The sequence below is a fragment of the Iodobacter fluviatilis genome (assembly GCF_900451195.1).
Taxonomy (GTDB): Bacteria; Pseudomonadota; Gammaproteobacteria; order Burkholderiales; family Chitinibacteraceae; genus Iodobacter; species Iodobacter fluviatilis.
This window is the reverse complement of record NZ_UGHR01000004.1, coordinates 230,422-288,092: the sequence shown is the minus strand read 5'-3', so window position 1 is coordinate 288,092 and position 57,671 is coordinate 230,422. Positions and strand designations below refer to the sequence as shown.

55 protein-coding genes (2 of these 55 only partly in view) are annotated in these 57,671 nt (G+C 49.5%); 31 read left to right on the top strand and 24 right to left on the bottom strand.

Going from position 1 to position 57,671, the window contains the following annotated elements; all coding sequences use genetic code 11:
* Positions 1-23 carry the 3' portion of an aminopeptidase P family protein gene (locus DYD62_RS20065; RefSeq protein WP_115229478.1) on the top strand. It extends 1,369 nt beyond the left edge of the window, so 23 of the gene's 1,392 nt are visible here — the last part of the coding sequence; its start codon lies beyond the left edge, outside the window; the stop codon is at positions 21-23.
* A gap of 353 nt (positions 24-376) precedes the next feature.
* Positions 377-988 (top strand): glutathione S-transferase, encoded by a 612-nt coding sequence (locus DYD62_RS20060; protein ID WP_115229475.1) that lies wholly within the window; start codon positions 377-379, stop codon positions 986-988.
* A 147-nt stretch (positions 989-1,135) separates the two neighbouring features.
* Here the strand turns inward: DYD62_RS20060 and grxD are convergent, their stop codons facing one another.
* The 4 genes from grxD to mgtE all read right to left on the bottom strand — a co-directional run bounded on the left by grxD (position 1,136) and on the right by mgtE (position 5,341).
* Positions 1,136-1,453, bottom strand: coding sequence for a Grx4 family monothiol glutaredoxin (gene grxD, locus DYD62_RS20055; protein ID WP_099396373.1), 318 nt, complete (start codon positions 1,451-1,453; stop codon positions 1,136-1,138).
* Between the two features lie 240 nt (positions 1,454-1,693).
* On the bottom strand, positions 1,694-2,497 hold the full coding sequence (gene prmC, locus DYD62_RS20050; protein WP_174900838.1) for a peptide chain release factor N(5)-glutamine methyltransferase: 804 nt from the start codon (positions 2,495-2,497) through the stop codon (positions 1,694-1,696).
* Positions 2,498-2,703: 206 nt separating this feature from the next.
* On the bottom strand, positions 2,704-3,987 hold the full coding sequence (locus tag DYD62_RS20045) for a voltage-gated chloride channel family protein (protein WP_115229470.1): 1,284 nt from the start codon (positions 3,985-3,987) through the stop codon (positions 2,704-2,706).
* 10 nt (positions 3,988-3,997) lie between these two features.
* A complete protein-coding gene (mgtE, locus tag DYD62_RS20040) occupies positions 3,998-5,341 on the bottom strand; it encodes a magnesium transporter (RefSeq protein ID WP_373280376.1) in 1,344 nt (447 codons plus the stop codon).
* A gap of 591 nt (positions 5,342-5,932) precedes the next feature.
* Between mgtE and DYD62_RS20035 the strand changes: the two genes are divergently transcribed.
* The gene (locus DYD62_RS20035) at positions 5,933-8,692 is read left to right on the top strand and encodes a bifunctional diguanylate cyclase/phosphodiesterase (RefSeq protein WP_115229464.1); all 2,760 of its coding nucleotides are present in this window, start codon (positions 5,933-5,935) and stop codon (positions 8,690-8,692) included.
* Positions 8,693-8,746: 54 nt separating this feature from the next.
* Here DYD62_RS20035 and DYD62_RS20030 read toward each other — a convergent pair whose 3' ends face one another.
* The 3 genes from DYD62_RS20030 to DYD62_RS20020 form a co-directional block, all read right to left on the bottom strand.
* On the bottom strand, positions 8,747-9,496 hold the full coding sequence (locus DYD62_RS20030; RefSeq protein ID WP_115229462.1) for a hypothetical protein: 750 nt from the start codon (positions 9,494-9,496) through the stop codon (positions 8,747-8,749).
* 79 nt (positions 9,497-9,575) lie between these two features.
* Positions 9,576-10,346, bottom strand: coding sequence for a DUF2491 family protein (locus tag DYD62_RS20025; protein ID WP_115229459.1), 771 nt, complete (start codon positions 10,344-10,346; stop codon positions 9,576-9,578).
* Between the two features lie 85 nt (positions 10,347-10,431).
* Entirely contained in the window at positions 10,432-11,094 is a 663-nt protein-coding gene (locus DYD62_RS20020) for a hypothetical protein (RefSeq protein ID WP_132038654.1), read from the bottom strand.
* A 158-nt stretch (positions 11,095-11,252) separates the two neighbouring features.
* Between DYD62_RS20020 and DYD62_RS20015 the strand changes: the two genes are divergently transcribed.
* Entirely contained in the window at positions 11,253-11,798 is a 546-nt protein-coding gene (locus tag DYD62_RS20015) for an NADPH-dependent FMN reductase (protein WP_115229454.1), read from the top strand.
* Here the strand turns inward: DYD62_RS20015 and DYD62_RS20010 are convergent.
* The 8 genes from DYD62_RS20010 to DYD62_RS19975 are packed head-to-tail and all read right to left on the bottom strand — an operon-like array spanning position 11,795 to position 18,565.
* Positions 11,795-12,220 carry a nuclear transport factor 2 family protein gene (locus DYD62_RS20010; protein ID WP_115229451.1) on the bottom strand — a complete coding sequence of 142 codons (426 nt, stop codon included), beginning with the start codon at positions 12,218-12,220 and terminating at the stop codon, positions 11,795-11,797. The two genes, DYD62_RS20015 and DYD62_RS20010, sit on opposite strands and share 4 nt — an antisense overlap.
* Before the next feature lie 37 nt (positions 12,221-12,257).
* Entirely contained in the window at positions 12,258-13,031 is a 774-nt protein-coding gene (locus DYD62_RS20005; RefSeq protein ID WP_115229449.1) for an SDR family NAD(P)-dependent oxidoreductase, read from the bottom strand.
* 2 nt (positions 13,032-13,033) lie between these two features.
* A complete protein-coding gene (locus DYD62_RS20000; protein ID WP_115229446.1) occupies positions 13,034-13,555 on the bottom strand; it encodes a DUF3833 domain-containing protein in 522 nt (173 codons plus the stop codon).
* Positions 13,552-14,781: an MFS transporter gene (locus DYD62_RS19995; RefSeq protein ID WP_233702985.1), complete on the bottom strand. Its 1,230-nt coding sequence runs from the start codon at positions 14,779-14,781 to the stop codon at positions 13,552-13,554. Before DYD62_RS19995 ends, DYD62_RS20000 begins: the two co-directional genes overlap by 4 nt.
* Entirely contained in the window at positions 14,778-15,320 is a 543-nt protein-coding gene (locus DYD62_RS19990; RefSeq protein ID WP_115229444.1) for a chalcone isomerase family protein, read from the bottom strand. Before DYD62_RS19990 ends, DYD62_RS19995 begins: the two co-directional genes overlap by 4 nt.
* A complete protein-coding gene (locus DYD62_RS19985; protein ID WP_115229441.1) occupies positions 15,286-16,488 on the bottom strand; it encodes an SAM-dependent methyltransferase in 1,203 nt (400 codons plus the stop codon). The genes DYD62_RS19990 and DYD62_RS19985 overlap by 35 nt, the downstream gene beginning before the upstream one ends.
* Positions 16,485-17,279: a DUF1365 domain-containing protein gene (locus tag DYD62_RS19980; RefSeq protein WP_172476529.1), complete on the bottom strand. Its 795-nt coding sequence runs from the start codon at positions 17,277-17,279 to the stop codon at positions 16,485-16,487. The genes DYD62_RS19985 and DYD62_RS19980 overlap by 4 nt, the downstream gene beginning before the upstream one ends.
* On the bottom strand, positions 17,279-18,565 hold the full coding sequence (locus DYD62_RS19975; RefSeq protein ID WP_233702984.1) for an NAD(P)/FAD-dependent oxidoreductase: 1,287 nt from the start codon (positions 18,563-18,565) through the stop codon (positions 17,279-17,281). Before DYD62_RS19975 ends, DYD62_RS19980 begins: the two co-directional genes overlap by 1 nt.
* 154 nt (positions 18,566-18,719) lie before the next feature.
* Between DYD62_RS19975 and DYD62_RS19970 the strand changes: the two genes are divergently transcribed.
* The 7 genes from DYD62_RS19970 (at position 18,720) to ptsP (ending at position 25,556) form a co-directional block, all read left to right on the top strand.
* Positions 18,720-19,334 (top strand): TetR/AcrR family transcriptional regulator, encoded by a 615-nt coding sequence (locus DYD62_RS19970; RefSeq protein ID WP_115229438.1) that lies wholly within the window; start codon positions 18,720-18,722, stop codon positions 19,332-19,334.
* A 94-nt stretch (positions 19,335-19,428) separates the two neighbouring features.
* Complete coding sequence (gshA, locus tag DYD62_RS19965; protein ID WP_115229435.1) at positions 19,429-20,691, top strand: glutamate--cysteine ligase; 1,263 nt, start codon at positions 19,429-19,431, stop codon at positions 20,689-20,691.
* Positions 20,692-20,788: 97 nt separating this feature from the next.
* Positions 20,789-21,739 (top strand): glutathione synthase, encoded by a 951-nt coding sequence (gshB, locus tag DYD62_RS19960; RefSeq protein ID WP_115229433.1) that lies wholly within the window; start codon positions 20,789-20,791, stop codon positions 21,737-21,739.
* On the top strand, positions 21,736-22,764 hold the full coding sequence (locus DYD62_RS19955; RefSeq protein ID WP_115229430.1) for an FAD:protein FMN transferase: 1,029 nt from the start codon (positions 21,736-21,738) through the stop codon (positions 22,762-22,764). The genes gshB and DYD62_RS19955 overlap by 4 nt, the downstream gene beginning before the upstream one ends.
* A gap of 81 nt (positions 22,765-22,845) precedes the next feature.
* Positions 22,846-23,247 (top strand): PTS sugar transporter subunit IIA, encoded by a 402-nt coding sequence (locus DYD62_RS19950; RefSeq protein ID WP_115229428.1) that lies wholly within the window; start codon positions 22,846-22,848, stop codon positions 23,245-23,247.
* Between the two features lie 164 nt (positions 23,248-23,411).
* Complete coding sequence (locus tag DYD62_RS19945; protein ID WP_099396356.1) at positions 23,412-23,684, top strand: HPr family phosphocarrier protein; 273 nt, start codon at positions 23,412-23,414, stop codon at positions 23,682-23,684.
* 138 nt (positions 23,685-23,822) lie between these two features.
* The gene (gene ptsP / locus DYD62_RS19940) at positions 23,823-25,556 is read left to right on the top strand and encodes a phosphoenolpyruvate--protein phosphotransferase (protein ID WP_115229425.1); all 1,734 of its coding nucleotides are present in this window, start codon (positions 23,823-23,825) and stop codon (positions 25,554-25,556) included.
* 151 nt (positions 25,557-25,707) lie between these two features.
* Here the strand turns inward: ptsP and DYD62_RS19935 are convergent, their stop codons facing one another.
* On the bottom strand, positions 25,708-26,571 hold the full coding sequence (locus DYD62_RS19935; RefSeq protein ID WP_115229422.1) for a lysophospholipid acyltransferase family protein: 864 nt from the start codon (positions 26,569-26,571) through the stop codon (positions 25,708-25,710).
* Complete coding sequence (locus tag DYD62_RS19930; protein ID WP_115229419.1) at positions 26,568-27,449, bottom strand: lysophospholipid acyltransferase family protein; 882 nt, start codon at positions 27,447-27,449, stop codon at positions 26,568-26,570. The genes DYD62_RS19935 and DYD62_RS19930 overlap by 4 nt, the downstream gene beginning before the upstream one ends.
* A gap of 139 nt (positions 27,450-27,588) precedes the next feature.
* Between DYD62_RS19930 and metK the strand changes: the two genes are divergently transcribed.
* Complete coding sequence (gene metK, locus DYD62_RS19925; RefSeq protein ID WP_115229417.1) at positions 27,589-28,755, top strand: methionine adenosyltransferase; 1,167 nt, start codon at positions 27,589-27,591, stop codon at positions 28,753-28,755.
* Between the two features lie 86 nt (positions 28,756-28,841).
* Here the strand turns inward: metK and DYD62_RS24145 are convergent, their stop codons facing one another.
* Positions 28,842-29,837, bottom strand: coding sequence for a collagen-binding domain-containing protein (locus tag DYD62_RS24145; protein WP_115229414.1), 996 nt, complete (start codon positions 29,835-29,837; stop codon positions 28,842-28,844).
* 645 nt (positions 29,838-30,482) lie between these two features.
* Positions 30,483-31,364: a DMT family transporter gene (locus tag DYD62_RS19915; protein WP_115229412.1), complete on the bottom strand. Its 882-nt coding sequence runs from the start codon at positions 31,362-31,364 to the stop codon at positions 30,483-30,485.
* 117 nt (positions 31,365-31,481) lie between these two features.
* Here DYD62_RS19915 and DYD62_RS19910 point away from each other — a divergent pair, with 117 nt between their 5' ends.
* The 5 genes from DYD62_RS19910 to DYD62_RS19890 all read left to right on the top strand — a co-directional run bounded on the left by DYD62_RS19910 (position 31,482) and on the right by DYD62_RS19890 (position 38,117).
* Positions 31,482-32,276 (top strand): AraC family transcriptional regulator, encoded by a 795-nt coding sequence (locus DYD62_RS19910; protein ID WP_115229410.1) that lies wholly within the window; start codon positions 31,482-31,484, stop codon positions 32,274-32,276.
* Between the two features lie 361 nt (positions 32,277-32,637).
* A complete protein-coding gene (locus DYD62_RS19905; RefSeq protein ID WP_165928657.1) occupies positions 32,638-34,656 on the top strand; it encodes a DUF2298 domain-containing protein in 2,019 nt (672 codons plus the stop codon).
* A 45-nt stretch (positions 34,657-34,701) separates the two neighbouring features.
* Complete coding sequence (locus DYD62_RS19900; protein ID WP_115229405.1) at positions 34,702-35,673, top strand: glycosyltransferase family 2 protein; 972 nt, start codon at positions 34,702-34,704, stop codon at positions 35,671-35,673.
* Positions 35,674-35,734: 61 nt separating this feature from the next.
* Positions 35,735-36,694, top strand: a complete 960-nt coding sequence (locus DYD62_RS19895; protein WP_115229402.1) for a lysylphosphatidylglycerol synthase transmembrane domain-containing protein — start codon at positions 35,735-35,737, stop codon at positions 36,692-36,694.
* 97 nt (positions 36,695-36,791) lie between these two features.
* Positions 36,792-38,117, top strand: a complete 1,326-nt coding sequence (locus DYD62_RS19890; RefSeq protein ID WP_115229400.1) for an NAD(P)/FAD-dependent oxidoreductase — start codon at positions 36,792-36,794, stop codon at positions 38,115-38,117.
* 59 nt (positions 38,118-38,176) lie between these two features.
* Here the strand turns inward: DYD62_RS19890 and DYD62_RS19885 are convergent, their stop codons facing one another.
* On the bottom strand, positions 38,177-38,575 hold the full coding sequence (locus DYD62_RS19885; protein WP_115229397.1) for a YidB family protein: 399 nt from the start codon (positions 38,573-38,575) through the stop codon (positions 38,177-38,179).
* A gap of 18 nt (positions 38,576-38,593) precedes the next feature.
* Between DYD62_RS19885 and DYD62_RS19880 the strand changes: the two genes are divergently transcribed.
* From DYD62_RS19880 to DYD62_RS19835, 10 genes are all read left to right on the top strand, one after another.
* Positions 38,594-38,899, top strand: coding sequence for a hypothetical protein (locus DYD62_RS19880; protein WP_115229394.1), 306 nt, complete (start codon positions 38,594-38,596; stop codon positions 38,897-38,899).
* Entirely contained in the window at positions 38,890-39,135 is a 246-nt protein-coding gene (locus DYD62_RS19875; RefSeq protein ID WP_099399701.1) for a YfhL family 4Fe-4S dicluster ferredoxin, read from the top strand. Before DYD62_RS19880 ends, DYD62_RS19875 begins: the two co-directional genes overlap by 10 nt.
* 134 nt (positions 39,136-39,269) lie before the next feature.
* The gene (rstA, locus tag DYD62_RS19870) at positions 39,270-39,995 is read left to right on the top strand and encodes a two-component system response regulator RstA (protein WP_115229392.1); all 726 of its coding nucleotides are present in this window, start codon (positions 39,270-39,272) and stop codon (positions 39,993-39,995) included.
* A 183-nt stretch (positions 39,996-40,178) separates the two neighbouring features.
* Positions 40,179-41,477: an ATP-binding protein gene (locus DYD62_RS19865; RefSeq protein WP_115229389.1), complete on the top strand. Its 1,299-nt coding sequence runs from the start codon at positions 40,179-40,181 to the stop codon at positions 41,475-41,477.
* Positions 41,478-41,608: 131 nt separating this feature from the next.
* Positions 41,609-42,448: a histone H1 gene (locus DYD62_RS23515; protein WP_147288283.1), complete on the top strand. Its 840-nt coding sequence runs from the start codon at positions 41,609-41,611 to the stop codon at positions 42,446-42,448.
* A 131-nt stretch (positions 42,449-42,579) separates the two neighbouring features.
* Entirely contained in the window at positions 42,580-43,356 is a 777-nt protein-coding gene (locus DYD62_RS19855) for a trypsin-like serine peptidase (RefSeq protein WP_115229387.1), read from the top strand.
* Between the two features lie 32 nt (positions 43,357-43,388).
* Positions 43,389-44,645 (top strand): glutamate-5-semialdehyde dehydrogenase, encoded by a 1,257-nt coding sequence (locus tag DYD62_RS19850; protein ID WP_115229384.1) that lies wholly within the window; start codon positions 43,389-43,391, stop codon positions 44,643-44,645.
* Complete coding sequence (nadD, locus tag DYD62_RS19845; protein WP_115229381.1) at positions 44,645-45,271, top strand: nicotinate-nucleotide adenylyltransferase; 627 nt, start codon at positions 44,645-44,647, stop codon at positions 45,269-45,271. Before DYD62_RS19850 ends, nadD begins: the two co-directional genes overlap by 1 nt.
* Before the next feature lie 111 nt (positions 45,272-45,382).
* Positions 45,383-45,754, top strand: a complete 372-nt coding sequence (rsfS, locus tag DYD62_RS19840) for a ribosome silencing factor (protein ID WP_373280375.1) — start codon at positions 45,383-45,385, stop codon at positions 45,752-45,754.
* 74 nt (positions 45,755-45,828) lie between these two features.
* Positions 45,829-47,967 (top strand): CHASE domain-containing protein, encoded by a 2,139-nt coding sequence (locus DYD62_RS19835; protein ID WP_115229376.1) that lies wholly within the window; start codon positions 45,829-45,831, stop codon positions 47,965-47,967.
* Positions 47,968-47,984: 17 nt separating this feature from the next.
* On the opposite strand, the gene DYD62_RS19830 is transcribed toward DYD62_RS19835, so the two are convergent.
* From DYD62_RS19830 to DYD62_RS19820, 3 genes are all read right to left on the bottom strand, one after another.
* On the bottom strand, positions 47,985-49,430 hold the full coding sequence (locus DYD62_RS19830) for an ATP-binding protein (protein ID WP_207916475.1): 1,446 nt from the start codon (positions 49,428-49,430) through the stop codon (positions 47,985-47,987).
* The gene (locus DYD62_RS19825) at positions 49,420-50,136 is read right to left on the bottom strand and encodes a response regulator (RefSeq protein WP_099399709.1); all 717 of its coding nucleotides are present in this window, start codon (positions 50,134-50,136) and stop codon (positions 49,420-49,422) included. Before DYD62_RS19825 ends, DYD62_RS19830 begins: the two co-directional genes overlap by 11 nt.
* 226 nt (positions 50,137-50,362) lie before the next feature.
* Positions 50,363-51,583: an ABC transporter substrate-binding protein gene (locus DYD62_RS19820; protein ID WP_115229374.1), complete on the bottom strand. Its 1,221-nt coding sequence runs from the start codon at positions 51,581-51,583 to the stop codon at positions 50,363-50,365.
* Between the two features lie 391 nt (positions 51,584-51,974).
* Here DYD62_RS19820 and DYD62_RS19815 point away from each other — a divergent pair, with 391 nt between their 5' ends.
* The 4 genes from DYD62_RS19815 to DYD62_RS19800 all read left to right on the top strand — a co-directional run bounded on the left by DYD62_RS19815 (position 51,975) and on the right by DYD62_RS19800 (position 56,536).
* Positions 51,975-53,222 carry an ABC transporter substrate-binding protein gene (locus DYD62_RS19815; RefSeq protein WP_115229371.1) on the top strand — a complete coding sequence of 416 codons (1,248 nt, stop codon included), beginning with the start codon at positions 51,975-51,977 and terminating at the stop codon, positions 53,220-53,222.
* A 128-nt stretch (positions 53,223-53,350) separates the two neighbouring features.
* Entirely contained in the window at positions 53,351-54,265 is a 915-nt protein-coding gene (locus DYD62_RS19810; protein ID WP_115229368.1) for a carbohydrate ABC transporter permease, read from the top strand.
* A 215-nt stretch (positions 54,266-54,480) separates the two neighbouring features.
* Positions 54,481-55,311, top strand: a complete 831-nt coding sequence (locus DYD62_RS19805; protein WP_115229366.1) for a carbohydrate ABC transporter permease — start codon at positions 54,481-54,483, stop codon at positions 55,309-55,311.
* Positions 55,312-55,411: 100 nt separating this feature from the next.
* Positions 55,412-56,536 carry an ABC transporter ATP-binding protein gene (locus DYD62_RS19800; protein WP_115229363.1) on the top strand — a complete coding sequence of 375 codons (1,125 nt, stop codon included), beginning with the start codon at positions 55,412-55,414 and terminating at the stop codon, positions 56,534-56,536.
* An 85-nt stretch (positions 56,537-56,621) separates the two neighbouring features.
* On the opposite strand, the gene DYD62_RS19795 is transcribed toward DYD62_RS19800, so the two are convergent.
* Positions 56,622-57,671: the 3' portion of a response regulator gene (locus tag DYD62_RS19795; RefSeq protein ID WP_115229360.1), read on the bottom strand. The gene runs 537 nt beyond the window's last position; 1,050 of the gene's 1,587 nt are visible here — the last part of the coding sequence; its start codon lies off the right edge, out of view — the gene reads right to left on this strand; its stop codon occupies positions 56,622-56,624.

The following is a 57,671-nucleotide window of genomic DNA, read 5'->3' as shown; positions in this document are numbered from 1 at the left end:
AGGCCGTGATGCTGGCGGTGTAAGGCGTAAATAAACAGAGCGCATTAGGCCATTTTAAAATGGCCTAATGCGCTAACGCTTATTTACTCCCTAAGATGCGGTGATCCGGAAGGACGGGTAACACCCAATCCTTTCAATTTAATCATCAGCACTGCAGAGGCGGCCTTAACCGCGAAGGTTTTAAAGTAGCGCTTTCGCGATTCAAGCCACGGCAACAAAATCATAATGCCCTTATGTTTTGCTTAAGTTGAGAGGGCTGGGGTGAAACCCGCCTCCTTCCCTATTCCACAATCTGCGTTGTTTTCAAGCCACAAATCTGGTTTCCCCCCTGACAAACGGCTAAGATGAAATCCCAAACCTAACCAATGCAGATGGCATGAAGCTGATTACCTCGTATACCAGCCCTTTTGGCCGCAAAGTACGCATCGTTCTTGCCGAAAAACGCATTGAATGTCAGTTGATTGAAGATAATCCATGGGTAGCTGAAAGCAGTGTCAGCGCACTGAATCCGCTGGGTAAAGTGCCGATTCTTCTGCTGGACGATGGCAGAACCCTGTATGACTCCAGGGTGATTGTGGATTTTCTGGATCACAGCTCGCCAGTTGGCAAACTCATCCCCAGTGATCATCGCCAGGCGATCAGTATTAAACGCCGCGAAGCACTCGCTGACGGAATAAGCGATGCTGCGGTATTAATCAGACAAGAGCGCAGCCGCCAGCCGCATATGCAATCCACAGAATGGATTGAGCATCAGCAAGCCAAAATAGAGCGCGGCCTTGAGCATATAGCGGGTGAATTAGACGAGAAGAAATGGTGGGGTGGGGATTTATTTTCTTTGGCCGATGTGGCACTGGGCTGCACCTTGGCCTATCTTGATTTTCGCCTGCCAGAGCTTGGCTGGCAGAGCCGCTATCCAAATTTGCAGAAATTTTACAGCAAGCTTGAAGAGCGCCCTTCTTTTACCGAAACTGCACCGCCGATGATTTGAGGCATTTTTTAATGCCACACAGGGCAGCCTCACACCAAAGCAGTCAACCTAAGAAAAACCTACAAAAAAAGGGGCAGGAACGGCTTTAGCCGCTCCTGCGATATGGCGCATTAAGCGAGCAAGATGGGGTCTACCCCACCCTAAGCCTTACTCTTCGCCAATGCCTTCCAGCATTTTTTGCAGCTCGCCCGTAGCAAACAGCTCTTTCATAATATCGGAGCCGCCAACAAACTCGCCCTTGATATAAAGCTGAGGAATGGTAGGCCAGTTTGCGTATTCTTTAATGCCCTGGCGAATATCCGCATCAGCCAGCACATTAACCGCAGCAAAAGAGACGCCACAGTTTTTAAGCAACTGTACGGCACCTGCAGAGAAGCCACATTGAGGGAAAGTTGGTGTGCCCTTCATATACAGAACCACTGCGTTTTCAGTCACTTGCTGGCGAATCAGATCTTGCGTATTCATTTTGAGTTTCCTTTGTGATACCTGATGTATTTACTCAGGTATTGTACTTTTATGAAAAAGTCGCGGCAAGCAAGAGATGTAAAGCCGCGCTGTTTTTATGCCCGCGCGTCAGAGCGGCTCTTTGCATGAGGCCAATCAAACGATGTGCCGCCCTTATGTATTTGATCGATCAGGGGCTTTATCAGGGCAGGTAAATTCCCGGCCAAAGCACCCGAAAATAACAAAGATATACGTTTACGATCAGGCTAGGCGTCCGCCCGTAACGCGTTCTATTCCCGATAAATCACGCCAGCTTTGCACTTCCTGAAAGCCAGCCTCTACCAGTAAGGCACGGCAAGCGGCCGATTGATCCCAGCCATGCTCACACAAAAGCCAGCCACTCTCTTTTAAGTGATCACATGCGCCGCTGATAATATGGCGAAGATGCACGAGGCCATCACCCTCATCACTCAAGGCGCTGCGTGGCTCAAAGCGCAAATCGCCTTCGCTTAAATGATGATCATTTTTCTCAATATAAGGAGGGTTGGATACGATGATCTCAAAACGTGCATCTCCCAGTGCCTGATACCAATCTGACTGATAAAAACGCACCGCCGCATCCAGCCGGCTGGCATTGGTCTGAGCCACAATCAAGGCAGATGGGGATAAATCGACGGCGCTCACATCCAGATCCAGCCGCTCCAGCTTTAGCGTAATCGGAATACAACCCGAGCCTGTGCCCAGATCAAGCACCCTTGCCCCATCCGCCACCCGCTCTAAAGCCAGCTCTACTAATAACTCGGTATCCGGCCTTGGAATCAGCACGCTCGAGTTGACAACAAAATCACGGCCATAGAATTCACGTAAACCAATAATATACGCCACAGGCTCGCCCGCTCTGCGGCGAGCAGCCAGTGGATTAAAAACACTGACATGGGCCGGATCAACTTCATCCTGACCATGGCCAATTAACCATGCGCGGTTTTTGCCCGTGCAATGGCTAAACAAAACTTGTGCATCAAACTTATCCAAACCACTTTGCAGCAATAAAGCTGAATAATTCATAAAGGCTTCCATAAGACATTGTGTTCATTAGTACACAGCCGTGAAAACGCCACCCCAGTATGAAACCCAAATCTTGAAACACGGAGGGTTCAGAGAACACGGAGCTTCACGGGGAAAGCGATGTTTTTCCCCATGCCACTCTGTGTTCTCCCTTTCCTTAGTGGTTTAAGGTTTGAGTTTTCGCTGCATAAAATCGCTTAATTTGATCATTTTTTTGAAGCACGATAAGCCGCTATTTCACTGAGTTTAATGCCCTCAGGAGCGGCCCGGTATTTGCCGTGCACAATGCGCTGCGCGCGATAAATACCAGTGTGCCCAGAGAATAAATAGCTCACTACGCAGGCTAATGCTGCATACACGCCCACTTCTGCACCAAACATTTCCATCGCCATCAGCGTAGAAGCAATCGGCGTATTGGCCGCTCCAGCAAATACAGCCACAAAGCCCAATCCAGCAAGAAAAGCAAAATGCAGATTTAAAAATGGCGCCAGTACATTACCCAGGGTAGCGCCGATATAAAATAAAGGCGTGACTTCGCCGCCTTTAAAACCACTGCCAAGGGACGCCACGGTAAATGCAAATTTCGCGGCAAAATCGTAATTAGCCATAGGGTGCTGAAAAGATTCGATAATCGTTGGGATACCCAGCCCCAGATAACGCTCTGTACCTGAAAACCAGGCCACCAAAGCGATCAGCAACCCACCAAGAAAGGGGCGAAGCGGCGGGTAATGAATGAGCTTTTTCATTCCAGCGGCAAGCAGGTGTGTGACATTGGCAAAGCTGCGTGCAACCAGACCAAAAATTGCCCCGGCCAGCAAAACAGCAGCCAAAACCCAGAGGCTCACCTGAGGGATGGCCCCAATCAGATAATGCGTATGATGCACGCCCCACAAGAGGCCTACCTGATCAGCCACTACGGCAGCCACAAGACAGGGCCAGATGGCATCAACCCGCATACGGCCAATAGCCAGTACTTCAAAACCAAAAACAGCGCCTGCCAGCGGCGTGCCAAACACAGAGGCAAAGCCCGCGCTAATCCCCGCCATCAGTAACAAACGCCGGTCACCATTTTGTAATCGGAAGAGCCGGGTAAGCTGATCAGCCAGCGCAGCGCCCATTTGCACTGCCGTGCCTTCACGCCCTACCGATGCACCAAACAGATGGGACACCACGGTGCCCCCCAAAACCAAAGGCGCCATCCTGAGCGGGATAATTTTTTGCGGGTCATTGATCTCATCAATCAGCAGATTATTGCCTGCCTCAACCTGCTTACCAAAGCGCCAGTAAATCCAGCCAACTACCCCGCCCGCCAAGGGCAAGCCCGCCAGCAGCCAAGGATAAGCCAGCCGTGTTGTAGTGGCCCAGTCCAAAGCAAACAGAAAAAACGCCGATGCTGTCCCCGCAAGCATGCCCACCAGCACAGCCAGCAACAGCCATTTAGCTAAAGCCAGCAGTACAAACCATTGTTCCCGTGCTTTTGAAAAACGCATACTCTGCCTATTACATCAGGAAGACCGAAGCCAGCCCAAGGAAAATAAAGAAGCCCATAGAGTCGGTGGTGGCAGTCAGCAGGACCGATGAGCCATAGGCCGGATCACGCCCCAGTTTTTGCATGGTGAGTGGCACTAAAATGCCCACAAGGGCCGCAACTAAAAGATTCAGCATCATGGCCGCCATCATCACCACGCCCAGCGAAATCTGGCGGTAAAGCAGCCATGCAATCACGCCCAGTACACTGCCCCAAACTAGGCCATTTAAAAGCGCAATGCCAACTTCCTTACCAATCAGGCGGCCAGAATTGCTGGGGGTAATTTGCCCCAAAGCCAAGCCGCGAATAATCAGGGTAATGGTTTGCGTGCCCGTATTACCGCCAATGCCCGAAACAATCGGCATCAGTGCAGCCAGCGCCACTAAATGGGTAATCGTTTCTTCAAAAGCGCCAATCACGCGGCTGGCCACAAAAGCAGTGCAAATATTCACCGCCAGCCAAGGCCAGCGGTTTTTAGCGGATTTCCACACGCTGGAAAACAAATCTTCTTCTTTCAAACCGGCCAGAGACAAGACTTCTGCGTCTGATTCTTCACGAATCACGTCCACCATCATATCCACAGTCAGGCGGCCAATTACTTTATGGTTGGAATCCACCACGGGTGCAGACACTAAGTCATAACGCTCAAACGCCTGCGCGGCATCCCCGGCATCATCATGGCCGCGAAAAGTCACCACATCGGTGGCCATGGCGTCATGCACGGTTAAATCAGGATCGGAAACCAGCAGGTGATTAATCGCCAGCACGCCTTTGAGCACCTGCTCGTGATCCACCACAAAGAGTTTATCGGTGTGATTTGGCAGCTCGTCAAAGCGGCGCAAATAGCGCAGCACCACTTCCAGGGTGACGTCATCCCGGATAGTGACCATCTCAAAATCCATTAAGGAGCCTACTTCATCCTCAGGATAAGACAGTGCCGATTGCAGCTGCGCCCGTTCTTCTTCATCCAGGCCGCCTAATAATTCAGAACGCACTTCACTGGATAAATCCGGCACCAAGTCGGCCAACTCGTCAGCGTCCAGATGCTCGGCCGCGGCGATAATCTCGTAGTTCTCCATATCGGCCAGCAGCGATTCACGCACTGCATCCGATACTTCCAGCAAGATCTCGCCATCATGCTCAGACTTCACCAGCTCCCAAACCAGCAAGCGATCAAATAAAGGTAAGGCCTCTAAGATGTGCGCCACGTCTGCAGGGTGCAAACTCGCCAGCTTTTTTTGTAACTCGACCAAATTCTGCTTATGCACCAGCTGTTCAACCAGCTCGTGCTTAGCCATATCCTGACGATGCACCATATCTTCAACAACGCGATGCCTGTCCAACAGTCGAACAACCTGTTGCAAGCTTTCCTGAAGGCTTTCTTGCTGTTTGCGGGTGACTATCGTCATGCCGAGAATTCCAAAGAGAAGGGTGTTAAAAGACGTGCGCGAGTTTATCACGTCATCGCACCATGACGTTTATGCAAAGTTTGGGTTTAGCCCATTCTGGGTCATGAAATAAAGCCCATCATGCAAAGAATAAAATGCAAATTGCATACAAAATAATATCTTTATTTTTTTATAAAAAACTCAGCATGAACATCAGAGATTTTCAGCGTTCTGCAGCTTATATTTAAAGAATAAATATGCAGATCAAAAGGAGCCTCCCTGAAATACAACGCTGAGCAAAAAGATCACTTTCTTCCGGGAAGAATGCTTGTATTTATTTCGTTTTCGTCCAAGCCTGTTTTCAAGCGTGCTGCTTACTATTGCCAAAAACAAGTTTCTCCTTATTCTTACTATTTTACCTTCTTAACAAAAGGGGCTGCAGCGCTCTGAAGAACAAAACAGCAGTATGATGATTACATCATCCGGCATTTCGCTTTATCTGACTCTGATGAACGACTTATGATGATTACCTCTTTGCAGCGACTCTCTATCCGTATCCAGCTTTTTCTGCTGACGCTCGCCATTGCACTGCCTTTTGTTGTCATGCTGGGCCTCTTTTTGAATCATGAGCTGAAGCAGTTACATAAAGAGGCCTATGCAAAAGTACAAATCATTGCCAATAACTCGGCCTCTGACATTGCCAAGCGCTTACATCGCTACCAGCAAACACTGCTTAGAATCGCCAGCAGGCCGCAGATCAAAGCACTTGATCCACAACACTGCGATCCACTTCTCAAAGAGTTTGTTCAGCTCTCTCCCGAATTCACCACACTGTCTCTACGGGACATCAATGCACAGCCCATCTGCAGCTATTTAAGCCAGCCACCAAGCACCCGCCAGCTGGAGCAATTCCCATGGTTTACCGAAGCAATACAAACACAGCATTTCACCCTGGGTGATGCCGATATGGGCAGCTCTTCCGGGCGCTGGATTGCGGTACTGGCTCAGCCTGTTTTTAATCCCGCGCTGGGCGGGCTGCTGATTTTGCCTCTGGATTTACTCAAATTCAGCAAAGATGTTTTTCATAGCACGCCCGCACAAACCATTATCACGGTAATCGATCAGCGCAATATCATTTTGCTTCACTCCGGAGATGCTGCAACATGGATTGGCCAAAAAACAAAACACGCAACATCGGCCAAGCCCAATGAACTAAGCGTAATAAAAAATGAAGACGGCATCAGCCGACTTAACTCATTTGCCACAATACCGGGAACAAAATGGCGCGTATTTGCAGGGATTCCTGAGGCAGAAGTTTTTGCCGAATACACTCAATACTTATGGTACAGCCTTATCCTCAGTACCAGTTTTCTTATACTGTCACTGCTGCTGGCCTGGCGCATCAGCACCTTTATTATTCAGCCCATCAGCAGGCTGGTGCGCACCGCCAAACAGGTTGCAGAAGGCAATACCCATACTCGTGCCAGTGTGGATGGCCCTTTGGAAATCAAAGCCGTTGCAGAGCAATTTAACGGCATGCTCGACGCCTGGCAGCACAGCGAAGCCGTTCGCTATGACTCCGCCTTACACACACAAACGATCTTAGATAATATGGCCGATGCGGTCATTACGATTAATCAAAACGGCATCATTGAATCTTTTAATCAGGCAGCCAGCGCCATTTTTGGCTATTCCCCCTCAGAAATAACAGGCAAAAATATTAGCCTGCTGATGCCTGAGCCGCATCGCAGCCACCACGACAGCTATCTGCAAAACTATCAGTCCAGTGAGGCGCGCATTATTGGTGTTCCACGAGAGGTAGAAGGCCTGCGCAAAAATGGCCAGTTGTTTCCAATGAGCCTTTCGGTATCAAAAATCAATCTAACAGGAAGAATCACCTTTATTGGCTTGGTCAGGGATATCACGCAAAACCGCGAAAACGAGCAAGAAATTCGTCGGCTTGCCTTTTATGACCCGCTGACAGGGCTTGCCAACCGGCGCTTACTGGCAGACAGGCTAAGACAAGCCATGATCACTTCGGCTCGCAACAGCCAGCATGGGGCGCTGATGTTTTTAGACCTAGATCACTTCAAGCAGCTTAATGATAATTTAGGCCACGATTTGGGAGACCTCTTACTACAACAGGTGGCCGAAAGATTACAAAATTGTGTGCGGGAAGGGGACAGCGTGGCTCGTCTGGGTGGGGATGAGTTTGTTGTCCTGCTCGAAGAACTCAGCACCAATCCCCACGAGGCGGTTACGCAAACCGAGCTGATCGCCAGCAAAATACTGGAAGAACTTGGCCTGCCTTACGCGCTTAACGAGCATATTTACTCCAGTACTCCCAGCATTGGCATTGTCTTATTTCTGGAAGACCTGGAAAGCATGGAGGAGCTGCTCAAAAAAGCCGATGTGGCGATGTATCAGGCCAAAAGTGCGGGACGTAATACAGCCCGTTTTTTTGACCCCGTGATGCAGGCCGCAGCCGCGGCACATGACGAATCAGTCAGGGATTTGCGCCGGGGTTTTGCCGAGCAGGAATTTGTACTGCAGTATCAGGTACAGGTGGATAACAATGGTGAAATAACCGGAGCAGAAGCCCTTGTGCGCTGGAATCACCCTGAACGGGGTTTAGTTGCACCACTCGAGTTTATTCCGCTTGCCGAAGAAACCGGCATCATTTTGCCACTGGGGCAATGGGTACTCGAAACGGCCTGCAATCAGCTGCATCAATGGTCACTACAGCCTTTTACCGCAGACTGGAGCATGGCCGTCAATGTGAGCGCCTTGCAATTTACGCAGGCTAATTTTGTTGAACACGTCAGCTATGCCCTGAAAAAAACCGGCGTAAACCCCAGAAAGCTGAAATTAGAACTCACAGAAAGCATGCTGATCGACGACATAGAAGACATCATCGAAAAAATGAATCACCTGAAAAAACAAGGGGTAAGTTTCTCTCTGGATGACTTTGGCACGGGGTATTCATCCCTATCCAATCTGAAACAACTTCCGCTGGATCAGCTTAAAATCGACCAATCTTTTGTACAGGATATTATGTCCGACCCAAGCGACGCCATTATTGCCCGTGCAATTATTGTGCTTGGGCATAGCCTTGGCCTGAAAGTGATTGCCGAAGGCGTAGAAACCCTGGAGCAGCGCGATTTTTTAACCGTAATTGGCTGCGTGGCCTTTCAAGGCAACTACTTTGGCCCGCCCCTGTTTGCGCATGAATTAAATACACAAGCTGATTCTGGCGACACAGCCACCAGCAGCATATAAACCAGTAAAAAGTGAGCGTTTCCGCCCACTTTTACTTAAATCATCAGTACCTGCTTAAGCTTTGCCAGATAAGCGCTGCAAACGCTGCAATGCCGTTTCACCGCTGGAAGTCGTTGCCACCGATTGCCTGATTGCCGCAATTTCAGCCGCCTGATCCAATGGCTTTTGAGCGATATCTGTAATAATTTTCATCCCGGCCGCTTCATTAGATACCTTTTCTGCCCGGCGGGTTAAAGCACTTAAAGCGTTAGAATTATTCGACACGCCTTTAAAACCGGCCAATTGCTCCTGCCTTGCCTGACGAGCGGCCTGCAAATCTTTTTGCGCCTCAGCCGCAGCCAAAGCCTGAAGGGCTTTTTTAGCCGCAGCATCAAAATCAGCCAATTGCTGGGAAAGCTGCTTCACGATCTCTTCAAACTCACCCATAAATTCACGGGCATCCGCAGCTTCTTGTTCTTCCTGCGCCACGCGGCCTTTATTGGCTTCCAGCTCATCGCAAAACACTGTCACGGTGGCTTCAGAAATCGTACCGGCAGATAAACGTGCAGCCAGGGTTTCTAAGGCTTTTTCATCATTAGCGATCAAGGCCTTTAAATCATCAACATCTTTTTGCTCTTTAGCAAAATCAGCTCTGGCCTTGGCTAATTTTTGTGCCGAATCCTGCAACACGCTACGCAGCTGATCACGGTCTGCTTCCGTTGCGGTTTCTGGATCAAAATTTGCGATCACGCCAGAGATTTTGTCCCCGAGCGCACTGAAGTGTTTTGCTACTAAACGTGCCGTTAAATTCCAACCTGAAGACATAGTATTTCCTTTATTAAAGAAAGTGACTTTCACGTAAATATTGGGCTTCGCAAGCTCAGCGCCAAGCTACATCCAGCAATTACTGCACGGTAATTCGTTCCAGCTCTAAAGGTAAACCCATCATAAAATCAACGTGAATGGCGCGTTTTGAATTATCGCCATCTTCGCTTGTCACGACTTCTGTACTAATTAATAAGTATTCTGGACCACTGGCCAATTGGCGCACATAGGGCATAAAGTAGATTTTCTGGCTTAGCCCCTTCACCCCCATGGCATCATCAATCCGCACTTCTGAGCCGGTAAATGGGGAGACAAACTCTACTTCGGCACTGCCTGCATCACGCTGATATTCCAGCTGCTCTTCCCTGCCAAAGATCTCAGCAATTCTGCTATCGCCGTAGCCCAGCTCAACAAACTGCTCGCGCGATAAAGCGTAGCTCTGGCAGCCCAAGCCATAGCCCGCCTCACCGGTAAAGGCTTCCTGATCCTCGGCACTGGCAGGAAAAACACGCGTTAAGCGTGTGCAATACATGATTTCTTCAACCACGCCTGCTTGATTTTGAAAGACCTGTATAAATTTTTCAGGCGTTTCATCGTTGCCGGTTTCAATATACAGGCGATATAAATGCCCAGATAAATTGATTTTTACCCGGCTTACCGCCTGAATCAGCATGCTTAAATTTGCAGGCGCTTCAATCACCGACCCACTGGCATTGGCACGTATAAAGGGCGACATTTGCAAGGTAATCAGGCTGCCAATTCTGGCACCCAATGGCAGACCCGCATCCTGACGCTCTTCTTCTTTTGCAAATAATTTAGAACCATAATTAAACGCGTCTTTCCAGCCCATTTTGACAAACCCCTATCCGTTCACCATGCGTACTCACCCGATGCAAAACCAACCCTGTTTAAACCATTAGTAAATAAAGTTGATCTTAACGATCCCCTAAGGAGTAACGCTGCGGTGCTGCTTTTTTTCTTAAGAAAAAAGCCAGAATTAAAAAAGCGATAATAAATATGATCAAACCAAATAAAAACACACCCAGCCAGCCAGAAGACTGCTCAGGCTTTTGCGCTTGGTTCTGTTGATTCTGTGCAGTCCCCTGCTGATGACTGGAGCGGCTGATTGAATTACCCAGCATATTGCCCAGCACCGATCCCGCCAAAGACGGGCCAAACGAGCCATCCCGCTTAGGATTGCGCCCAGAATCAGGCTGCCGGTAGGGATCAGGAGCCTGCTGATTTTGATCAGGTTTTGGATTAGGAATATAAGTATTCGAAGCCGATTGCCGCGCCTTTGCGTCCCGCTCGTTCAGCGTCTTTAAGGCTTTATCTTTTTCTGCCGCACGGCTCATGCTTTTGTTCGATGCAGACTGGCTGGGCGTGGTTTGAGTATCGGTTTTTTTAGCGCTACCAAAAGTACCAAACGATGTTTTTTTAGATTCACTGCTGCCGTTGTTTTGCGGAGCAGAAGGCTTGCCCGATGATGATTTACTGCTACGGGAAGAAGAAAACCCGCCGCTATAACTTTTGGACGACGATTTCGCCAGCGTGTTTCCCACGAGCAGCGTACAAAACACAATCACGATCCACTTCATGGTCATTTCAAGTTCACCCAAAGGCTACAATGCCAACAAATATAACTGTTTTTTACACTGGTATAAAAACATAAGTAAGCTATCGGCATATTTATGTTTAGATTACACAATTTAACCTGAATGCCACGCCACTTACTTCAGCAGCACGAGCACTTATTATGAAAAAAATTCGTATTCTGGCGCTATCAGGCAGCCTTAGAAAATGCTCAGACAATACCGCGCTCTTAAACGCGATCTACCAATTAGCACCAGAGCATATTGAAGTTCGGCTATTTAATCACTTAGGCGAACTACCGCTATTCAATCCTGATCTGGAGAATGAGCCTCATCAGGCTCTAAGCGCTTTACAGCAGGAATTAAGCGCGGCAGATGGCGTTTTTATAGCCAGCCCTGAATATGCACATGGTATCAGCGGCGTATTAAAAAATGCGCTGGATTGGCTGGTCGGCAGTGAATCGTTCCCCAATATGCCCGTTGCGCTTTTCAATACCTCACCCAGGGCCAGCCACGCCCAAGCGGCCCTGCGTGAAGTGATTAAAACGATGTCGGGAAATATTATAGAAGAAGCATCCATATCGGTGCCGCTCATGGGTAGCGGCTTAAACCAAGAAGGGATCGTCAGTCATCCAGAAATATCAGCAGCACTGAGCAGTGCTCTTCACGAATTTGTAAACGTCATTCATCAAACACGCATGGCAAACTAGATAACAGGCTTTTTCAAAGCAAACTGCCGCCGCAGCCAGCGTACCGGCATGCCGATCACCGGCAGCTTCTGGAACAACTCTTCGGCCGCATCCCAATAATCGCGGTGATAACAAACTTGGCCCTGTGCGTTTAATTTAAGGTGCGATGCGCCGTGCACGCTATACGCTTTGCCTTGCAGCTCAAAAACGAAATCCCATGTAATAAACGCGTTTTCACCTTGCATTACGCGATCTTTCATCACAAAACGTGGCTTTTGTGTGGTTTCAAACATATGGGCAAAAATACGACGGATATCAGCCACGCCGCTTACCTCATTAAACGGATCTTTAAACCAAGCGTCGGCACTATAAAAACGCTCGATTTCATCCAAATTTTGCAGGCTGATGGCCTCGTACCACTGCAACATTTCATCAAGTAGCATGGTTTACCTTCAAATATAACAAGCTGATATTGCGAGATCACGCCAATCGCTGAAGCAAGGAAAAACGCCAGCGGTAGGGCAATCTTTGCAGGCATTTCATCGCCAGCGTAAAGCGGCGTGGAAAATGGATTTCAAAGCGGCCTTTTTCCATTCCTTGCAAAATAGCACTGGCGGCCTGCTCTGGCGTTTGCAGAGCAGGCATGCTGAAGTTATTTTTTGCGGTTAGCTCGGTTTTTACAAAGCCCGGATTGATCAAATACACGCCAAGACCACGCGGGTGCAGATCGGCATAAAGTAGCTCGGCGAGGTTGATCAGCGCGGCTTTACTCGGGCCATAAACAGAAGCATTAGGCAGGCCCATATAACCCGCCACACTGGCAATCACCGCCACGCTGCCCGCTTGCCTCGCAAGCAAATCAGGCAGGACGGTTTCAAGCCCAAAGTAAACGCTGGCTAAATTCACAGCCAGTGTGCGCTCTACCTGTGCGGCTTTAATTTCCCAACTGCGCTCAGGCCGATAATCTGCCGCGCAAAACACCACCAGATCTACCCCGCCCCATGCGTTTTGTATCTGCTGAAAAGCGCCTGGCCAGGCTGCTGCATCAGCCACATCAAAGGGAATAATCTGCACCTGCTCACTCGCCGCAGCCACTTGCAGCAACCTGCCTTCGCTGCGCGAGCTTAAAGCCACGCGTGCGCCTTTGCCGATTAAATCTCGGGCCAGCGCCGCACCAATACCGCTGGAAGCGCCTATCAGCCACACGCGCTGCGCGTGCCACTGCCTGATTTGAGGATTTAGGCTGGCAAACATGGCTAATCCTTTTTACGGAAAAACAGCGTGACTTCGCCCAGCTGCCAGCCAAATTTGCTCATACTGGCGCGGTTTATCATCGTTTTCTGATCAATTAAAAACATCCAGTCATCAAACTGCACTTCATAAACCGAGCCATCTACCGGCAGCAGCATGGTGTATTTCCAGTTGAGCGCATTGCCAGCAATCTGCCCTTCTGCCTCGCCTTTAATATCATCCGCAGTGCCTGTCCACTGCCCACCCGCTTGCTGGCGTAATGTCCAAACGCGTTTTTGCTTACTGCCATCGCTGTATGTGAAGTCTTCATCCAATACAAAGCGCTCCCCCTGCTTGGTGCCCGTCAGCAGCACATGAAAGCGCTTGACCACTTCACCATCACGCTTTTGAAACGTGCCCCATGCTTCTGTCTGGCCACTAAAAAACTGGACTAAATCTAAGGCAGGCTGTTGCTGCTGGTAGTGGCGCACATCCGGCCCGGCGCAAGCGCTAAGCAGCAGGCAAAGCATAATTAACAGTGCTTTCATGGTGCGAATCCTTTTAAAGTGGCTTGCTGCCGGATGACTAAATTTAAACGCCACATTGCCAGCAATTTAATCGCACAAGGCAAGGCGGCGTAGGTGAGTGCGAGGCTTAATCCACCCTGCCCCGCGACGCCCGGCTGATAGCCGCCCCAAGCCAAAAGCGGCAAGGCGAGCCCAGAGAGGGCGAGAGCCAGCTTGCCCAGCAGTGTCCAGATTCCGTAATAGCTGGCGGGTGAGTGCAGGGGGGAAATCAGCCCCGCCAGTAACACGGGGGGCAGCGCTAAATCAGCCCCCAGCGCCAGCCCTGCCAGAATGCACACCACGGCATAGGCAGCCACATCACCAGCGCTCAGCAAAGCCGCGCCTGCAAAAGCCAGCACCGCTAAAATCATGCCCAAGCGCCATGCCTTTGCTGTGCCGATTTTTTTCGCCAGCCTTACCCACAGCGGCAAGCCCAGAGCCGCAGCTACAAAGTAAGCGGCTAAAAATGCACCGGATAATTGCGGGGCGGCGATGCGATCACGGATATAAAACAAAGCTAATGTGGCCGGAATCGCCACCGAAACCGCATTTAAAAAGTAAGGCAGTAATAAGCGCCTGAATGCCAAATTAGCCAGCGGCTCGCGCCAAGATTGCTTTTCACCCCCGCCCAGCCAGGGTAAGGACCGATAAAGCAGTGCCACAATGCCCAAAGCTAATAACAGTGCAAACGCCAGGGCATACCAAGCCATCCCTTGCTCCACCTGCTGCCCCGCCATTAAATAGCCCGGCACAATACTCGCCAGCACCACGCCGATCAGCCCCGCGCCTTCGCGCCAAGCGGCGGCATGAAGTAAAACGGCCTGATCCCCCAGTCTTGCCCCCCATGCCAGATAGGCGATATTGAGCATGCTGTGCGCGGTGTAAATGCCGATCAGCATCACCACCAGCCACATGATTAATGCACTGCCTTGCACCGGGGCCAGCCACAGACCCGCAAATGAAATGGCCAGCAGCAGCCCGGCACAAAGCATCCAGCCGCTTAATCGCCCGGCCCTTCGATCAATTAAATAACCCAGCCACGGGTCTTGCACCGTATCGATCAGCCTTGCGCCAAACAGCACCCAGCCTGTGGTGGATAAGGCCATGCCTAATTGCCCTGCGTAATAAGTCGGGGCGTGCACATAAACTGGCAAAGCCGCCATAGCCAGCGGCAAGCCCAGCAGGCCATAAGCCAGCGCGGGCTTCACTTTTGCCCCAGAAGCTGCGCGCGCAGATTGCTGTCTTTACTGCGCTCATCCAGCCAAATAGCAAAAAATGCTTTGGCAAATTCGGTATCAGCCACTTCGGCATTCAAGCCCTTCTTGCCATAAAAGCGGCAGCCCACACCGGGCAGATACACGCCAATCAGCTGATCGCCGCTTTCTACATCACTAAACGCGCGCTCCATTTCGGCCTGCCAGCGAGCCAGCTGCGCCTTACTATATTCTTTGCCGGATAAACGCTTGATTTCATCAAGGCTGGTGCTAACAAAACGCTCGCGGCTGATGCTGCGGTGGTAAGTTAGCTCCAGCGCAAAGGGGGCACTCGCTGTAAAGGGGCGCTGCTCGCTCCATAAACGGGCGGTATATACCCTAAAACCAAACCAGCGAAACTCTCCCGATCCAAGCGGCGTAGCAGCAGGCAGCTCTTCCCGCCAGCTGGCGGCAAATGCACCTTTCACCATCGTCAGCAGCAGAATCAGTAACAGCGCACTAGCCGGTTTTTTGTAATAAGAACTGCACCACATCGGTTCGCCCCTCATCAAAGCCTGCTTCGCAATAGGCGTAATAAAGCCGCCAGATACGCCGGAATTCATCATCAAAACCTTGCGCCGCAATGGTGGCTTCACATGCGCTAAAAGCTTGGCTCCAGCGGCGCAGTGTTTCGGCATAATCCGCACCAAAATGATGTTGATCGAGTGTTTTAAGGCCAGCTTCTGCCGCTTTGGCCACAAAGCGCTCCGGGCTGGGCAGCATGCCGCCGGGGAAAATATACTGCTGGATAAAATCCGTATTAGCGCGATAGTTTTCAAACCGCGCATCATCAATGGTGATGCTTTGCACCAACGCTTTTGCCCCCGGCTTTAAGCATTGCTGCAGCTGATTAAAATAGCTGGGCCAGAAACGCTCGCCTACGGCTTCAAACATTTCGATCGACACAATGGCATCGTATTGCTCGTTTAAATCACGGTAATCACTGAGCCAAAGCTTAGAACCATTGCCCTGATTACGCGCTTGGGCCACGGCCAGCTGGGCTTCTGAAATGGTAATGCCGTGTACTTCAACGCCACAGCGGGCAGCATGTTCGGCAAAGCCTCCCCAGCCGCAGCCAATTTCCAGCACGCTATCGCCCGCTTTTAAAGCGAGGGTATCGATAATTCTCTGGTATTTGGCGGCCTGCGCGCTTTCTAAGCTCTGGCTGAAATCCCCTGCAAAAATAGCGCTCGAATACGTCCAGCTTTTATCCAGCCACAGCTGGTAAAAATCGTTACCAATATCGTAATGAGCATGAATATTGCGCTTACTTCCCTCGCGGGTATTGGGGCGCAGCCAGTGTTTCAGCCGGTACCACAACGTAGCCAGCTTGCCGCCAAAGACAAAACGCTCCAGCGCCGCTTCGTTTTTTAATGCCAACCGCAGCAAGGCGGTTAAATCAGGCGTATCCAGCCAGCCAGCCGCATAGCTTTCTGCAAAACCAATATCGCCCGCCTTGATAATCCGGCCACAAGCGCGCCAGTCATGGATATGCAGCAGGGCACTGGGTGGCGTGTGTAAATCGCCAAATGTGAGATGGCTGCCATCGGGGGTAATCAGCTGCAAATGCCCATACTGCAAGCGCTGCAATACTTGTATAAATAATCGGGCCGCAGCAGGTGCGGCAAAAGGCAAAGCAGACAGGCTGCGTGCTTGGCTCATGATTGGCTTTCCTTTGAACTTCGCAAATGAAGAGGATGGCTGATAGGGTGTAATGGTGGCTGAGGCTTGCGGTAAAACGGCACGCGTTTCAACCACAGACGCAGCGCCTGCCAATAAATTTTGGCGACCACGCCCAGCGTTAAAAAGGGCTGAGCCAGCAAAGCACGCCGCAGATGCGCGGGGGTAAACGAGAGGCGCCGGCCTGCAATCGCCGTTTTAATCAGCAGGCCTTCCTGATCAAAATAATCAATCGCCACAAAAGCGCTATCTGGCGAATTTTTAAAACAAAACTGGTAATGGCCCGCCACAGGGCAAAAAGGCGAAACATGCAGCGCTTTCATGCTGTGTAAATCGCTATCGGCCAGAATATCCCCGCCGCCAGCTGCTTGTAGTAAATAACGATGATGCTCGCCAAAGGTATTGTTTACCTCGGCTAGCACGGCCTTTAAGCCGCCATTTTTGTCATGGCAAAACCAGAAATTAACCGGGTTAAAGGCATAGCCAAAGATTCTGGGAAAAGTTTGCAACCAGATTTCGCCATCCGCCTCGATGGCCGCATCTTTAAGCAGCCCCCGCATCCAAGCCTGCAGATCAGAGCCATCTCTGGCGCCATAATCCCGCGTGGCAATCGATAAAGGCCGCCAGCAGTTGACGCCAAACCAGCGATTATTCAGCTCGCCTAATCGAGCCAGATTCAGCCGCAGGCAAAACACCGGGTAGACAAAGCGGTTTTGCACCGGTCTGAGCCGCTCGTGCATGACCTGCCCGGTTAATAAGTAAGCGGCACGCATCAGAGCTGCGCCCATTCAGGGAGTACATCAAAATCAGCCGCAACGCGCAGAGCAGATTTCAAACCGTCTTCATGAAAACCATAGCCTGTCCATGCACCGGCAAACCATGTTCGATTGCGCCCCTGCAACTGCGGCAAACGCTGCTGGGCATCAATGGCGGGCTGATCCATGATTGGATGCTGGTATTCAAACTGTGCAATGACTAAATCTGGTTTTTTAAACGGGTTAAGCGTCACCACTACCGGGTGTTCAAACGGCAGATTTTGTAATTGATTCAGTAAATAGCTCACACAAACGGGCCGCTGCCCATCCACGGCCACGCCGCCCAAATAATTCCAGGCCGACCATACTTTTTTGTTTTGAGGTAGTTGCTGCTCATCTAAGTGTAAATAAGCGGTATTGGGCTGGTAGCGCACAGCCCCCAGCAGCTTTTGCTCGCAGGGGCTGGCGTCTTCCAGAATACTTAAGGTATCGGGTGCGTGCCCGGCAAAGACCACGATATCGAAACGTGATTCGCCGCTGGCGGTTAATATCCGTACACCGCTCACATCGCGACGCACACCCAGTACCGGCGTATTAAGACGAATATCCGGCAAAGTGGCTGCGATGCGCTGCACATAGCTGCGGGAGCCACCTTGCACGGTTTGCCATTGAGGCCGCCCATTCACTTGCAATAAAGAGTGATTAATACAAAAACGCAAAAAGGTCAGTGCGGGAAAGCCCAAAATATCTTTAGGTGAGCTCGACCAGATTGCAGCAGCCATGGGCAGCAAATATGCGTCCCTGAACAGCTGACCATAACCACCGGCATCTAGCAGCTGCCCTAATGTTTCTCCGCTATTGCCAGCCCTTAGTAAATTGACCTCTGCTGTTTTATTAAATCGCAAAATATCTTTGAGCATGCCCCAGAAGCGAGGGGAGCAAAGATTGCGCCGCTGTGCAAATACGGCATCCAGATCTGTGCCTGCCCACTCCAGCTGGCCCTTATCCATAGAAACGCCAAACGACATATCCGTGCTGTACGTTGCCACATCCAGCTCAGCCAGCAGAGCCACTAAATTAGGGTAGGTTTTATCATTCAGCACCAAAAAGCCGGTATCAACAGGATGGCTGACCCCGTTCACAGACACATCCACCGTGTTGCTATGCCCGCCCAGATAGCTTCCCGCCTCAAACAGGCAAACATCGTGCTTGCGATTGAGCAAATATGCGCTGGCAAGACCCGATATCCCTGCGCCAATCACGGCGATTTTTTGTCTGAAACCAGAAGAGACTTGCAGTGCCACGGGGTTTTCCTTTGAATGGTTTACAAAACATGCACCTGAATAAGGGCTGAAGCAAAGGCTGAATATTCAAGCTATCCATTCCTCTCATCAGCGGCTAATATGGCAACTAAACCACCATGCAATTAAATCTACCACAGAGTAACTTTAATTACCAATGAGTATTTTAAGCAAATTAAGCTTCAAAGATCAGGCCTTTAAGCTGCGCGAAACGGCGATCCTCGATGCAACCACTGCCATACTGGCCAGCAAGGGCTTTGACTTGATGACCATGGACGATGTTGCCCAGGAAGTAGGCATTTCTAAACCCAGCCTCTATAAGCACTTCAAATCCAAGGAAGATTTGGTGGGTGCGGCGATGATTCGCCTGATAGATGGTGCGCTTGATTATCTGGATGCCATGCCCTCAGGGCTAAGCCCGATACAGCAGCTAAAAGATTTGCTGGCATGGGCTTTAAGCATCAGGCTAGAGGGGGGTATGCCCTTTTTGCCCTCAACCAGCGCGCATGTTCGTGAAATGCTGACGCGTAACCTGAAATACGTCATGAGAGTGTTGAAATTAAATGGCAAGATAGAGGCCATCGTTCAGCAAGCTCAAAAACAAGGCCAGCTCAACCCCGACCTGCCTGTTGATGTGATTTTGTTTGCCTATTACGCCAGAACCTGTGATCCGGCCGTAGAATACTTACAGCTTTACAGCAAGCTGGATCACGAAACCATTATCGAATCCATGCTTGAAGTTTGTTTTTCTGGCCTGAAAAACCAAGCATAAACAGCAGGCAAGCGAATTAGCGTCACTACGGAGTTGAATCCAAAGCCCAGCGCCCGCATATGCCCTGCATGAAACCACTAAGGAATACCCCAAAATGAGCGTTCCACATCTGACCACCGCACTCACAGGCCCGCTGCTGGATCTGGAACGCAAAATTTTGGCAGCCCAGCCTGAAATCGAGCATTGGTTCCGTAACCAGTGGCAGGAACACACTCCGCCATTTTATGGCTCAGTCGATTTGCGTAATGCAGGCTATAAGCTGGCGCCTGTTGATATGAATTTATTCCCGGGCGGCTTTAATAATCTGAATCCGGAATTCCACCCGCTGGCCGTGCAAGCCACCATGATTGCGCTTGAGGGCTATTGCCCTGATGCGCGCCGCGTGTTGCTGATCCCGGAAAACCACACCCGTAATACTTTCTATCTACAAAACGTGGCGGCGCTGGCCAAGATCTTACGTCAGGCTGGCTTAGTCGTGCGTTTAGGCAGCATGAATCCTGAAATCACGACCATTACCACACTTGATTTGCCTGATGGTGGCCAAGTTACGCTAGAGCCTATTGTGCGCAATGGCAAACGGGTTGGTATTGCGGACTTTGATCCCTGCGTAGTGCTGCTCAATAACGATTTATCAGCGGGTATCCCGGCCATCTTGCAAGATATCGAGCAAACATTGTTGCCGCCGCTCAATGCAGGCTGGGCAGTGCGCCGTAAAACCCAGCATTTCACCGCCTACGATAAAGTGGTTGAGGAGTTTGCTGCACTGATCGATATCGACCCTTGGGTCATTAACCCCTACTTTGAACACGTCGACGGGTTGGATTTCCACTCCCGCGCAGGTGAAGACAAGCTGGCAGCCACTGTTGACACGATGATTGAAAAAATCCGCGTCAAATACCAGCAGCACGGCATTGATCAGGTGCCTTATGTCATTGTAAAAGCCAATGCCGGCACTTACGGCATGGGCATTATGAGCGTGAAATCCGGCGAAGAATTGCTCGGCTTAAACCGCAAGCAGCGCAATAAAATGAGCGTGATTAAAGAAGGCATGGAGGTCCACGATGTGATCGTGCAGGAAGGCGTGCCAACCTTTGAGCAAATTAATGCCGCCGTAGCTGAGCCGGTGGTTTATATGCTGGATCGCTTTGTCATTGGCGGCTTTTACCGTGTGCATACAGGGCGCGGCATTGATGAAAATCTAAACGCACCTGGTGCGCACTTTGTGCCACTTGCCTTTGCATCACCGCTCTCCACCCCCGATTGCGACGGCTCGCCAGACTGTGAAGCCAACCGCTTCTACTCCTACGGCGTAGTGGCAAGACTGGCCTTACTGGCTGGGTCTTTAGAGCTGGAATAAGTTTCAAAAGATGGGGAGTCGGGATGAGGGAGTGGGGAGTAAAACCAACTTATCCACTCACGACTCCCGACTCACAACTCCCAACATGAAGGCCGCTATGAAAATCCTTGTCGTGCTTGATCCGCTTGCCAGCTTAAAAATTTACAAAGACAGCAGCTACGCCATGATGCGTGAGGCGGATTTGCGCGGGCATTTGCTGTTTACCTGCGGCGCTGAAAACCTAAGAGTTAAAGACGGCCTTGTAGAAGCTCGGGCAGCCCGGCTGCATTTTACCGACACGCAAAGCGGCCATGAATGGTATACCCAGGATGAGGCCGCCATTACGGCACTGAAAGACTTCGATGCCGTAATCATGCGTACAGACCCACCCTTTGATCAGCAGTATTTCTATGCCACCCAATTGTTTACGCTGGCCGAAGCACAGGGTGCAAAAGTATTTAACCGTGGCCAAGCCCTGCGCGACTTTAATGAAAAGCTGGCCATTTTAAAGTTTCCACAATTCACTGCGCCTACGCTGGTTACCCAGTCTGAAAGCGATGTGCGGGCGTTTTTGGCTGAGCACGGCGACATTATTCTCAAGCCACTGGATGGCATGGGCGGCACAGGGATTTTCCGTCTTACACAGGCGGATCCGAATGTAGGCTCGATTATCGAAACGCTGACAGCCAACGGCACACAAACCATTATGGCGCAGCGCTATATTGCGGCAATTAAAGAAGGCGATAAGCGCATTCTGCTGATCGATGGCAAGCCGGTGGACTGGTGCCTAGCACGGATTCCCAAGGCGGGTGAAACACGCGGCAATCTAGCGGCAGGCGGCAGCGGCGTGGCAAGGCCATTAACAGCCAGAGACCGGGAAATTGCCGAGGCACTGGGGCCGCAGCTGGCGGCCCAAGGCTTGCTGCTGGTGGGGCTGGATGTGATTGGCGAAAACCTCACCGAGGTGAATGTTACTAGCCCGACCTGCTTCGCTGAGATTACCGCACAATCTGGCATCAACGTTGCAGCCCTCTTTATTGATGCGCTAGAAAAGCACGCCGCAGCATGAAACGCCTCTGCTTGCTGATTGCCCTGCTGCTATTAAGCGCTTGCAGCAGGGCGCCGCTTTATCAGCAAGAAAGCTATGTATTTGGCACGCGGGTACAGCTGTCTATCTGGGGCTTGCCCGAAGATGTAGCGCAAAAACATGCCGCCGCAGTATTTGCCGATTTAGATCGCATTCATACCCGTCTGCACCCTTGGCTGCCCTCCGAAATCACCCGGATAAATGCCAGCTTTGCCAAGGGTGAGTCGGCCATTATCGATACCGAAACAGCGAGCTTACTCAAACAAGCCAGCCAGTATGCCGATCAATCTGAGCAGCTGTTTAACCCTGCTATGGGTGGCCTCGTTGAAGCATGGGGCTTTCATAAAGATAACTACACCGCCACACTGCCCAAGAGCGAAACAATCGCGGATCTGCTGGCTGCCCAGCCCAGAATGAGCGACCTGACTTTTGATGCGACCACGGTGAGCAGCAGTAATCCGGCAGTAAAAATCGATACCGGCGGCTTTGCCAAGGGCTGGGCGCTTGATCGTGCAGCAGCCTATTTGCGTAAACACCGGGTGAATAACGCGCTGATTAATGTCGGCGGCAATGTACTGGCACTGGGCAAAAAAGATCAGACACCATGGATTGTGGGCATACAACACCCGCGAGAGCCGCAAGCTATGGCGACGATTGCTTTAAGAGATGGCGAAGCAATTGGCACTTCGGGCGATTACCAGCGTTTTTTTGAAGTAGCGGGCAAACGCTACTCCCATTTAATCGACCCGCGAACCGGCCAGCCAGCCACCACCATGGAAGCCGCTACTGTGATTGCCCCGCCCAGCTTAGAGGCAGGAGCGATCTCTGACGCAGCCACTAAACCTATTTTTATTGATGGCATAGGAAATACATTACGCCATGCCAAACGTTTTGGATTGCATGATGTACTCCTCGTAGGTAATGATGGCAGTGTCTATGTGACAGCAGATTTACAACGCCGGCTGACATGGATCAAGCACCCAGTACATATTTACCGCTTACGGTAGCAAGCAAAAGCGGTATATTTAGAGCATCTTGCTTTCTTGTATTTAATAACATCAAACTTACACCCGTTAAGGTAGGAAGGTATGGTTGGTATTATCATTGTGACGCATGTGTCTTTAGGCGAAGCCTTAGTCTCGTGTGCCCAACATATTATGGCGCGGGATCTGCCAAACTTACTGCAGTTATCAGTAAGCAAAGCAGATGAGCCCGACGACGTAGTAAGACGCGCCAACGAAATGATCAGCCAATTAGACGATGGCTCGGGTGTACTGCTGCTGACCGATATCTATGGCGGCACGCCATCAAATGTCGCTCAGCGTTTAGTCAGGGCAGGCAAAGTAGAAGCGATTGCCGGTGTAAATCTGCCCATGCTGGTCAGAACACTGAGCTACAGCCACCAGGCGCTTGAAGTTGTCGTGAGTAAGGCCATTACCGGAGGCTTAGAAGGTGTGCTCTATATGCTGCCCGACAGCGCTCAGGAATAGGTAGCAGAAATAAAAGTAAAACGCGTTTTTTGCATGCTGCGCGGCAGCATGCAGAAATCAGCGGGATAGCAAAGTGACGTATAGATTGCCGTCAGTAAAGCAATTTCAGGCGGTTTGGAAGGTGTTCTCTATAAGCTGCTCAGCAGCGCTCAGGAATAAGTGATATGCCAACAAGTGAAGTAGAAATCATAAACAAATTGGGTTTACATGCCCGTGCATCCAGCAAGCTCACCCAGCTGGCCAGCCAGTTTCAGTGTGAAGTCTGGCTCAGCCGCAATCAAAAACGGGTGAATGCCAAGTCAATTATGGGCGTCATGATGTTAGCTGCAGGCAAAGGCAGCAAAATTCTGCTAGAAACTGACAACGGTCCGGATGCAGAAAGCGCAATGACGGCAATCTCTGCCTTAATCGCTGATAAGTTTGGCGAAGGCGAATAAGGCTCTGTCTCATCATTCCGTCATAAAATATTTATTTAAAACTGCAAGACAACAGGCATTATCAGGGATAGTTCAGATCAGTTTTGTACTCAAAATAACGACCGCGATCACCGGCACGGTGGCAAAAGAGGAAGATTTATGAGCATTACGCTGCAAGGGATTGGCATTGGGGGTGGGATTGCAATTGGGCAGGCCCACCTTATATCGCATGCCGATATCGAAATTGCTCACTATCAACTGACTGATGCAGACATCCCCGCCGAACTGGCCCGCTTTGATGATGCCATCCGGGTAACCCGAAAATCCTTAGAAATGCTTTGGGGTAGTATCCCTGAAAATGCCCCCGCCGAGCTGGGCGCATTTTTATCGCTGCATATTATGCTGCTAAATGATCATATGCTCTCCAAAGAGCCACGCAATCTGATCGAACAGCAGCATTGCAATGCGGAATGGGCGCTTAAGCTGCAGCTGGAAGTACTGCTCGCTCAGTTTGATGAGATCGAAGACGAATACCTCAGAGAGCGCCGCAGCGATGTGATTCAGGTGGTAGAGCGGGTTTTTAAAACGCTGGCAGGCCACGAAAACCATTCACACGCTCTTGCCGAAATTGCCCCCGACTGCATTCTGGTTGCACATGACCTCAGCCCGGCCGATATGGTGTTGTTTAAAGATACGGCCTATCTTGCCTTTATTACCGATGTGGGTGGCCCGACTTCTCACACCGCGATTTTGGCCCGCAGCTTAGATTTGCCATCGGTACTGGCGCTGCGCCACGCCCGCGAGCTAATCCGCGAAGATGAGCTGATTATTGTCGACGGCATTAACGGCGTGGTGATTATCGACCCCGATGAAATCATCCTCAAAGAATACCGCCATCTGCAAGCAGACTGGCTGAAAAAACAACAAGCACTGCAAGATATCCGCACCAGCCGCCCTGTTACCAAAGATGGCGAAGAAATCGAGCTGTTTGCCAATATTGAAGTACCCGACGATTGCATTTTGTCTATAGAAAACGGGGCGACAGGCGTGGGCCTGTTCCGCTCCGAATTTTTATTTTTATCCGAATCCGATTTACCCACAGAAGAAGAACAGTTCCTCGCCTATAAGCAAGTCGCTGAAGCCATGAAAGGCCAGCCGGTGATTATTCGTACCGTAGACTTGGGCAAAGACAAAATACCTAAATGGCAGCAAGAGCGTGAAACGCCTAACCCGGCGCTGGGGCTGACCGGTATTCGTCTTTGCATGGCCGAGCCACAAATGTTTCGCACCCAGCTGCGCGCTCTACTGCGGGCCTCTGCCTATGGCAAGATTAAGCTACTGCTGCCCATGCTCTCTTATGTGGGCGAAGTAAGGCAAACCCGTAAGCATCTGGAAGAAGCCAAAGCACAGTTACGCGAAGACCATATCGCTTTTGATGAAAATATCGAGCTGGGCGGCATGATCGAAGTGCCCGCAGCAGCCGTGCAGGTAGCCCAGTTTTTAGCGCATCTTGATTTTATCTCGATCGGCACAAATGACTTAATTCAGTACACGCTGGCCGTTGACCGAAACGATGATTCAGTTTCACACCTCTATGATCCGCTGCACCCGGCCGTTATTCAGCTGCTGCACCATGTGATCAGCACGGCCAATCGCCTTGGCAAGCCAGTTTCGATGTGCGGGGAAATGGCGGGCGACCCGGCGCTCACGCGGCTTTTACTGGGCCTTGGACTAAGACGATTTTCTATGCTGCCGATTCAGCTGCTGAAGGTAAAACAAGAAATTCTGACCGGCCAAATGCAGAAAATTAAGCCTTTGGTAGAAAAAATGCTGGTTGCAGAAGACAGCCAGTGCCTGCGTGAACTTTTGCAGCAGCTGCATCAGGATGACTGATAAATAGCAGCCCTGGCTGATTACAAAACACCTCAACAGGCTTTAAGCAGCAGAGGCCTTTACCTAGCAAAGTCTGGTAAAGGCCTGTCTCTTTGCCCTGCTTTACCCACACAAAAAAACAGCTAGGGCAGCAACAGGCCCATTCAAGGCTTTAATATACGCTTGCCTCACCCTCAGGTCGGGTTTTAAAGCGGCGGTGCAGCCAGTAATACTGCGAAGGGTGCTCGCGAATCCGCTCTTCAATAAAAGCATTCATACGGGCCGTATCCGCCAGCGCATCATCGCTGGGAAAGTTTTCCCATGCGGGGTAGTAACGGCTAACAAAGCCGTCTTTTTCCAGCGTGGTAATCATCGGCAGTACTTTTGCTTTGCCCATTAAGGCAAGACGCGATAAGCCAGGTACGGTGGCCGTCTGAATTCCAAAAAATGGAACAAATACAGATTCTTTAGGCCCCAGATCTTGATCGGGCAGGTAGTAAAAACAAACGCCCTGTTTAATGGCCCGCAAAATACCCCGAATACCTTCGCTGCGCTTCACTAGGAGCGGCTCATTAAAACGACTGCGCCCACGCAGAAGCATTAAATCAAACGCATTATCGTGCGACGATGAATACATACTCGCGCCGCGATGATCAACCATATGCCGTACACCGCCAAAATCCAGCCCCAAAAAATGTGGAGCCAGAATAATGACGTGCTCCGTTTCTACCTTAGTAAAATGCTCAAAACCTTCGCGACGCACCAAGCGCTCTACTTGCGCCTGAGAGCCAAACCAAAGCTTACTGTAATAAAAAATGCAGGTGCAAAGCTCTTGGTAGTGTTGTTTTAATACACACTCATGCTGCCCCTCGGGCCACTCTGGAAAGCAGAGTTGTAAATTAGTCAGCCCGATTTTACGCCGGCTTTTTACTGCAAAATAGAGTACCCGGCCCAGCACAGATCCTAGGCAACGTAAGAGTGATAAAGGCAGCCAGCTTAAACACCAGAACAAAATAATCAACAAACGGTAACTCATACATCCTCGGGCAAGGGTGCGCCTGCGGGGCGCTTATAACGGTTGTAACTCCACAAATACTGGCTGGGAGCACGGCGGATCATGGCTTCTACATTGCGGTTCAAAATAAGGGCATCAGCCTGTGTATCGCCCACGAAGGCTTCATCCAGCGGGGCAAAATGCATTTTAAATCCACGCCCCCAAGACAGGCGCTCGGCAAAGCACATCAGGATCACAGGCTGAGTTGATTTGCTTAAACGAGGCAATAAAGTCATGGTGTAAGCAAGCTTACCAAAGAATGGAGCCCAAGCTCCTTCCCCTGCCCCGGGAGCCTGATCCGGGAGTATATAAATTGCTTGCTTCTCTTTTAAGGTGCGCAGTAAGATCTTTACGCCACTGGCATTCGCAGGCGCAGCACGGCCATTGGCGCGGTTTCGCCCTGTCACCATCAAAGGCTCTAACCATTTAAGCTTGGGAGGCCGGTATAAAGCGGCCAGCACGCAGGGAATCTGTGTGCTTATATACACACCACAGACCTCGATTCCACCAAGATGCGGAGAAACAAACATCATGGGCCGACCACTTTGCATTGCCGCTTCAACATGCTCCCAGCCGTCGCGTTCCTTCACCCAACGGCCAACCTGCTCTGGCGTTCTAAGCCAAGCTGGTAAAAGTTCTAACGCCCCCATGCCATGGGCACTCACACTTAAGCGGTGCAATCGCTTATAATCTCCGCCATTTTGCGCAATACCCGACTGCTGCAAGTTGGCAGCCAAACGCTGTCTGTAGCGTGGCGATAACAGCCAAGCCAGCCAGCCAAGCAAGGCTCCAAGGCCATGAAATAGCCATAGGGGCAAGTAAGCAATAGGTTTAAGCAGCAGCATCAGGTTTTTACGCATCCAAGGGCAGGCTCCGGATTCTACCGGCAAAACAGGCTGTTACTAAGCGTTTAGGACAATAAGTCATTTGTGCAAGCATGTAACAAATCACTTTATGAAGAAAACCCTTAGTAAGCCCCTCATTGACAGGGAAACAATAATGCAAGAATTCCTCTTTACCTCTGAATCGGTTTCTGAAGGCCATCCAGATAAGGTGGCAGACCAAATCTCGGATTCCATCCTTGACGCTATTCTGACGCAAGACAAACACGCCCGCGTGGCCGCCGAAACGCTGGTAAATACCGGTCTTGTGGTCCTAGCTGGTGAAATTACCACGCATGCCAATGTGGATTATATTCAAATTGCCAGAGATACCATCAAGCGCATTGGCTACGACCATAGCGATATTGGCTTTGATTACAAAACTTGCGCGGTGCTGGTGGCTTACGACAAGCAAAGCCCGGATATCGCTCAAGGTGTAAACGAAGGTCAAGGCTTAGATTTAGACCAAGGCGCTGGCGATCAAGGCCTGATGTTTGGTTATGCCTGCGATGAAACACCGCAGCTGATGCCTATGCCGATTTACTACTCGCACCGCCTGATGCAGCGCCAGTCTGAAGTTCGCAAAGACGGCCGCCTGCCTTGGCTGCGCCCGGATGCTAAATCGCAAGTAACCGTGCGCTACGACAAAGACACCGGTATGGCCACCGGCATCGACACCATCGTACTGTCTACCCAGCACCACCCGGATGTCAGCCACGCTCAGCTTGCTGAAGCCGTGATTGAAGAAATCATTAAGCCAGTGATCCCGCCCGAATTATTAGTGGGCACCAAATACCTGATTAACCCGACAGGCCGTTTTGTCATCGGCGGCCCGATGGGCGATTGCGGTTTAACCGGCCGTAAAATCATTGTGGATACCTACGGCGGTGCAGCCCCTCACGGCGGCGGTGCTTTCTCGGGTAAAGACCCATCCAAGGTAGACCGCTCAGCCGCCTACGCTGGCCGTTATGTGGCAAAAAATATCGTTGCTGCCGGTATTGCCAAGCAATGCCTAGTACAAGTGTCTTACGCAATTGGTGTAGCACAACCGGTATCGATCATGGTGGATACATGGGGCACAGGTAAATTGCCTGAGCACGAGATTGTAGAGCTGATCAAACAGCACTTCGATTTACGCCCGAAAGGCATTATCCAGATGCTTGATTTGCTGCGTCCGGTATACACACGCACTGCAGCCTACGGCCACTTTGGCCGTGAAGAGCCAGATTTCTCGTGGGAGCGCACTGATAAAGTCGAGATCCTGCGCGCTGCTGCGGGGCTGTAAGCGATTGATCAGGGCTGGAGTGATTCAGCCATCTATACAAAAACGGGGAAGCCAAAGCTTCCCCGTTTTTTTATTCATCACACTGCTTATTTTTTACTACGGCGACGCATCACTAAGCCAACCAGCCCTAAACCCATCAGGGCGTAGGTTTCAGGCTCTGGTACAGGCAATGCGCTGCCTTTATAGGGCTCGTAGCCTAATTCAAGTTTGCCATTTGCTCCGGCACTTAATGAATTAGCAATCAACGTGCCTTCAAGATGCCCCGAGCCAACAACATCTGCATTGACGGCAAGTACGCTACCATTTAAGAAGGTCGAAACGTTTACACTCTTAGCATTGCTTAAGTTGTAAATAATCCGGTCACGATGCAAGGCCAGCGGGTCTTTGGATCCGGCTAAATTACCGCCAAAATCTCCCGAAAATACGACATCAGATAAAGTGCTGTTGATGATGATATTGGCACCGGCTTTCACGTTTTTCAGTGAGATATTTTGCAGTGCCGTATTGCCCAGATTAAAAACCTGCACATCTGATTGACCATCGCCCGTCAAAACTAGGCCACCACCACTGTTTGTCCAGCTCCCCAGCTGAGCCTGCCCGGATAAGAAGGAAGATAAACCACTCAACTGCGTCTTGGCTGCAGCAAAATCAAGAAAACTGGCATTCTTTACAGCCACTCCATACTGCCAGTTAACCGCAGCTAATGAACCACCATAAACAAGATTGCCTTTATTCAAGGAGCTGAGATCAATCGAGCTGGGGCCAATTGATGTATTGGTATCAATATTAGTTTTTGGCCCATTATAAACAGAGCCCACTTTGCCCCATGGGCCAGTTAAAGATACATTACCTTGTACAACCAAAGAAGGTGCTGTGGAGCCATAGGGATTGCGATAGCCGATGTCAAACCCTGAAGTCAGGTTTCCACCCACAGCCAAACGGCCTTCAATGTCCGAAGCCGCATTCACATTGCCAAAGAAAAAGCCGCTATAACCATTGGCAACGCCAAAATCAACAATACCAGCCTGAGCGTACGCGCTGAGCGTAATACCCAGCGCTGCAATAATATGTGTCACTCGCATGATGTTTATATCTCCCCGGCTTGATGCCAGCGCATCAAACCATTTAATTTTAAAACTTCAGTCATGCCGCATAACCAAACACAGCCCCTTGCTAGGCTAAGACATTATTTTTTAAAAAAAATACACTAAAAAACAATAAGCCAAGGGCAAGCTAGCTAAATAAGTATTTAATTATTCCCAAGCATTAATCTGCTCGTATCATTCTATGGATTACGATTGCAGAAACCCCAAACACTATAGCAAGCCGCTATTTAATTATCATTAATGGTCACTTCGTTTAATTAATCAGTTCATTACCATTAAATAAATAAGAAGCAACTAATACTGTTTAAAGCCAGATACTCAGCCCGACTAAAACACATCGCTCAGGACTCACTTTTAAACCAAAAACCGGATTATGCCAAAAACATCAGCACCTAGGGTTTTAACTTACACCGCAATGCGATGATGCTCACACAAGCAGACACAAAAGCTACGCTATACAAGTGCTGGCAATCATCTGCGGCAAGGTCTTATGACTCAGTAAATACAAGCGTCCGTGGCAAAAAAACCTAACAGAGCCACAAAAAAAAACGCACTTTCCTCTTTTGCAATCAAAAGAATAAAGTGCGTTTTTGTGAATAAAACCCAACACGTTTTATTTCATTATTTTGTAATCAATGCAAATCGCCATGATTTAATTTGTGCCAAAACAACCCCGAACAGCACCAGACCGCCACCTAATAAATGATAGCCTTGAATTTTTTCCCCAAGACTGAACATCGCAATCAAAGCCGTGAATAAAGGCAGCAAATTCATAAATACCGCAGTACGATCAGCACCTAAGCGATGTACACCCTGCATCCAGCAATAAGCGGCAATCAAAGACGAAGCAATCCCTGCAAACAGAACCAAGCCTATGCCCTGCTGCGGAATCGCCATCGTTTGCGCACTAAACGCCACCGGAATCAAAATCACAACAGCCAGCACAATTTGTATGTACAGATTCTGCCAGTGGCTAAACGGCAAGGCCCAACGGCGTAAAAGAATGCCATATAGGGCATAGGCCACCGTGCCGATCAGCATCAGGGCATCACCATGATTAACCCCGCTCAGTAACAAGCTGGCAGGATGCCCTTTACCCAGCAGATACAAGACGCCACAAAACGAGCAAAAAATCCCCAGAGCGGCAGCGGCACTAGGCTTGGTTTTAGTGATAAATGCATTCAGTAGCAAAGATGAAAGCGGCACCAAAGAAGTAATCACCCCCATATTGGTGGCGGTCGTGCTATGTGCTGCGTAATAGGCAATGCACTGAAACAACACCATGCCCAACAATGCCAGCACTAAAAATTGACCCAAATAGGGGCGAATGGCGAGTCGTTGTTGCCAAACTGCTTTCAGACAAAAAGGCGTGAGCACTAAAGCCGCTAAAAACCAGCGGTAAAAAGAAATGGCGGCAGGATCAAGCACGCCTGCCGCAGCTTTGGAAACCACGGTATTGGTGGCCCAGATCATGACCGCCAGCAGGGGAAAAAGGATGGGCATCAAGCTTATCTTTCTGAATGAATAAATTGCCACTAGTATAAGCTTGTCTTTTTTAATGCAAGTACGCCAAAACAGACAATTTATATTCAGAAACAGACAAGTTAAAGTAAACAGACCATGACCAACGCCTATTTTGCTGCCGACTTAGCCCTTCCAGCCCCCAATCCGCTGTATTTACGCTATCAGCAGATGCAGGCTGACACCCAATATAGTATTCATCAGCACCCATGGGGCCAGCTAAGCTGGATTAGCCTTGGAATTATGGATCTTGAGTTGGAACAACAGCACCTGATCGCACCCGCTAATTACTTGATCTGGGTACCTGCAGATATTCCGCATTCTGCCTATGTACGCCAGGCGCTCAATTACACATCCATCTATGTTTCAGACCACTTAGCCCAGCTGCTGCCAAAGGAAGCCTGCCTACTGACCAGCACACCGCTCATCGGTGCTTTAATCAGCGACTTTGGTCAGCGACAGCTTGGCCATATGCAGGATCAAAGCGATCAGAATCAGGCAGAGCTGCTGATTACCCGGTTAAGCCAGTGTAAAAGTGCGCCAAACTTCTTACCCAGTAGCAGCGACACGCTGATCTCCCCTATTTTAAAAGCGCTGCAAGCCGGGCCTGACGATGCCCGCAGCTTAAGCAGCTGGGCCAGCGAAGTGCACAGTACCGAGCGCACGCTGGCCCGGCGTTTTCAAAGCGAGCTGGGAATGAGTTTTGGCCAGTGCCGCAATCGCATTCGTGTATTACATGCACTGGCATGGTTAAAAGAAGGGAAAACAATTCAGGATATTGCATGGCAGCTGGGCTATAGCACGCCATCGGCTTTTATTGCCATGTTTAAACAATTAATTGGTTTTTCTCCGGAACGCTACCGGCAACAGCAATCCCCTTTGACTAAATCTTAAAAGAGGATGATCTGTAATAAAAAATGACCATCCAAGCAATTGCCCCATTAAAATTATTACAAGAAAACGAAAGCCGGATGAATATATGCAATCAACATCAATAAAAAATGACAATCGCCATTTGTAATTAATGCAGAAATAGGATAAAAACGAGGCTCACGCGCTCATCGCCCAGCTGCTTGTCGGACTTAAGCGTCCGTAACGAGGAAATGTCCGGCTTGAGACAGATTTTGATAGTTTTTGAGGCAAATAGCGGGCTATTTAACGAAAAAACTATCGAAATATGGCCAAGTCCGGCGTTTACGCAGTAGGACAGCTTAGGTCCGACAGGCTGCTAGATAAAAAGAAGGGATGCTCACAAATGACGATGATTCACCTCACCGCAAGCCTTGCCTTGCTGTGGCTGCATCTGGCTGGCCTCACCTTGGTGCTGGGCCGCTGGCTGCCCTATGCAATAGCCAGAGCAGCGGGTGTGCTGTTGATTACGCTCATACTGTTTTTTATTGAGCATTTTATTGGCCTAGGTAATCTCAATGGCGTCTGGCCCATCACGGCAATATTAGCCGCGGCGTCTCTTTATCTGTTTAAACAAGAGGCACGAAGCAGCCGTTTTAAAGCCGCCGAAATCGCCTTTCTATTGGCCCTCGCCTATGGGCTAATTTGGAAATTTATATTCCCTGCGATTTATCCAACATCCGAGCGGGTCACTGATCTGTATTTTATGGCCAATTATTATTCGGGCAGCGTATTACCGCCGCCCGATCATTGGTTTGCCGGCCATCGCTTTGATTTCTACTATGCGTTTCAACACTACGGTGCGGCCCTCATGGGACGGCTGTTTGGCTGGGAGATTGGTTTTGCCTATAACATCTCCTTTGCACTATTAATGGCACTGGGCCTCAGCCTTGCATGGGAATTCACCACCCGCTTTGTTTCAGGCCACATACATCGTCTGGTATTAATAATCGCCCTTGCCTTGGGCGGAACCGGTGTTTCACCGTTTTTAAATTTATTTGTGACCCCCGCCAGCGACACCCCAATGAGCTGGCAGGCCAACGATCAAATGTGGGCCAGTGCGCGTTTTATTGGCAGCTATGATGCGCGGATCAATACTGATTTGGGCCGACAACTTTTCCCCTTGCTGACCCCGGAAACCAAACCCACTGCTGATTTTGAAGCTCGTGATTTGCCGCTGGAAAACTTTGGCTATCAGTTTTTCTTGGGCGATTACCATCCACCACTTGGAGGCTTCTTTCTGCTGTTTCTAGCGCTGGCACTGATCGCATGGCTGGAGCAAAGACACCGCGATCAGCCTGACGAAATACTGTACAAGCGCTTTGCCCAAGGCCTGCTGGCACTCACGTTGCCAGTCATGCTGATCACCAATACATGGATCACCCCCATGCTAGCGGTACTGCTGTTTACCTGGGCAGGCTGGCGGCATTACTGCAAAAATCCACCTGACTGGGGTGCCATTTTTGCAGGCGGCACACTTGGATTTCTGCTGATTTATCCTTTTCTTGCTGGCTTTGCCAGCCAAGCCATCGGCACACCTATCCGCCTAGTGCACTCCATAGACCATACCCCACTGGCCCAGTTTATTCTGCTGCTCTGGCCCCTGTTTGCACTGTTTGCGCTGGCCCTCACCGAAAAGCGCCAGCGCCCGCTGGCCATCACTCTGGTCACCGCCTTTGCCATCATGCTGCTCTTGGGTGAATTTATTTTTGTAGACGACCCCAGCGTGGGTAAATTTGAGCGTACCAATACCACCATGAAATGGTGGGGCTGGATGTGGAGTGGCGCGCTACTGGCAACAGGTGCGATGGCATTAGGATCAGGCAAGCGCTGGGTACGCAACACCGCGACGGGCGTTTTGCTGCTTACTTGCAGCTATGCCATCAATACCGCGCAATATATCTGGCATACACCCAAGGGTGATATGGGCAAACTGGCTGGTACACAATGGTTTAGCAATGACGCGCCAGTCAAAGACACCATCCGCTATCTTAGTCAGTCCTCCAAGGGCATTGTGCTGGAAAACTGGCTAGGTGATGCTTACACCAATCAAACACTCTACTCGCTTTATTCCCAACAGCCTTCTTTGCTTGGCTGGCCCAATCACGTCAGCCTGTGGCATGGAGCACCTCAGGAAGTCTGGCTGCTCAATCAGCAAATCAAAGACTTCTACGCTGGAGCGCAAAATAACCCGCTCGCTTGGTTGCAACAAAACAAAGTTAAATATGTCGTTTGGGGCAGGCCTGAAAGCACGTCGCCCGCATGGCAAACAATCAATGCCGCAATTAGCCCCGGGTACGACTGGCACCCCTTCCTAGACACGCCCGATACCCGCATGGGGCTTTGGATTAAACGACAAAAATAATAATGAGCCGGCATCAGCACGGCCCATATCACCGAGGATGACGAGATGCTGCTGTCGATTGTCGTGCCCTGTTATAACGAAGAAGCGGTCATTGCTGAAACACTCAAGCGCCTGAGCGCCTTCAGCAGAGAAGTTCATGATCTGGATACAGAGTTTATTTTTGTCGATGATGGCAGCAAAGATGCCACACGCAGCATATTAAAACAGCACGCTACCCACGATAACCGTATTCGCCTGATTGGCTTTTCACGTAATTTTGGCCACCAGATTGCGGTCACCGCCGGTATCGATGCTGCCCGAGGTGACGCCGTTGTACTGATCGATGCCGATCTGCAAGACCCGCCCGAAGCCATCCACGGCATGTTAGAAAAATGGCGGGCGGGCTACGATGTAGTTTACGGTACGCGCACCGACAGGCCAGGTGAATCGGCATTTAAACGCACTACCGCCAAAGGTTTTTACCGCCTGCTTAATCGCCTATCTGATGTGCCTATCCCCTTGGATACGGGTGATTTCAGGCTAATGAGCCGTGCCGTTGTCAGCACACTCAAAGCCATGCCCGAGCGTGATCGCTTTGTGCGGGGCATGGTGAGCTGGGCGGGTTTTAAACAAATTGCGCTGCCTTATCAGCGCGCCAAGCGCTTTGCCGGGGAAAGTAAATACCCGCTGTCTAAAATGATCCGCTTTGCCAGCGATGGCATTATGTCTTTCTCTGCCAAACCTTTGCAGCTAGCGATGGCGATGGGCATGGGGGCTTCTTTCCTAGCCTTGATCGGTATTTTTTATGCCCTCTTTTTACGCATCTTTACCAATATCTGGGTAGAAGGCTGGACGGCCCTAATGATTGCAGTGCTGTTCCTAGGGGGTGTTCAACTGATTTGCGTCGGCATTTTAGGCGAGTACATTGGCCGCATCTATACAGAATCCAAGCAAAGACCACTCTATGTTGTGCAGGAATATTGTGGCTTTAGCGATGAGATCACTTTTTCACGCAGCCCCGTGACCGATAGAAAATAATCCATTGAACTGCCATAAGCAGCTCATGGCGGATTGCAGCCGCCTCTTTTAAAGAATCTTTATGAAACGCCATATCCGCACCATTATTGGACTTATCGTTGCCATTGTTTTAATTGGGCTTATTTTTCAGAAAACCGACGGCATTCAGCTGATTGCGGCCATGAAAAGCAGCAACCCGCTCTGGCTGCTGGCAGGCTTAATCGTGTTTTCGCTCGGGCTGGCTGGCCGTGCAGCCCGCTGGAGCAGCATGTTGCGGGCCAACAGCCCCAAAGCCACACCACGCGCCTGCCTGCAGCCCTTCTTAAGCAGCCTAGCACTTAATAATATTTTACCTTTTCGTGCCGGAGATCTAGCGCGTACTTTTGCATTTAACAAGGAGCTGGGCACAGGCCCAGGCCAGGTACTCGCATCTATCTTTGTAGAAAGACTGCTCGATTTAGCCAGCCTACTGCTGTTTCTGGCGCTTGGCTTATGGGCTTTTGATATACACAGCCTGCCCACCTTTGGAAAAATTGGAGCGGGAGGGGCTGCGCTTATCGCCCTGCTCATTTTTGTATTACTGGCCTTTCCACGCTTCTTACAGATTCTTATTGATGCCTGCCTGCGCCTCATTCATAAACTGGCACCCAGTAGTGGCAATCATCTGGCCGATGAAGCAGCAGACGCCATCAAACTGCTGGCTGCCCTTGGTGGGAAACGCATTTTGCCGCTGATCGCCGTCAGCCTGATTGTATGGGGCTTAGAAGGGCTGACTTTGTGGTGCGTAGCCCAAAGTGTGCCAGGGATCATCAATAGTGCAGGCGCATGGTTTGCCCTGCCACTGGCTACACTGGCCACATTAATCCCCAGCACCCCCGGCTATGTGGGCACTTTTGATTACTTTGCCATTCTTGCAATGAAACTCACAAACAATGACGGCCTATCTGCCGCCGCCTTTGCCCTTATCGCCCACTTACTGATCTGGCTCCCTCCTACCTTGGCAGGCGGGATTTGGCTCTTAATTTCGCGGAAGAAACCATGAAGGAACACTCCATGGCTGATGAATTGACTCAATCAGAAATGATCGCCCTCTTTTGTCTTTCAGTGATAAAAAACAATCTGCCTTCCCGGAGAAATAAATGACAACCCAGCACACCCAAGTTGCCATCATCGGCGCAGGTTTTACCGGGCTCGCTGCCGCTTATGAGCTCAGCAAAGCAGGCGTGAGCGTGCTTGTTCTGGAAGCAGAAGCAGATATTGGCGGCCTAGCGGCCGCATTTGATATTGGTGATCAATCAGAAAAACTGGATCGTTTTTACCATCACTGGTTCACCAATGATCTGGAAGTCATGCAGCTCATTAAAGAGCTAAATCTTTGCGATAAAGTCAAAACAAATCCCAGCAATACCGGCATGTATTTTGCCAATCAATTTTTCAAGCTGTCCACCCCATGGGATTTACTTAAATTTAAACCTCTCGCTTTTCCTGACCGGATTCGCCTTGGCTTACTCGCCTTAAAAGCACGCAAGGTAGAAAACTGGCAGGAGCTTGAGCACAAAACGGCAGCAGAATGGCTGCGGGAATTAGGCGGGGAAAACGTTTATAAAATCGTTTGGGAGCCATTATTGCGCGGTAAATTTGGTGCTGTCGCCGATGAGATTTCAGCGGTCTGGTTCTGGAATAAGCTCAAACTGCGCGGCAGCAGCCGGGGTAAAGGCGGCGAAGAGCGGCTTGCCTACTTTAAGGGCGGCTTTGTTGCTCTGGTTGAAGCACTGGCCGCAAAAATCAAACAACTTGGCGGCAAAATTCAAACCCTCAGCCCGGTTATTTCAGTTGCACCGGACAACGGTGGCTGGCTGATTAAAACCGCCCATGGCGATATTCAGGCAGACAGAGTGATCTCCACCCCGGCCTTGCCACTGCTCGCCAATATGATTGAAAGCTGGGCCAGCCCGGAGTATTTGGCCAAACTAGGCCGTATCAATTATCTGGCCAATGTTTGTCTTGTACTCGAGCTGGATCACTCCCTATCAGATACCTACTGGCTGAATGTAAACGACCCAAGCTTCCCCTTTGTAGGCGTGATTGAGCACACTAATTTCCAGAGCACTAAAAATTACAACGGCAAGCATATTGTGTATTTATCTAAATACCTACCGCATACCGACGCACTTTATTTAATGAGCGATGATGAGCTGCTCGCCTTTGCACTGCCGCACTTAAAACGCATGTTCCCTGAATTTAAGGAAGCATGGATAAAAAACCACCATGTCTGGCATGCGCGCTGGGCACAGCCCGTGGTTGAAAAACACTACAGCCAGCTTATTCCCGCTTGCGAAAGCCCGAAACGCGGGCTGTTTTTAGCCTCGATGGCACAAATCTATCCAGAAGACCGGGGCACCAATTACGCGATTCGCGAAGGCCGCAGAATGGGCAGACATTTAAGCGATTTAATTCAGCCTTAATACAATCGCCATGCATCAAAAAAGCCCCAAACGGGGCTTTTTTGATGGCGAATCCATCCTTAACCAAATAACTTGCCCTTCAGCAGATCAAGGCCAGCGGCCAGAACATTATTGCCTTCGGGTACTTCACCATTCGGTGTAAGCTTATCTACCAGCTGAGGCAGATATTCAGAAATTTTCCCCGCCGCTTCAGACGGATCAATCCCCAGCTTTTCTGCAACAGACGCCACTGCGTCACTGCCCAGCACAGATTGAATTTGCTCGCTGCTCACAGCTAAGTTTTCACCCGTGCCCACCCATGACTGCACTAACTCAGATAAACCACCACTCTGAAACTTCTCTAACAAACCAGAAATACCACCCTGCTGCTCCAAAAGGCCTGACAACGATTGTGCAAAGCCTTCCGGTAATTCTTTTCCACCCAAAAACTGTCCGGCCAACTGATCGATAAGTCCCATACGGTTTACTCCAGTGAGATGAGCGAGCAGCCATTCTGCCCTAAAAAAGAGGTAAAAAGTCAGACTTTTCCAGATGAATTAACACCATCTATTCAGGGGGCAATATTCGCCTCTGAAACCCGCTTCCCCCATCAAAATGGCCTCAATCCAGACAAAACCTCACCCACAATAAAGCAGTTCCATGCCGAAGAAGATGTAAATATCCATGTTTTCACCCTTTTATCGGTTCAGCATTTTTACGGCATCGTTGTCGAGGCATGGCAGAACATGGGACAATTTGCATATCTATTTTTTATTGCATTGGATTTAGCGTCATGGCCCTAATCATTACCGATGAATGTATTAATTGCGACGTTTGTGAGCCAGAGTGCCCCAACAGCGCCATCAGCCAAGGCGATGAAATTTATGTCATCGATCCTAATCTGTGCACTGAATGCGTGGGTCACTATGACGAACCACAATGCCAGCAAGTATGCCCTGTAGACTGTATCCCGCTGGATCCTGAGCATCAGGAAACCAAAGAAGAATTACATAAAAAATATCTGATTATCAGCGCCTAAGGCGTATACACAGCGTATCGCCGGCCCCTGTCTCCAGCGATACGCAATCAATTTCTTGCTTGCTTCACCCTGCTCAAGCCAGCCAGACTGCTTGAGATCATTTAGCCCACTGTCCCATTCCAGAGAATATTCAAATGAATCACCGCATTCTTTTTGTTGAAGATGATGCTGAACTGGCGGAACTGGTTGGTAGTTATTTACGCTCGTTTGAATTTAATATTGAAGTCCTGCCCGATGGCAGTGGCTTGATCGAAGCGGTACGCAATAACCCGCCTTCACTCGTTTTGCTTGATATTATGCTGCCCGGCAAAGACGGGCTTACCCTATGCCGGGAATTACGCGAATTCTGGACAGGGCCAGTCATTTTGCTCACCTCGCTAAATAGCGATATGAACCAGATTCTGGGCTTTGAAATTGGCGCAACTGATTATGTGGTTAAAACCACCCCCCCTTCGGTATTGCTTGCCCGAATTCGTGCTCACCTGCGTAAAACTGCAGGCGGCACGCCTATCGTATCGAGTGCGGCACCTGCACCTGACCGCTCCACGCTAAATTTTGGCCAGCTTTTAGTTGATCTGCGTAACCGCACCGCCAGCTACCGCGGCGAAGCGCTGGGCTTATCGACAGGTGATTTTGACTTGCTCTGGGCTTTAGCCAGCCAGGCAGGTGATATTTTGTCGCGCGATCACTTATTAAAAGTATTACGCGGGATTGAATACGATGGCATGGACAGAAGTATCGATGTTGCCATTTCCCGTTTGCGTAAAAAACTGGACGACGATCCTAACGAGCCGCGCAAAATCAAAACCATCCGTCATAAAGGCTATTTATTTGCAACCGACATCTGGTGGCAAGAATAAATCAGGGCATACGGGAGCAAGCCAGAGTGTCCACAGAGCACTGGCAATAAAGGCTGGGCTCCAGAATTTTTTCCTTCGCATGGGCTTATGCCGGTTTATTCCCCTGAAGCCGTAATAAACCGCTAAGCCATGCGCTACCCCTGTCTCAGACGACTGACTCCCTCACATCCAGACAGCTAAACTATGCGCCAACTCTTTTTACGTTTTTATCTTACCGTGGTGGTGTGCTTTTTAGCCTCGTCCCTTGTGATTGGTGCGCTCTATAAAAACTTACTGGAGCGTAGCAATGAGCATTATCTTTCTGATATTTTCAAAACAACAATCAGTGTTGTTGAATCCACCTTGGGCGATCTACCACCATCCATTTGGCACGATGAAGTAAAACGCCTCAAAAATAAGCTGCCCCTGCCTGTAGAAATTGAAACGCTTAATACCTATACGCTCAGCCCAGGCAATCAGGACGCGCTGATCAATGGCGATATTATTTTTTTACAAAACCAAGATGTTTACCTGCACCGTATCCCAGACACTGGCCTGATGGTTGTCCTTGGCCCTGTTCCCTATCTGCAACGATTAGATAACTTTGCTTGGGCCGATTTAGTGGCCCTGCTGCTGATGTGTGCAGCCTTAGGTGTGCCTACCTGGTTGTGGCTGCGCCCGCTGTGGCGGGATTTGCAACATATGGCCAGACAAAGCCGCCAGCTGGGTGAAGGCGACTTCAGCACCCGCGTTACCCTGCACGAAGGCTCAACGCTGAATTCGCTGGGCGTCACTTTTAACAGGATGGCGCATGACGTAGAAGAACTCACTGCCAGCCGCAAAGCCCTGATTGATGCGGTATCGCATGATTTACGCACCCCGCTGGCAAGACTGCGCTATCGCTTAGAAGCAATCAAAGGCGGGGCAGAGAGCAGCCAGCAAATTGTGGCCATAGAACGGGATCTAGGGCAAATCGATGAATTGATCGAAGAATGGCTCACCATGTCTACCTTAGATAAGCCGCAGCTGAAGCTTGAAACCCAGGCGATTGAAATTCTGCCGTGGCTCAGACGCCAGATCAGTGAATTCAGCAGCCAGGGCAATATCACCCCCGAACTCATCAATCTTTTACCCGGAAAAACGCCTTTTCTGGAAGCAGATAGCCATTACCTTACCCGCGCACTGGCCAATTTAATGGGCAATGCCAGACGCTATGGCGGTACAGCCATCCTGCTCACGATTGAATGGGAAAACGGGCTGGCTAAACTTCATGTTGATGATAACGGCCAAGGGATTCCAGAATCCGAACGACAGCGCCTCTTGCAGCCTTTTGAGCGCTTAGAAGTCAGCCGCAATCGCCAGACTGGTGGCTTTGGCTTGGGGCTGGCGATTGTTTCAATGATTATGCGCGGGCACAACGGGGCCGCAGTCATCAGTGATGCTCCACTGGGTGGTGCGCGCGTCACACTGTGCTGGCCCAGCCCACTTAAAAACGTACTTTAATTTCATTACCCGGCGATGCGCGTACATAGCGTTACAGACTGCTACCAAGGGCTTATCGAGTTTTAAAGAAGAAGTGTTGATAATCCATTTCATAGCAACACCAATCACATACTTCCTCTAGGGACAAACAAATGAACAAGCTTCTTGCCGTATTGCTCGCTACAGTTTTCGCTTCAGCTACTTCATTCGCTGCTGACACTACAGCTTCTACTGCTTCTACTGTTAAGACAGTTAAAGTTGAAAAGCACGCTAAAAAAGCAAAAGTAGCTCCAGCATCTGCTGCATCAACAGTTCAAAAAGCTCAAGCTAAGAAAGCTGCTGCTTCTGCTGCTTCTACAGTACAAAAAGCTCAAGCTAAGAAAGCCGCTGCTTCTGCTGCTTCTACAGTACAAAAAGCTCAAGCTAAGAAAGCCGCTGCTTCTGCTGCTTCTACAGTGCAAAAAGCTCAAGCTAAGAAAGTAGCTGCTTCTGCTGCTTCTACAGTACAAAAAGCTCAAGCTAAGAAAGCCGCTGCTTCTGCTGCTTCTACAGTACAAAAAGCTCAAGCTAAGAAAGTAGCTGCTTCTGCTGCTTCTACAGTACAAAAAGCTCAAGCTAAGAAAGCCGCTGCTTCTGCTGCTTCTACAGTACAAAAAGCTCAAGCTAAGAAAGTAGCTGCTTCTGCTGCTTCTACAGTACAAAAAGCTCAAGCTAAGAAAGCCGCTGCTTCTGCTGCTTCTACAGTTCAAAAAGCTCAAGCTAAGAAAGCTGCTGCTTCTGCTGCTTCTACAGTACAAAAAGCTCAAGCTAAGAAAGCCGCTGCTTCTGCTGCTTCTACAGTACAAAAAGCTCAAGCTAAGAAAGCTGCTGCTTCTGCTGCTTCTACAGTACAAAAAGCTCAAGCTAAGAAAGCCGCTGCTTCTGCTGCTTCTGCTGTACAAAAAGTTCAAGCCAAGAAAGTTGCTGCTTCTGCCGCTTCTGCTGCTAAGTAATAACACTTGCAGTACCAAAAACGGGGACCTCGGTCCCCGTTTTTGTTTTTCTGTAAAAGATTGATTTCAACAGGGAACAGATCGCTCCGTTTCTTATCTAAATCAACCTTACCCCTTCAGAACACAGATTAATGAAACGCAGATACCTGATCGCCTTAGTGATTGCTTTATCAAGCAATGCTTTCGCACTAAGCAATAAAGAAAAAAAAGCTCTTTTTTTTGGCGCTGATAACCGTGTTTTTATTGAAGCCCCCTATGCAGCGCCTTTTGCGGCAATAGGCCAGCTTGAAACAGCCGCCGCAAGTACTTGTACAGCAACCTTGGTTGCACCAGATTTAGCGATTACTGCAGCGCATTGTTTTTTAATGGATGCAAAAAAACTGGATGCTGGCCGGTGGTTTAAAGCGGGTTTTCATAAAGGTGAATACCAGGCTCGCTATCAGGTGCTCTCCCAAACATTCCATCCGCGCTTTAAAAAAGGCTTAGTTTATAAAGGCGATGATGTTTATATTCAGGATTCTGCTGCCGCTTATGATATTGCCTGGCTAAAGCTAAAATTAATTGACGGTAAAGCACCCGCCCCCCTCGCCTTATTCAGCGGCAATAAAACAGAATTAAAAGCGGGCATTGCACACAGTAAATCGCTGATCACTCAGGCGGGCTTTGCCGAAGATCACGACACCGAGCTGACTGCACACAAAGATTGCAAGCTCACCCGCTTACGCACAAATAACACAATTTATCATCGCTGCGACACTTTAGCGGGTGATTCAGGCTCGCCAATTTGGATCAACACTGCAAGCGGCCCGCAAATTATTGCAGTGCAAAGTTCTGCTCCAGACTGGTTTAATCGTAAAAAAGCCGATAACGTGGGTGTAACAGTCTTGCAACTACCGCCTAAACCCTGATAATTGCAGTTCAAAGGCGAAAAGGTAGAGACATGGATATCAAAGCTTATATGCAGCAAGTGGGGCGCCAGGCTCGTGCAGCCAGCCGCCATATGGCAAAAGCGGACACGCAGACCAAAAATCAGGCATTAAATGCAATTGCCGATGCGCTGCTACGCGATGCAGAAGCTTTGCTCACTGCAAATAATCTCGATATGGAACAAGCAAAGCAGGATGGCTTAGAGCCAGCCATGCTTGATCGCCTGCTGATTACACCTCAAACAATTGCAAGCATGGCAGAGGGTTTGCGTCAGATTGCCAGCCTTCCTGATCCTGTTGGCGAGATGAGCGACTTTAAATTTCGCCCTTCCGGCATCCAGCTAGGCAAAATGCGTGTGCCTTTAGGCGTAATTGGCATTATTTACGAAGCCCGGCCCAACGTCACAGCAGATGCTGCTGGTCTATGTATTAAATCGGGCAATGCGACTATTTTGCGCGGCGGCCGTGAAGCCTTTCATTGCAATCAGGCCATCGCACTCTGTGTAAGCGAAGGACTGAAAGCAGCCGGCTTACCAGGCACTGCCGTACAGATTATTGAAACGCCTGATCGCGCGGCCGTAGGCGAGCTGATCACGATGAGCGAATTTGTCGATGTGATCGTGCCACGTGGTGGCAAAGGCCTGATTGCCCGGATTGCCGCCGATGCGCGCGTGCCCGTCATCAAACATTTAGACGGTATTTGCCATGTATATATCGATGAAGAAGCAGACCCAGTAAAAGCCATTGCCATCAGCGATAACGCCAAAACGCATCGCTATGGCACATGCAACACGATGGAAACGCTGCTGGTTCACGAAACCGTTGCTGAACTCATTTTGCCTCCACTGGCCGAAATCTACGCCAGCAAAGGCGTAGAGCTGCGTGGATGCATTAAAACACTGGCCGTTCTCCCGCAAATCAACGCAGCAACGGAAGAAGACTGGGCCACAGAATACCTCGCGCCTATTTTAGCCATTAAAATCGTCAGCGATCTAGACGAGGCGATTGAGCATATCAACACATGGGGCAGCCATCACACCGATGCGATTGTCACTGAAAACTACACTAAATCACGGCAGTTCTTGCGTGAGGTGGATTCATCCAGCGTCATGATTAACGCCTCTACCCGCTTTGCCGATGGCTTTGAATATGGCTTAGGTGCTGAAATTGGCATCTCAACCGATAAAATTCATGCCCGCGGCCCAGTTGGGCTCAACGGCTTAACCAGCGAAAAGTGGATTGTTTTTGGTAACGGCGAAATCCGCAACTGATGCAACAGGCGCTGGGTATTTATGGCGGCACTTTTAACCCGGTGCACTTTGGGCATTTAGCTTTAGCTCGTGCCCTGAGGGATCGCTTTGCTTTAAGCGAAGTCCGGCTCATACCAACGGGCGTGCCACCACACCGCACACCAGACATCAGCGCTGCACAACGTCTGGAATGGCTGAAGCTTTCTTTATCAGGCGAACAAAACTTGGTCGCAGATGACAGAGAGGTCAGAAAAGGGAATGTCAGCTTTACTTTTGACACCCTGACAGAATTACAACAAGAACAACCGCATAGCCTGTTAGTCTGGCTGATAGGTGGCGATTCTTTCGCCCATCTGCCAAGCTGGTATCGATGGCAAGAGCTATTAGAAATGGGGCATCTGGTGGTTGCCAATCGCCCCGGCTTTAGCAAACTTCCTGCAGAAATTGCCGGTGAATTTGCCAAACGCCATGCAGAAGCTTCGCCGCAGACCTTGGCTCGGGGTAAAATCAGCGTTTTGCCTCTGCCACTGATGCCCGCTTCATCCACACTGATTCGTGAGAAGCTTGCGCGCGGCGAAGATGTAAGCGATCTGAGCCCAATTGCCGCGATATTGCAGCAATCAGGCCTTTACTCTAAAAACACTTAATGTGTTTTTATATTTTGAAATACTGCTTTGTTGACTCAACTTTCAGGCAGCACAGCTATTGCGGCCCCTTTGCAATAGCCACTTTTACTTTGGAAACACATAATTATGGCAATGAACGAATACACTCAAGCAATGCGCGCACTTGCAATGACAGCACTGGAAGACATCAAGGGCAAAGACATTGTGGATATGGATACCACAGAACTCACTGATCTGTTTGATTGCATGATTGTTTGCACAGGCGACTCAAACCGCCAAGTTCGCGCACTGGCGAATAATGTCGTTGTTGATCTGAAAGCCAAAGGCTATGAAATCATGAGTACCGAAGGCCATGAATCAGGTGAATGGGTACTGGTGGATGCAGGCTCACTGGTTGTTCACGTTATGCTGCCACCGGTACGTGATTACTACGATCTGGAACAACTCTGGGGTGGCCAGAAGCCTACGTTCAGCCCGCTTGGCAAGCCATGGAGCGCTGTATAAGGATATTTGCAGCCATGGAAGGCGCTGAATTTCAGCCCTTCTAAAAAGAGCAATGTAAGCAGAGACCCGCTTAAATGAATATTTTCTCGCTTTTTCGCCGCTATCCCGTGGCACTGCGAACTTTTCTAGTGGGGCTTCTGCTCACAGCCTGCTTACAGCTTTGGCTTAATTTTCAACATCAAGCCCATGTACAAACTCAGCTCAACCAGCTTGCCCACCTCTATGCTGAGCGGATTGAATCCAGATTAGATGCAGAAATCAATATTTTGCGCGGCATACAAAATGCCTTTATTGCCAATCCTGATCTTGATAAAAAAACATTCACGGCCATTTTAAAGCAACAAAATATTCAAGGGCGTTTTCCCGATTTTGTATCAGTTCAGTTTATCCGGGAAATCATTGCCTCAGATCTTGAACGTTTTATCAAAAATCGCCAGTTTGATGACCCCGCCTTTAACCTTAAGCAAGACAGCCCCCGACCTGTTTACCAAATCATTGATTACATTTTCCCCGAGCATGCTGTATTACATGAATCCGAAGGATTAGAAATCAGTGCGCAAACCGCTAATTTAATAGCAATAGAATATGCACGGGATCAGGGCCGTGGCGTAGCATCTCCTACTTATCAATTAAAGGGATATAAAAATGCCCCTCTTGGTTTTGTTATTCGCTTTCCTGTATATACCCCAAATAAATCACTGAATAATCAAAAAGAAAGACGTGCTGCATTTATAGGATCATTAGGCGCCACATTTACAATCGATAAAATGATTTTGTGGATTGGGCATGATGTAGAAAAAAACATTCGCATTCAGCTGCAAGATACAGGTACTACTTCCGGTTTAAATGATACTGAGAAAAGTAAAATTATTTACGCAACAAAATCTATTATCAACCATCATGAATTAAGTGCCAGCTCATTAATACAGTTTCCTGGCAGACAATGGCGGCTTAGCGTATTTGCCACATCAGGCAGCTTCCCAAGACCTTATTCATTAGATTATTTTATTTGGATACTGGGCGTTTCTCTTTCCGCTTTTATTGCCTTCCTTTTGCAAAGACAACGCAATAATCGGGAATCTGCACTGGATCTGGCTGAACAAATCACTCAGGACTTACGCAAAAACGAGCTTCATTACCAGCAAGTTGCCCAGCTTACAGAAGATGCACATGATTTGATTATCAGCCGTGATTTAAATGGAAAAATCACTTATGCAAATCGTGCGGCCCGCATTTATTTCGCCGACAACACACCCATTTTACTTGGAAAGAATAAACCTCTTCTACTTTCTGCAGAATTGGCCATCAACGAAACCCCCATACAGCAAGAATGCCAGCACCGGCATAGCGATGGTGAATTGCATTATTTTGAACTCACGCTTTTCCCGCTTTTTAATCAGGACAATGAGCATTCGGGTTCGGCCATGTTTGCACACAATACCACCCCGAATAAAGAGCTTATTATTGAGTTACAAAAAAGCCGCGAACGTTTTTCGGCTTTAGTTGATCTTGCTGCTGACTGGTACTGGGAGCAGGATAAAGACTTCCGCTTTACTCAGGTATCACCCGGATTTTTTAATTCATACGCGCTTAGCCGCAAATCTGTCATTGGCCATTATCGCTGGGAACTAAGCGATGGGCGTTTATCAACAGAGGAATGGCGGATACATAAAGCGTTGCTGGAAGCCCACCGCAGCTTTCATGATTTTATTTACACGCTCAAGGTGGGAACAGACAGCCTGATTGTCCGTATTTCAGGGCAACCCTTTTATAATGAGCAGGGAGAGTTTCTGGGCTACCGCGGAGTGGGCTATGACATTACGGCCAGCAGAAGCAATGAGCAGGCGATTCATCTTGAGCAGCAAAGAATAGCTTCTATATTAAATTCGATGGCCGATGGCGTCATTACTATTGCATTAAATGGCGATGTGGAATTCATTAATCCTGCTGCGGTACGATTACTTAATTGCCGCACCGCAGCAAGTATAGGGAAACATATTGATCATATCTATCGGGTTGTTTCTTCAGAAGACCACAGCCCTTTAACTTCCTTATTTTCAATTGCACTGGATTTTGTAGAAAAAAATCCTGCTTCAAGAACCGTACTGCTCAATACCCATCAGCAATCGTTGCTTATTCAGGAATCAGTGATTCATTTAAAAAACAGCAAGGGGACGCTCACGGGCCTCGCCCTGATTTTCCGGCCTGTTTGAAATAAACATGAGGCAATTCAGGGCAAAGTAATGGAGACCCACAGCCCGCCCTGTGGATGATTACTCAGCACAAGTGTTCCGCCATGAGCCTGAATAATATTTTGTGCAATGCCTAATCCCAGCCCCATACCCTGCTGATTGCTGTTTCTGCCATGCTCTAAACGGGTATAGGGCTGAAACAAGGTAGATAAAGCTTCGGGCGAAACGCCTGGCCCATCATCATGAATGGTGATGCTTGTCCCTGTCTCCACCTTGCTGACTGCAATCCTTGCGGCCTTGCCATACAACAGGGCGTTATCCAGCAAATTTACCAAGGCACGGCGCAGGGCCAGCGGCTTTGCTTTTACTTTCAGACCGCAAGGCTGATAAACCACATTATGCCCTGCCAACAAGGCATCTCTCACCATACGGCCAATCAGCTGATCCAGAGCCAGCTCGGTATGGTTTTCATGGATATCCGTGTCTTTTACGCTTTGCAAAGCGCCCTTCACCATCATATCCAACTCGTCTAAATCTTCATGAAATGCCTGGCCTGCTTCTTCATCATCCAGCAGCTCGGCACGTAATTTCAGCCGGGTAATCGGCGTGCGTAAATCGTGTGAGATTGAAGCAAACAGGCGTTCTCTGTCTTCTAAATACTGCTGAATACGCTCGCGCATCGCAGTAAATGCCCTTGCTGTGCGCACAAACTCTTGACTGCCTGTTTCTGGCAGCGCAGGCGATTCACCCTTACCAAAAGCGACTGCCGCTTCTGATAAGGCAGCCAGAGGCTGAGTAATCCAGCTCACCACCAAAATTGAAAGCAACAAGACAGTGGCAAGGGTTAACCCCTGCAAGAGCAGACGATCAAACGGCAATGGATTGCCATTGTCTAAAAAATACGGATCCGGCATCAGGGTGGCAAGATACAGCCAGCCCCCTGGCTCGATCTCTGCCTGAATCACCAAAACTGGAGCAGGCCGAGGCTTAATCAGCAGGGTGTGCTGCACCCATTCTTCGGGCAGATCGGCTACGGTTACGCCTTCATCAGACACCACCAGCCCATCGGGCATGGCAAAGCCAATGCGGGCCTCTGCTAATCTTGGTAAATCATGAATAAGCGTGCGCCTTACTGTATCCAGCACCGCTTTAGAAAGCACAGATTCAGGGATATCTTTAATGTCTACCGGGGCGCGGTTCACGCTGACAAAAAAACGCGTACCGCCCATATCCCGTAGTTGTTCAATCAAAATAGGCCGGTAATTGGGTGGCAGGCTCTGAAAAAAACGTAAGGCGCTCGCTGCGCCAGCACCAATATGCTGGGCTGCAGCGCCGGCCTCCAGTGCGGCTTTACTCTTAAGCTGATTAGCCCAAAGCAAATTACCAATCAGCATGGTGGTCAGTACCCCAAGCACCATGACTAAAGATAATCGCCCCAGCAGAGAAGGCGGCATCAAACGCCGGGCTAGGCGGCTAAGGCGCATGGCTGGTGCTCACCTGAGCAGAAAAAACATAGCCCGCGCCTCTTACTGTTTTAATCAGCTCAGGTTGTTTGCCATCATCATGCAGTCGCTGGCGCAAGCGGCTGATTTGCACATCTAATGATCGGTCCAGCGGCCCCACATCCCGGCCACGTGTTTGCTCTGCTAGGATGTTTCTATCTAGGATTTGCCCTGAATGCTCGGCAAAGTATTTAAGCAGCTGAAAATCTAAGCCAGTCAGCACCACATTCACACCCGCCGGATCAACCAGGCTGCGCTCCACGGTATCTAAGCAAAAACCAAGAAAATGGTAGTAGCGCGGAGCAATAGCATTATCTAAACCACTGCGTCTGTGGATCGCCTTGATACGGGCCAGTAATTCGCGCGGATTATAGGGCTTGGCAATATAGTCGTCCGCACCCAGCTCAAGCCCTACAATTCGATCTGTTTCATCCGAATTGGCGGTCAGCATAATAATCGCCACATTCGATTGCCGCCTTACCGCCTGACAAAGCGCAAAGCCATCGGTGTCCGGCAGCATCACATCCAGAATCACTAGGCTAAGCTCTTCCTGATAGCGGGTAAATTCTGCCAGAAAGCTTGCTCCATCATGGGCTAAGTAAACCTCGTACTGGTTTTTCTCCAGATAGGTTTTAAGCAGGGTACGCGTTTTTTGATCGTCATCGACCACTAAAATTTTACGACTCATGGGTGGCCTTTTAACTTGGTGAGTGTTTTATGCGTTGCAAATACAAGCTACAGCAGGCCGATTCAGCTTAAAGCTAAGGAAGTAAAATCCCGAACCACAGAGTAAAACGAGGACACAGAGTTCCACAGAGAAAATCATCAAATCTACTGTTTCCTCTGCGAAACTCTGTACTCTCTGTGATTCAAGGTTTAGCCCTCTGTCTGTGCCTGCTGAAGCATCTTGTTAATCAAATATCTTTTTCCCCTGCCCCTAAGGCACGTACGATGCCTGCCATGCGGCGCTGTGCCTCGCTGGTGGGCATTTGGGTATCCATAAAATAGCGGTGAACCTGCGCCACAATGGCGTCTTTTACCGTTTCATCCGATGCCATCCTGTGCGTTAGGCTTGGCGCTTGCACCATGCCGCCTTTTACAAAGGTCAGCCATGACGAACGCGAGCAACTGTCCATCTGGCGGATATCGGCATCACGACGCACGGGTACAGAGCCTTTAATCCGATTGTATCCTGCCTGCACAGCAGGCGAGACTATCAGCTGAGCCAGCTTTTCCTGGGCATCCTGCCGCGAATAATTACCCGCAAACATCACCAGCGTATCAATGCTGTAAAGATGCATATCCGCCGTTCCCGGCACCGCCACACAGCCAAAAGCAGTATCAGTAGCTAGGCCCCATGCATTGAGTTCGCCCTTGACCCAATCCCCCATAATCATCATACCGGCCTCGTCTTTGGCCAGCATTTTAGCCATTTGTGTCCATGGCTTTTCTGCGACGGGATCGGGCATATAGCGCCGCAATGCGCGCAGCCGCTCTAAGGCTCTTGCTAAACGTGGATCAAAAAATGCATTAGCCCGGCGGCGCACAAACAGATCGCGGTAGTAAGCAGGCCCGCCTTCACTCAATACCAATGTTTCAAACAGAGTAGCCAGCTGCCAAGGCTCGCCGCTTTGCGCTAGAGGTGTCCATCCTGCCCGCTTAATTTTCTCTGCGGCCCGCTCAAATTCAGACCAGTTTTGCGGAGGCAGCAGACCCAGTTTTTTGAATATCTTCTGATTATAAAAAAGAGTATTGATACGGTGCACGCCCAGAGGCGCAGCAATGACATGGCCGCGCAGCCGCACCGATGCATAGGGCGCGGGCAAAATAGAAGCCCCCCATTTCGCTTGCTTCGCCACGTTGTCGAGCTCTAATAACAGGCCTAAATCTCCCCACTCTGCAATGGCTGGGCCAATTAGCTGTGCCGCTTGCGGTGCTTTATCAGACAGCACACGGCTTTTAAGCACCTTCATTGCCCCCAGCCCAGAGCCACCTGGAATAGCAGCGTCTTTCCACTCTAGGCCTTCTTTATCGAGGCGCTCTACCAGAAAATCTGCCGCACGACGTTCTGATGCCGAAGTCCACCAGTGCAATACCTCTAAGCTTTCAGCAGATGCGGGCAGAGCCATAAGCATAAAAAGTGCACACAAAAGCGCGTTGTACAATGCGATCAGCAAAATTTCAAACCTATCTGGAAGGTGCTGCGGACTATAACGTAAGCTATCTTGCTTATTTGTAAAAAAATGTTTCTTAGCTCAGTATTTTTACGGCTATACAAAACAAACAACAACTCATGCTGCATTGAGTTAAAACAAAAAAAGGCAATATTTACGTGTAAGAAAATGTAACATGCCGCAGCGCAACAAAAAACACATTGCCATTAATAATCAATAACTTAACAAAAACACAACACAGATTAAATTACTTAAATGTCACCCTCTCAGTAATGCTATTGTGATTTCGCCGCGAATAAAGCGTACAAAAAAATAACGCTGAGTACGGCTAACCCTGAGGAGAGTCACCACAATGAGTACACTTGCACGAAGCGCCGTCTTGGCCGCTTTACTCGCAGCGGGCACAGCACAAGCTGGCACACTGACCATTGAATCATGGCGTGTTGATGATAAAGCGCTGTGGGAAGAAGTACTATTGCCTGCATTCAATAAAAAGAACCCAGGCATTCAGGTTAAATTTGCACCCACTACCCCAACAGAATATGACTCCAGCCTGACTGCACGTCTGGCTGGTGGCACCGCGGGCGATCTGATTACCTGCCGTCCGTTTGATGTCTCTTTGGCTAACTACAAAAAAGGCAGCCTAGATAAATTAGATGGCAAAGCGGGTATGGAAAACTTCCCTGCATCGGCCAAAGTAGCATGGCAAACAGATGATGGCAAAGATGCTTTCTGTATGCCTATGGCTTCTGTCATTCACGGCTTCTTCTACAACAAAAAAATCTTTAAAGAATTAGGCCTGAATCCACCTAAGACTACAGATGAGTTTCTGAAAGTCAGCGAAGCCATCAAAAAAGGTGGTAAATACACCCCTGTTGCGCTTGGCACAGCGGATCAATGGGAGGCCAATCAAATTGTCTTCACCAGCGTAGGCGCACCTTACTGGAAAGGCGAAGCGGGCCGCAAAGCCCTGATCTCAGGAAAAGCCAAATTTACTGATCCACAATTTGTGGCCGCTTGGGATGCAATGAGCAAATGGGCTCCTTATTTATCTAAGGGCGCTTCTGCTCAAACCTATGCGGACAGCCAAAATCTGTTTGCAATGGGCAAAGCCGCCATCTACCCGACGGGCTCTTGGGATATTGCCTACTTCAATAAAGAAGCCAGCTTTGAATTTGGCGCATTCCCTCCCCCTGTTCCAAAAGCAGGCGATAAGTGCGAGATTTCTGATCACACCGATATTGGTATGGGCGTAAACAGCAAATCCAAAAACAAAGAAGATGCTTATAAATTTCTGGCTTGGTTGTCTTCTCAGGAATTTGCTGACCTTTACACCAATAAAGTAACCGGCTTCTTCAGCTTGTCTAACCACCTGATCACCGTTAAAGACCCTGTGGCAAAACAAATGCTGGAATGGCGCAAGAGCTGTGGCTCGACCATCCGTCTGAATGCGCAAATCTTAAACCGTGGTGAGCCTTCGATGGAAAACCAGCTGTGGAATGTAAACAGCCAGGTATTGAACGGCAAACTCGCACCAAAAGAAGCCGCAGCTCAGGTACAAGCGGGCTTTGCTAAGTGGTACAAACCGCAGCAAAAATAATTTGTAAGCGCCTGGGCGGCGACCCCGCCCGGCCAGAGTTCATCTAAGTCTTTTTCCTATTTCACACTCGACTGTGGATCTTGGTCGGCGGCGAATCGCTGCCGACATTTTTTTTGCGGAGGCGCGCCATGCAGCGCAAAGTCCCCTGGCATATTCTGGTGTTTCTTGCCCCAGCCCTGCTGATCTACTCCGTATTCAGCGCCCTACCCCTGCTGGATACTTTACGACTGAGCTTTTTCACCACCAGTGAAAGCGGTCATCAAACATTTACAGGCCTCGCCAATTACCACACCATTTTGTTTGATCCTGAATGGTCACATGCGTTTTGGAATGCAATGTGGAACAACTGTAAATTCTTTTTACTGCATTTATTAATTCAAAATCCAATCGGCTTATTACTGGCCACACTGCTTAGCCTGAAAAGCTTAAAAGGTGCAAAAACCTACCGCACGCTGATCTTTTTGCCCACCCTGCTATCGGTCGTCATTATTGGCTTTATCTGGCAGCTGATTCTGTCCCCCTTATGGGGCGTGGGTGAAAAGCTCATGGGCTTTGCAGGCCTAGCCGATTACTTTGCGCCTTTTTTAGGTGATGAAGGCTCGGCGCTCATTACGCTGGCGCTGATCTCGGTATGGCAGTTTGTCGGTATTCCAATGATGCTGATTTACGCCGCACTTCTGGCCGTGCCAGAAGATATCGTCGAGGCCGCCCATGTGGAAGGCGCGAGCAGCCTGCGTATTTTCTGGGAGATTAAACTGCCGCTAATTCTGCCCACGCTGGGCTTGGTCACCATTCTGACCTTTGTTGGTAACTTTAATGCTTTTGATTTGATTTACTCGGTGAAAGGCGCGATTGCGGGGCCAAATTACAGCACGGATATCTTGGGCACGCTGTTTTACCGCACCTTTTTTGGCTACCAGAGCCAGATCGGCAGCCCCACGATGGGCGCAGCGGTGGCCACCATGATGTTCCTTGTGATTTTAAGCGGCGTGGGTGCTTATTTCTTCTTTATCCAACGCAAGTTGCAGCGGTTTGAGCTGTAAATGCATTTGTAGGATGGGAAAAACAAAGACACACCCTATAAAAACCAACTTGCCCTATTAAGTTAATAGGATTGGAATCCCCCTCCCCTAGCAATGTTGAACATAGGGTGCAAAGGCCGTAGGCCTTACGCACCGAAAGCGGTGCGCAAGAAAAACGAATGCACACCCTATATAAAACCAAGGCTTTAGCAATATTTGATTAGCGAGTAAACACCATGAAAAAAATCCAAGCGGGTGGCTTAGTCGTGCAGCTCACGCTGCTCTGCTACACCCTGCTGGCCCTCTTCCCGATTGCGTTGATTTTAATTAACTCAGTAAAAAGCCGGGCAGGCATTTTTGATGATCCGCTGGCCCTCCCCACCGCAGAAACCTTTTCCCTGATTGGTTTTCATAAGGTTTTGGCTAAGTCAGATTTCCTGCTTTATTTTGGCAACAGCCTATCGGTAACACTAATTTCTCTGACGCTGATTTTGCTATTTGGCGCGATGGCAGCTTGGGCTTTGTCTGAATATAAATTTCGCGGCAACCGCCTGCTGGCGCTGTTTTTAGCCATCGGTATTATGGTGCCGATTCGCCTAGGGACGGTGTCGATTCTTGAGCTGATCGTTAAGCTGGATTTAATCAACACCCTCACCGCGCTAGTGCTGGTTTATACCGCCCAAGGCTTGCCGCTAGCGGTGATGATTCTCAGCGAATTTATTGCCCAAGTGCCCAAAGAGCTGAAAGAAGCGGCACGCTGTGATGGCGTGGGTGAATACAAAATTTTCTTCCAGATTATCCTGCCGCTGATTCGCCCTGCCGTGGCGACCGTAGCCGTATTTACCATGATTCCGGTGTGGAATGATCTTTGGTTCCCGCTGATTTTAGCGCCTGGCGATTCCACCAAAACGGTCACGCTGGGTGTGCAGCAATTTATTGGCCAGTACGTTACCGACTGGAACTCTGTACTGGCGGCGCTCAGCCTCGCAGTGATTCCGGTGCTGATTATGTATGTGATTTTCTCAAGGCAATTGATACGCGGCCTGACTTCCGGCGCGGTTAAATAAATTCTGGCGCTAAAACCCAAATCTTGAACCACAGAGAACACAGAGGATACGGAATTTCAAAGAGAAGCCCTCTCAGAATCCAATCCTCATGGAGCATGCAATGGCAACTGTAAAACTCAATCATTTAAGCAAGTCTTACGACAATAAAACTCAGATTCTGACCGATATTAATCTGGATATTAAACACGGCGAATTTGTGGTTTTGGTTGGCCCTTCAGGCTGTGGCAAATCCACCCTGCTGCGCATGCTATCCGGCCTAGAAAGCATCAGCGGCGGCGAAATGCTGATCGATGAAAAAGTAGTGAATGACTTGCCCCCTGCCGAGCGCGGCATTGCCATGGTGTTTCAGAGCTACGCACTTTATCCGCATATGAATGTGTATAAAAACATGGCGTTTGGCCTGCGTGTGGCCGGGGAAAACAAGGCCGCAATTGAAAAACGTATTCTGCACGCAGCGGGTATTTTAAAAATTGACCACCTGCTCGATCGCCTGCCGCGTGAATTATCCGGCGGCCAGCGCCAGCGAGTGGCCATTGGCCGTGCCATTGTGCGCGAGCCTAAGCTGTTTTTATTTGACGAACCACTATCAAACCTGGATGCATCGCTGCGGGTACAAACCCGGCTGGAAATCGCCAAGCTGCATCGCAGCCTGAATGCCACCATCGTTTATGTCACCCACGATCAGGTCGAAGCCATGACGCTGGGGGATAAAATTGTGGTGATGAATAATTGTAAAATTCAGCAAGCCGGTACACCGCTGGAGCTTTACCAGCAGCCTGCCAATCTGTTTGTGGCAACATTTATTGGTTCGCCCAAAATGAATTTAATCGAAGGCGCCGTGCTCAATGCCAGCGCCACCACTGTAAATATTAAACTCAGCACCGGCGACACGATTCAGGCCGAAGTGGATGGCAGCAATGTCAAAACAGGTGATTTAGTGAAAGTAGGTATTCGCGCCGAGCACCTTGCCGAAGATCAGCGCTTTAACGAGCGCTTTAGTGGTACGGTGAGCATTGTCGAGCATTTAGGCGAAGCGAATTATGTGTATCTCACCCTGAACAACGGCCAAGATATTGTGGTGCGTGGCGATGGTGATCGGGAGGTTCATATTGGCTCACATTTAGAGGTCTCAGCACCTGCTGCGGCTTTTCATGTCTTCAATCAGGATGGCCTCGCCCTAAGACGCCTTAAGCCGGGCAATATGAGCACATCTAAAACCAGATAATTAAACCTCACCATAAAAAAGCCGTTCCTTTCTGAGAAGATGAACGGCTTTTCTATATGCTGAAGAAGAATCAAGCGGCGGCCTGCTACGCATCAGGGTCTTTCAATAAATCCAAAGGCAGCAGGCCTTCGGCAACCACCTCATCCAGCGCGGCCACAATCAGCGGATCAAACTGTGTGCCAGAGCGTTCTCGGACATAAGTCATCGTTTCATCCAGCGTCCATGGCTCTTTATAGGGGCGCTTATGCAGCAGGGCATCAAACACATCCACCAAGGCCACAATCCGTGCTGAAAGCGGAATTTCATCCCCTTTAATACCCAAGGGGTAGCCATTGCCATCAAAGTGCTCGTGGTGCCCCCCCGCTATTTCGGCTCCCAGCGATAAATAAGTTGTCCCCTCAACCAGAGCCACCGTTCTGGCTAAAATAGCCGCGCCCATAGGAGAGTGCTGATTCATAATTGCGCGCTCTTCTGCGGTGAGCTTGCCCGGCTTAAACAAAATATGATCTGGCGTCCCTACCTTACCCACATCATGCAAGATACTGGCCATACCGACCATTTCCATAAATGCATTATCCATATGCTCCGGAAATGCATTTTTGGCTTTGAGCCGGCCCGCAATTGCGTCGGTCAGTTTTTGCACACGTAAGACATGATCGCCAGTTGTCTGATCACGAAACTCCCCTAAATCAGCCAAAGCCATTACAGTCGCCTCTTGTGAGCGGCGTAATTGCTGATACAAATAAAGATTATCCATCGCGGCAGAAATGCGCTCGCAGAATATATCCAGCAAATCTCTGTCTACCGCCTCTAAAGGCCATGGCGGCGAGAAATGAACCACAAAATCGTAGCTGTTTCGCCCGGCGATATATAACACTTCGTAAGGATAATCAGACTGACTGCATTTATTTTGTAATGCGGTATTAAGGGCTACTAATAGGCGGCTGTCTTCGGCAAGGGTCTGGCCATCTAAAAGATTAGTAAATGGGCCCGTTGCGGCTAAAACCTCAAAACTCTGCAGATTACTTTTAGACTGAGCACAGAGCATGCCGTATTCGCCCAAATTTAAAATCGCACCGACCTGCTTCAAAACACCGGAGGCAAACTCTTTTAATGAATGTAATTGATAAAGATT

Bases quoted from the DNA above. Each gene is read 5' to 3' on its own strand.
- DYD62_RS19935 (WP_115229422.1), bottom strand. From the start codon at position 26,571: ATGAGTTACCGTTTGTTGATTATTTTGTTCTGGTGTTTAAGCTGGCTG.
- DYD62_RS20005 (WP_115229449.1), bottom strand. From the start codon at position 13,031: ATGTTTGCCAGCCTAAATCCTCAAATCAGGCAGTGGCACGCGCAGCGC.
- DYD62_RS20045 (WP_115229470.1), bottom strand. From the start codon at position 3,987: ATGCGTTTTTCAAAAGCACGGGAACAATGGTTTGTACTGCTGGCTTTA.
- DYD62_RS19880 (WP_115229394.1), top strand. From the start codon at position 38,594: ATGAGCGAGCAGCCATTCTGCCCTAAAAAAGAGGTAAAAAGTCAGACT.
- DYD62_RS19890 (WP_115229400.1), top strand. From the start codon at position 36,792: ATGACAACCCAGCACACCCAAGTTGCCATCATCGGCGCAGGTTTTACC.
- mgtE (WP_373280376.1), bottom strand. From the start codon at position 5,341: ATGGTGCATCGTCAGGATATGGCTAAGCACGAGCTGGTTGAACAGCTG.
- metK (WP_115229417.1), top strand. From the start codon at position 27,589: ATGCAAGAATTCCTCTTTACCTCTGAATCGGTTTCTGAAGGCCATCCA.
- DYD62_RS19825 (WP_099399709.1), bottom strand. From the start codon at position 50,136: ATGAGTCGTAAAATTTTAGTGGTCGATGACGATCAAAAAACGCGTACC.
- DYD62_RS19850 (WP_115229384.1), top strand. From the start codon at position 43,389: ATGGATATCAAAGCTTATATGCAGCAAGTGGGGCGCCAGGCTCGTGCA.
- gshA (WP_115229435.1), top strand. From the start codon at position 19,429: ATGAGCGTTCCACATCTGACCACCGCACTCACAGGCCCGCTGCTGGAT.
- DYD62_RS19955 (WP_115229430.1), top strand. From the start codon at position 21,736: ATGAAACGCCTCTGCTTGCTGATTGCCCTGCTGCTATTAAGCGCTTGC.
- DYD62_RS19905 (WP_165928657.1), top strand. From the start codon at position 32,638: ATGACGATGATTCACCTCACCGCAAGCCTTGCCTTGCTGTGGCTGCAT.
- DYD62_RS19980 (WP_172476529.1), bottom strand. From the start codon at position 17,279: ATGCGTGCCGCTTACTTATTAACCGGGCAGGTCATGCACGAGCGGCTC.
- grxD (WP_099396373.1), bottom strand. From the start codon at position 1,453: ATGAATACGCAAGATCTGATTCGCCAGCAAGTGACTGAAAACGCAGTG.
- DYD62_RS20025 (WP_115229459.1), bottom strand. From the start codon at position 10,346: ATGGGCTGGAAAGACGCGTTTAATTATGGTTCTAAATTATTTGCAAAA.
- DYD62_RS19800 (WP_115229363.1), top strand. From the start codon at position 55,412: ATGGCAACTGTAAAACTCAATCATTTAAGCAAGTCTTACGACAATAAA.
- DYD62_RS19900 (WP_115229405.1), top strand. From the start codon at position 34,702: ATGCTGCTGTCGATTGTCGTGCCCTGTTATAACGAAGAAGCGGTCATT.
- DYD62_RS19945 (WP_099396356.1), top strand. From the start codon at position 23,412: ATGCCAACAAGTGAAGTAGAAATCATAAACAAATTGGGTTTACATGCC.
- DYD62_RS19985 (WP_115229441.1), bottom strand. From the start codon at position 16,488: ATGAGCCAAGCACGCAGCCTGTCTGCTTTGCCTTTTGCCGCACCTGCT.
- ptsP (WP_115229425.1), top strand. From the start codon at position 23,823: ATGAGCATTACGCTGCAAGGGATTGGCATTGGGGGTGGGATTGCAATT.
- nadD (WP_115229381.1), top strand. From the start codon at position 44,645: ATGCAACAGGCGCTGGGTATTTATGGCGGCACTTTTAACCCGGTGCAC.
- DYD62_RS19830 (WP_207916475.1), bottom strand. From the start codon at position 49,430: ATGCGCCTTAGCCGCCTAGCCCGGCGTTTGATGCCGCCTTCTCTGCTG.
- DYD62_RS19865 (WP_115229389.1), top strand. From the start codon at position 40,179: ATGCGCCAACTCTTTTTACGTTTTTATCTTACCGTGGTGGTGTGCTTT.
- DYD62_RS24145 (WP_115229414.1), bottom strand. From the start codon at position 29,837: ATGCGAGTGACACATATTATTGCAGCGCTGGGTATTACGCTCAGCGCG.
- DYD62_RS20010 (WP_115229451.1), bottom strand. From the start codon at position 12,220: ATGCTACTTGATGAAATGTTGCAGTGGTACGAGGCCATCAGCCTGCAA.
- DYD62_RS20020 (WP_132038654.1), bottom strand. From the start codon at position 11,094: ATGAAGTGGATCGTGATTGTGTTTTGTACGCTGCTCGTGGGAAACACG.
- DYD62_RS19805 (WP_115229366.1), top strand. From the start codon at position 54,481: ATGAAAAAAATCCAAGCGGGTGGCTTAGTCGTGCAGCTCACGCTGCTC.
- DYD62_RS19895 (WP_115229402.1), top strand. From the start codon at position 35,735: ATGAAACGCCATATCCGCACCATTATTGGACTTATCGTTGCCATTGTT.
- gshB (WP_115229433.1), top strand. From the start codon at position 20,789: ATGAAAATCCTTGTCGTGCTTGATCCGCTTGCCAGCTTAAAAATTTAC.
- DYD62_RS20030 (WP_115229462.1), bottom strand. From the start codon at position 9,496: ATGTCTTCAGGTTGGAATTTAACGGCACGTTTAGTAGCAAAACACTTC.
- DYD62_RS19885 (WP_115229397.1), bottom strand. From the start codon at position 38,575: ATGGGACTTATCGATCAGTTGGCCGGACAGTTTTTGGGTGGAAAAGAA.
- DYD62_RS19910 (WP_115229410.1), top strand. From the start codon at position 31,482: ATGACCAACGCCTATTTTGCTGCCGACTTAGCCCTTCCAGCCCCCAAT.
- DYD62_RS19950 (WP_115229428.1), top strand. From the start codon at position 22,846: ATGGTTGGTATTATCATTGTGACGCATGTGTCTTTAGGCGAAGCCTTA.
- DYD62_RS19970 (WP_115229438.1), top strand. From the start codon at position 18,720: ATGAGTATTTTAAGCAAATTAAGCTTCAAAGATCAGGCCTTTAAGCTG.
- DYD62_RS20035 (WP_115229464.1), top strand. From the start codon at position 5,933: ATGATGATTACCTCTTTGCAGCGACTCTCTATCCGTATCCAGCTTTTT.
- prmC (WP_174900838.1), bottom strand. From the start codon at position 2,497: ATGAATTATTCAGCTTTATTGCTGCAAAGTGGTTTGGATAAGTTTGAT.
- DYD62_RS19915 (WP_115229412.1), bottom strand. From the start codon at position 31,364: ATGCCCATCCTTTTTCCCCTGCTGGCGGTCATGATCTGGGCCACCAAT.
- rstA (WP_115229392.1), top strand. From the start codon at position 39,270: ATGAATCACCGCATTCTTTTTGTTGAAGATGATGCTGAACTGGCGGAA.
- DYD62_RS19855 (WP_115229387.1), top strand. From the start codon at position 42,580: ATGAAACGCAGATACCTGATCGCCTTAGTGATTGCTTTATCAAGCAAT.
- DYD62_RS20015 (WP_115229454.1), top strand. From the start codon at position 11,253: ATGAAAAAAATTCGTATTCTGGCGCTATCAGGCAGCCTTAGAAAATGC.
- rsfS (WP_373280375.1), top strand. From the start codon at position 45,383: ATGAACGAATACACTCAAGCAATGCGCGCACTTGCAATGACAGCACTG.
- DYD62_RS19835 (WP_115229376.1), top strand. From the start codon at position 45,829: ATGAATATTTTCTCGCTTTTTCGCCGCTATCCCGTGGCACTGCGAACT.
- DYD62_RS20000 (WP_115229446.1), bottom strand. From the start codon at position 13,555: ATGAAAGCACTGTTAATTATGCTTTGCCTGCTGCTTAGCGCTTGCGCC.
- DYD62_RS19990 (WP_115229444.1), bottom strand. From the start codon at position 15,320: ATGTGGTGCAGTTCTTATTACAAAAAACCGGCTAGTGCGCTGTTACTG.
- DYD62_RS19820 (WP_115229374.1), bottom strand. From the start codon at position 51,583: ATGCTTATGGCTCTGCCCGCATCTGCTGAAAGCTTAGAGGTATTGCAC.
- DYD62_RS19930 (WP_115229419.1), bottom strand. From the start codon at position 27,449: ATGCGTAAAAACCTGATGCTGCTGCTTAAACCTATTGCTTACTTGCCC.
- DYD62_RS19815 (WP_115229371.1), top strand. From the start codon at position 51,975: ATGAGTACACTTGCACGAAGCGCCGTCTTGGCCGCTTTACTCGCAGCG.
- DYD62_RS20060 (WP_115229475.1), top strand. From the start codon at position 377: ATGAAGCTGATTACCTCGTATACCAGCCCTTTTGGCCGCAAAGTACGC.
- DYD62_RS23515 (WP_147288283.1), top strand. From the start codon at position 41,609: ATGAACAAGCTTCTTGCCGTATTGCTCGCTACAGTTTTCGCTTCAGCT.
- DYD62_RS19875 (WP_099399701.1), top strand. From the start codon at position 38,890: ATGGCCCTAATCATTACCGATGAATGTATTAATTGCGACGTTTGTGAG.
- DYD62_RS19810 (WP_115229368.1), top strand. From the start codon at position 53,351: ATGCAGCGCAAAGTCCCCTGGCATATTCTGGTGTTTCTTGCCCCAGCC.